At 60.1% G+C, this 56,667-nt stretch carries 56 protein-coding genes (1 of these 56 cut by a window edge); 26 read left to right on the forward strand and 30 right to left on the reverse strand.

Features of this window, described 5'->3' with window-relative positions:
• Positions 1–7: 7 nt before the first annotated feature.
• Entirely contained in the window at positions 8–787 is a 780-nt protein-coding gene (locus tag HX814_RS12960; protein WP_003211410.1) for an IclR family transcriptional regulator, read from the reverse strand.
• Positions 788–1,002: 215 nt separating this feature from the next.
• Here HX814_RS12960 and HX814_RS12965 point away from each other — a divergent pair, with 215 nt between their 5' ends.
• From HX814_RS12965 to HX814_RS12980, 4 genes are read left to right on the forward strand one after another with little or no spacing between them, the layout of a single operon-like run.
• Positions 1,003–1,785 (forward strand): ABC transporter substrate-binding protein, encoded by a 783-nt coding sequence (locus tag HX814_RS12965; RefSeq protein ID WP_003211407.1) that lies wholly within the window; start codon positions 1,003–1,005, stop codon positions 1,783–1,785.
• Positions 1,782–2,450 carry an ectoine/hydroxyectoine ABC transporter permease subunit EhuD gene (ehuD, locus tag HX814_RS12970; RefSeq protein ID WP_008435412.1) on the forward strand — a complete coding sequence of 223 codons (669 nt, stop codon included), beginning with the start codon at positions 1,782–1,784 and terminating at the stop codon, positions 2,448–2,450. The genes HX814_RS12965 and ehuD overlap by 4 nt, the downstream gene beginning before the upstream one ends.
• Positions 2,447–3,199: an amino acid ABC transporter ATP-binding protein gene (locus tag HX814_RS12975; protein WP_177008618.1), complete on the forward strand. Its 753-nt coding sequence runs from the start codon at positions 2,447–2,449 to the stop codon at positions 3,197–3,199. The genes ehuD and HX814_RS12975 overlap by 4 nt, the downstream gene beginning before the upstream one ends.
• Positions 3,196–4,461 (forward strand): FAD-binding oxidoreductase, encoded by a 1,266-nt coding sequence (locus HX814_RS12980; protein WP_177008619.1) that lies wholly within the window; start codon positions 3,196–3,198, stop codon positions 4,459–4,461. Before HX814_RS12975 ends, HX814_RS12980 begins: the two co-directional genes overlap by 4 nt.
• Positions 4,462–4,523: 62 nt before the next feature.
• Here the strand turns inward: HX814_RS12980 and HX814_RS12985 are convergent, their stop codons facing one another.
• Complete coding sequence (locus HX814_RS12985) at positions 4,524–5,210, reverse strand: M24 family metallopeptidase (protein WP_087694233.1); 687 nt, start codon at positions 5,208–5,210, stop codon at positions 4,524–4,526.
• A 563-nt stretch (positions 5,211–5,773) separates the two neighbouring features.
• On the opposite strand from HX814_RS12985, the gene HX814_RS12990 reads away from it, so the two are divergent.
• Positions 5,774–6,121 carry a DUF6124 family protein gene (locus tag HX814_RS12990; RefSeq protein WP_003211399.1) on the forward strand — a complete coding sequence of 116 codons (348 nt, stop codon included), beginning with the start codon at positions 5,774–5,776 and terminating at the stop codon, positions 6,119–6,121.
• A gap of 115 nt (positions 6,122–6,236) precedes the next feature.
• On the opposite strand, the gene glsB is transcribed toward HX814_RS12990, so the two are convergent.
• Positions 6,237–7,145, reverse strand: a complete 909-nt coding sequence (gene glsB, locus HX814_RS12995) for a glutaminase B (RefSeq protein WP_010171887.1) — start codon at positions 7,143–7,145, stop codon at positions 6,237–6,239.
• 209 nt (positions 7,146–7,354) lie between these two features.
• On the opposite strand from glsB, the gene HX814_RS13000 reads away from it, so the two are divergent.
• Positions 7,355–7,813, forward strand: a complete 459-nt coding sequence (locus tag HX814_RS13000) for a signal peptidase II (protein WP_134327658.1) — start codon at positions 7,355–7,357, stop codon at positions 7,811–7,813.
• A gap of 166 nt (positions 7,814–7,979) precedes the next feature.
• Here HX814_RS13000 and HX814_RS13005 read toward each other — a convergent pair whose 3' ends face one another.
• Genes HX814_RS13005 through HX814_RS13015 form a run of 3 tightly spaced genes read right to left on the reverse strand, consistent with a single transcriptional unit; the run spans position 7,980 to position 11,434 of the window.
• Positions 7,980–9,194: a nucleoside permease gene (locus HX814_RS13005; RefSeq protein ID WP_177008620.1), complete on the reverse strand. Its 1,215-nt coding sequence runs from the start codon at positions 9,192–9,194 to the stop codon at positions 7,980–7,982.
• 42 nt (positions 9,195–9,236) lie between these two features.
• Positions 9,237–10,289: a sugar phosphate isomerase/epimerase gene (locus tag HX814_RS13010; protein WP_087694231.1), complete on the reverse strand. Its 1,053-nt coding sequence runs from the start codon at positions 10,287–10,289 to the stop codon at positions 9,237–9,239.
• Between the two features lie 14 nt (positions 10,290–10,303).
• Entirely contained in the window at positions 10,304–11,434 is a 1,131-nt protein-coding gene (locus tag HX814_RS13015) for a Gfo/Idh/MocA family protein (protein WP_177008700.1), read from the reverse strand.
• 167 nt (positions 11,435–11,601) lie between these two features.
• Between HX814_RS13015 and HX814_RS13020 the strand changes: the two genes are divergently transcribed.
• A complete protein-coding gene (locus tag HX814_RS13020; protein ID WP_177008621.1) occupies positions 11,602–12,597 on the forward strand; it encodes a LacI family DNA-binding transcriptional regulator in 996 nt (331 codons plus the stop codon).
• On the opposite strand, the gene HX814_RS13025 is transcribed toward HX814_RS13020, so the two are convergent.
• Positions 12,591–13,001 carry a hypothetical protein gene (locus HX814_RS13025; RefSeq protein WP_003211385.1) on the reverse strand — a complete coding sequence of 137 codons (411 nt, stop codon included), beginning with the start codon at positions 12,999–13,001 and terminating at the stop codon, positions 12,591–12,593. The genes HX814_RS13020 and HX814_RS13025 overlap by 7 nt on opposite strands.
• 109 nt (positions 13,002–13,110) lie before the next feature.
• Here HX814_RS13025 and HX814_RS13030 point away from each other — a divergent pair, with 109 nt between their 5' ends.
• The 5 genes from HX814_RS13030 to HX814_RS13050 all read left to right on the forward strand — a co-directional run bounded on the left by HX814_RS13030 (position 13,111) and on the right by HX814_RS13050 (position 18,067).
• Positions 13,111–13,962: a helix-turn-helix domain-containing protein gene (locus tag HX814_RS13030; protein WP_008435424.1), complete on the forward strand. Its 852-nt coding sequence runs from the start codon at positions 13,111–13,113 to the stop codon at positions 13,960–13,962.
• Between the two features lie 291 nt (positions 13,963–14,253).
• Entirely contained in the window at positions 14,254–14,982 is a 729-nt protein-coding gene (locus HX814_RS13035; protein WP_003211381.1) for a winged helix-turn-helix domain-containing protein, read from the forward strand.
• The gene (locus HX814_RS31315; protein ID WP_008435428.1) at positions 14,975–15,730 is read left to right on the forward strand and encodes an EAL domain-containing protein; all 756 of its coding nucleotides are present in this window, start codon (positions 14,975–14,977) and stop codon (positions 15,728–15,730) included. Before HX814_RS13035 ends, HX814_RS31315 begins: the two co-directional genes overlap by 8 nt.
• 32 nt (positions 15,731–15,762) lie before the next feature.
• On the forward strand, positions 15,763–16,452 hold the full coding sequence (locus HX814_RS13045; RefSeq protein WP_177008622.1) for a winged helix-turn-helix domain-containing protein: 690 nt from the start codon (positions 15,763–15,765) through the stop codon (positions 16,450–16,452).
• Between the two features lie 220 nt (positions 16,453–16,672).
• Positions 16,673–18,067: an undecaprenyl-phosphate glucose phosphotransferase gene (locus HX814_RS13050; protein WP_087694227.1), complete on the forward strand. Its 1,395-nt coding sequence runs from the start codon at positions 16,673–16,675 to the stop codon at positions 18,065–18,067.
• A gap of 263 nt (positions 18,068–18,330) precedes the next feature.
• On the opposite strand, the gene HX814_RS13055 is transcribed toward HX814_RS13050, so the two are convergent.
• The 17 genes from HX814_RS13055 to HX814_RS13135 form a co-directional block, all read right to left on the reverse strand.
• Positions 18,331–20,421 carry a YjbH domain-containing protein gene (locus HX814_RS13055; RefSeq protein ID WP_177015421.1) on the reverse strand — a complete coding sequence of 697 codons (2,091 nt, stop codon included), beginning with the start codon at positions 20,419–20,421 and terminating at the stop codon, positions 18,331–18,333.
• Positions 20,418–21,185, reverse strand: coding sequence for a capsule biosynthesis GfcC family protein (locus tag HX814_RS13060; RefSeq protein WP_134326352.1), 768 nt, complete (start codon positions 21,183–21,185; stop codon positions 20,418–20,420). The genes HX814_RS13055 and HX814_RS13060 overlap by 4 nt, the downstream gene beginning before the upstream one ends.
• The gene (locus HX814_RS13065; protein WP_371315707.1) at positions 21,182–21,841 is read right to left on the reverse strand and encodes a YjbF family lipoprotein; all 660 of its coding nucleotides are present in this window, start codon (positions 21,839–21,841) and stop codon (positions 21,182–21,184) included. The genes HX814_RS13060 and HX814_RS13065 overlap by 4 nt, the downstream gene beginning before the upstream one ends.
• Positions 21,842–21,855: 14 nt before the next feature.
• Positions 21,856–22,968 (reverse strand): polysaccharide export protein, encoded by a 1,113-nt coding sequence (locus HX814_RS13070; RefSeq protein ID WP_143495494.1) that lies wholly within the window; start codon positions 22,966–22,968, stop codon positions 21,856–21,858.
• Positions 22,969–23,053: 85 nt separating this feature from the next.
• A complete protein-coding gene (locus tag HX814_RS13075; RefSeq protein ID WP_102605791.1) occupies positions 23,054–23,338 on the reverse strand; it encodes a hypothetical protein in 285 nt (94 codons plus the stop codon).
• A gap of 179 nt (positions 23,339–23,517) precedes the next feature.
• Positions 23,518–24,861 (reverse strand): UDP-glucose/GDP-mannose dehydrogenase family protein, encoded by a 1,344-nt coding sequence (locus tag HX814_RS13080; protein ID WP_003211357.1) that lies wholly within the window; start codon positions 24,859–24,861, stop codon positions 23,518–23,520.
• 12 nt (positions 24,862–24,873) lie between these two features.
• On the reverse strand, positions 24,874–26,301 hold the full coding sequence (locus HX814_RS13085) for a mannose-1-phosphate guanylyltransferase/mannose-6-phosphate isomerase (protein ID WP_032899404.1): 1,428 nt from the start codon (positions 26,299–26,301) through the stop codon (positions 24,874–24,876).
• A gap of 54 nt (positions 26,302–26,355) precedes the next feature.
• On the reverse strand, positions 26,356–26,832 hold the full coding sequence (locus tag HX814_RS13090; RefSeq protein ID WP_003211352.1) for a glycosyltransferase: 477 nt from the start codon (positions 26,830–26,832) through the stop codon (positions 26,356–26,358).
• On the reverse strand, positions 26,833–27,288 hold the full coding sequence (locus tag HX814_RS13095; protein WP_023658755.1) for a hypothetical protein: 456 nt from the start codon (positions 27,286–27,288) through the stop codon (positions 26,833–26,835).
• Positions 27,289–27,323: 35 nt separating this feature from the next.
• On the reverse strand, positions 27,324–28,286 hold the full coding sequence (locus HX814_RS13100; RefSeq protein ID WP_177008625.1) for a glycosyltransferase family 1 protein: 963 nt from the start codon (positions 28,284–28,286) through the stop codon (positions 27,324–27,326).
• A gap of 54 nt (positions 28,287–28,340) precedes the next feature.
• Positions 28,341–28,883 (reverse strand): DapH/DapD/GlmU-related protein, encoded by a 543-nt coding sequence (locus HX814_RS13105; protein WP_087694222.1) that lies wholly within the window; start codon positions 28,881–28,883, stop codon positions 28,341–28,343.
• Positions 28,884–29,729, reverse strand: a complete 846-nt coding sequence (locus HX814_RS13110; protein ID WP_256662413.1) for a polysaccharide lyase — start codon at positions 29,727–29,729, stop codon at positions 28,884–28,886.
• Positions 29,730–29,747: 18 nt separating this feature from the next.
• Positions 29,748–30,899, reverse strand: coding sequence for a polysaccharide pyruvyl transferase family protein (locus HX814_RS13115; protein ID WP_087694221.1), 1,152 nt, complete (start codon positions 30,897–30,899; stop codon positions 29,748–29,750).
• Positions 30,896–32,356 carry an oligosaccharide flippase family protein gene (locus tag HX814_RS13120; protein ID WP_134326348.1) on the reverse strand — a complete coding sequence of 487 codons (1,461 nt, stop codon included), beginning with the start codon at positions 32,354–32,356 and terminating at the stop codon, positions 30,896–30,898. The genes HX814_RS13115 and HX814_RS13120 overlap by 4 nt, the downstream gene beginning before the upstream one ends.
• Complete coding sequence (locus HX814_RS13125; RefSeq protein WP_177008701.1) at positions 32,353–33,624, reverse strand: DUF6369 family protein; 1,272 nt, start codon at positions 33,622–33,624, stop codon at positions 32,353–32,355. Before HX814_RS13125 ends, HX814_RS13120 begins: the two co-directional genes overlap by 4 nt.
• A 105-nt stretch (positions 33,625–33,729) precedes the next feature.
• Entirely contained in the window at positions 33,730–35,958 is a 2,229-nt protein-coding gene (locus HX814_RS13130) for a polysaccharide biosynthesis tyrosine autokinase (protein WP_177008626.1), read from the reverse strand.
• Between the two features lie 45 nt (positions 35,959–36,003).
• The gene (locus HX814_RS13135) at positions 36,004–36,444 is read right to left on the reverse strand and encodes a low molecular weight protein-tyrosine-phosphatase (protein ID WP_032899408.1); all 441 of its coding nucleotides are present in this window, start codon (positions 36,442–36,444) and stop codon (positions 36,004–36,006) included.
• A 232-nt stretch (positions 36,445–36,676) separates the two neighbouring features.
• Between HX814_RS13135 and rfaH the strand changes: the two genes are divergently transcribed.
• The 3 genes from rfaH to HX814_RS13150 all read left to right on the forward strand — a co-directional run bounded on the left by rfaH (position 36,677) and on the right by HX814_RS13150 (position 37,959).
• Positions 36,677–37,186 carry a transcription/translation regulatory transformer protein RfaH gene (rfaH, locus tag HX814_RS13140; RefSeq protein WP_003211330.1) on the forward strand — a complete coding sequence of 170 codons (510 nt, stop codon included), beginning with the start codon at positions 36,677–36,679 and terminating at the stop codon, positions 37,184–37,186.
• A 120-nt stretch (positions 37,187–37,306) separates the two neighbouring features.
• Positions 37,307–37,615, forward strand: a complete 309-nt coding sequence (locus tag HX814_RS13145) for a hypothetical protein (RefSeq protein WP_023658750.1) — start codon at positions 37,307–37,309, stop codon at positions 37,613–37,615.
• A complete protein-coding gene (locus tag HX814_RS13150; RefSeq protein ID WP_177008627.1) occupies positions 37,612–37,959 on the forward strand; it encodes a hypothetical protein in 348 nt (115 codons plus the stop codon). The genes HX814_RS13145 and HX814_RS13150 overlap by 4 nt, the downstream gene beginning before the upstream one ends.
• Here HX814_RS13150 and HX814_RS13155 read toward each other — a convergent pair.
• The 4 genes from HX814_RS13155 to HX814_RS13170 all read right to left on the reverse strand — a co-directional run bounded on the left by HX814_RS13155 (position 37,911) and on the right by HX814_RS13170 (position 41,218).
• Positions 37,911–38,534 (reverse strand): hypothetical protein, encoded by a 624-nt coding sequence (locus HX814_RS13155; RefSeq protein WP_087694216.1) that lies wholly within the window; start codon positions 38,532–38,534, stop codon positions 37,911–37,913. The genes HX814_RS13150 and HX814_RS13155 overlap by 49 nt on opposite strands.
• A 69-nt stretch (positions 38,535–38,603) precedes the next feature.
• A complete protein-coding gene (locus tag HX814_RS13160) occupies positions 38,604–39,593 on the reverse strand; it encodes an ABC transporter substrate-binding protein (RefSeq protein ID WP_008435483.1) in 990 nt (329 codons plus the stop codon).
• Complete coding sequence (locus tag HX814_RS13165; protein WP_008435484.1) at positions 39,586–40,353, reverse strand: ABC transporter ATP-binding protein; 768 nt, start codon at positions 40,351–40,353, stop codon at positions 39,586–39,588. The genes HX814_RS13160 and HX814_RS13165 overlap by 8 nt, the downstream gene beginning before the upstream one ends.
• Position 40,354: 1 nt before the next feature.
• Complete coding sequence (locus HX814_RS13170) at positions 40,355–41,218, reverse strand: ABC transporter permease (protein WP_177008628.1); 864 nt, start codon at positions 41,216–41,218, stop codon at positions 40,355–40,357.
• A gap of 250 nt (positions 41,219–41,468) precedes the next feature.
• Between HX814_RS13170 and HX814_RS13175 the strand changes: the two genes are divergently transcribed.
• The 4 genes from HX814_RS13175 (at position 41,469) to HX814_RS13190 (ending at position 46,764) form a co-directional block, all read left to right on the forward strand.
• Positions 41,469–42,557, forward strand: coding sequence for an LLM class flavin-dependent oxidoreductase (locus tag HX814_RS13175; RefSeq protein ID WP_177008629.1), 1,089 nt, complete (start codon positions 41,469–41,471; stop codon positions 42,555–42,557).
• Between the two features lie 118 nt (positions 42,558–42,675).
• On the forward strand, positions 42,676–43,185 hold the full coding sequence (locus HX814_RS13180; protein ID WP_177008630.1) for a sigma-70 family RNA polymerase sigma factor: 510 nt from the start codon (positions 42,676–42,678) through the stop codon (positions 43,183–43,185).
• Positions 43,186–43,190: 5 nt separating this feature from the next.
• The gene (locus tag HX814_RS13185) at positions 43,191–44,180 is read left to right on the forward strand and encodes a FecR domain-containing protein (protein ID WP_371318521.1); all 990 of its coding nucleotides are present in this window, start codon (positions 43,191–43,193) and stop codon (positions 44,178–44,180) included.
• A 118-nt stretch (positions 44,181–44,298) separates the two neighbouring features.
• Positions 44,299–46,764 (forward strand): TonB-dependent receptor, encoded by a 2,466-nt coding sequence (locus tag HX814_RS13190; protein WP_177008631.1) that lies wholly within the window; start codon positions 44,299–44,301, stop codon positions 46,762–46,764.
• Positions 46,765–46,805: 41 nt separating this feature from the next.
• On the opposite strand, the gene HX814_RS13195 is transcribed toward HX814_RS13190, so the two are convergent.
• Both HX814_RS13195 and HX814_RS13200 read right to left on the reverse strand, forming a co-directional pair.
• Positions 46,806–47,600: a class II aldolase/adducin family protein gene (locus HX814_RS13195; protein ID WP_177008632.1), complete on the reverse strand. Its 795-nt coding sequence runs from the start codon at positions 47,598–47,600 to the stop codon at positions 46,806–46,808.
• Between the two features lie 107 nt (positions 47,601–47,707).
• Positions 47,708–48,613 (reverse strand): LysR family transcriptional regulator, encoded by a 906-nt coding sequence (locus tag HX814_RS13200; RefSeq protein ID WP_008434597.1) that lies wholly within the window; start codon positions 48,611–48,613, stop codon positions 47,708–47,710.
• A gap of 220 nt (positions 48,614–48,833) precedes the next feature.
• Between HX814_RS13200 and HX814_RS13205 the strand changes: the two genes are divergently transcribed.
• From HX814_RS13205 to HX814_RS13235, 7 genes are all read left to right on the forward strand, one after another.
• On the forward strand, positions 48,834–49,457 hold the full coding sequence (locus HX814_RS13205) for a cysteine dioxygenase (protein WP_087694851.1): 624 nt from the start codon (positions 48,834–48,836) through the stop codon (positions 49,455–49,457).
• Positions 49,454–51,034, forward strand: coding sequence for a rhodanese-related sulfurtransferase (locus HX814_RS13210; RefSeq protein ID WP_177008633.1), 1,581 nt, complete (start codon positions 49,454–49,456; stop codon positions 51,032–51,034). Before HX814_RS13205 ends, HX814_RS13210 begins: the two co-directional genes overlap by 4 nt.
• Positions 51,035–51,136: 102 nt before the next feature.
• A complete protein-coding gene (locus HX814_RS13215; RefSeq protein WP_003211301.1) occupies positions 51,137–52,093 on the forward strand; it encodes an ABC transporter substrate-binding protein in 957 nt (318 codons plus the stop codon).
• Positions 52,094–52,106: 13 nt separating this feature from the next.
• Positions 52,107–53,450, forward strand: a complete 1,344-nt coding sequence (locus tag HX814_RS13220; protein ID WP_177008634.1) for an LLM class flavin-dependent oxidoreductase — start codon at positions 52,107–52,109, stop codon at positions 53,448–53,450.
• 13 nt (positions 53,451–53,463) lie between these two features.
• Entirely contained in the window at positions 53,464–54,468 is a 1,005-nt protein-coding gene (locus tag HX814_RS13225; RefSeq protein ID WP_177008635.1) for an ABC transporter substrate-binding protein, read from the forward strand.
• A gap of 139 nt (positions 54,469–54,607) precedes the next feature.
• Positions 54,608–55,786: an acyl-CoA dehydrogenase family protein gene (locus HX814_RS13230; protein WP_177008636.1), complete on the forward strand. Its 1,179-nt coding sequence runs from the start codon at positions 54,608–54,610 to the stop codon at positions 55,784–55,786.
• On the forward strand, positions 55,783–56,667 hold the 5' portion of the coding sequence (locus HX814_RS13235) for a D-isomer specific 2-hydroxyacid dehydrogenase family protein (protein ID WP_177008637.1). 75 nt of this gene lie beyond the right edge of the window; 885 of the gene's 960 nt are visible here — the first part of the coding sequence; it begins with the start codon at positions 55,783–55,785; its stop codon lies off the right edge, out of view. Before HX814_RS13230 ends, HX814_RS13235 begins: the two co-directional genes overlap by 4 nt.

Below are 56,667 nucleotides of genomic sequence, written 5' to 3' on the forward strand. Positions count from 1 at the left end.
GAGCGGGTTACTCCAGGTTACGCGCCGAATTGCTCAACGCCCTTGAGCACTGCAACAACGCCGGCGCCAACTGCTTCTCTGCATCCGCCCTGCTCCAGCGACTGGTCGGCGCCACCACATGCACCGCCGCCACCGGCCGACCGTTCGCCCCCAGCACCGGCGCGCCGATGGTCATGTCCCCCAGGAACAGTTCCTGGCCATTCACCGCATAGCCCTGCTCGCGCACCTGCTGCAACGACTCCATGATCCTGTCGACGTCCGTCAACGTCTGGCTGGTATGCGCCACCCGCTGGCTGTGCTCGATCAACGCCAGCGCCTCATCCTGCGGCAACGCACTCAGATACGCGCGCCCCGACGCCGTGCAATACATCGGCACCCGCGAGCCAATCGGCATGTGTACCGGCACGAAGCCGGAGCTGACAAACCGCGCGATATACGTCATGTCGTAACCCGCAGGCTCGGTCAGGCACGAGGTTTCTCCCGTCAGGCGGGTCAATTCCGAGAGGAACGGGTTGGCCACTTCAATCAGCGAATGCGCATCCAGATAACTGAAGCCCAACTCCAGCACCCGTGGTGTGAGTTGGTAATGACGGGTGCGCGAGTGTTTCCGAAGGTAACCCAGGCTCTCGAGGGTAAACACCATGCGCTGGGCCGAGCTTTTGGTCATGCCGGCGGCCTCGGCCACCTCTGCAAGGCTCATGCTGCGGCGCTGGGCGCTGAATGCCTTGAGCACCGACAGGCCCTTTTCCAGGGATTGGTTGTGCAAGCTGTTGCGTTCTTCGGACATGGCGAACTCGCGGTCAGGTCGATCAAGCGTGGCGATATTTCTACACGAAATCGCGAAATTCGACCACTAAAAATCGCATATCGATACGAATGGTTCATTTTCTTCAATTTCCATAGCGTAAAACGATTTTGTTTAATCGAAATGGCACAGAGCTTGCGGTTTGCTCGGTAACCGCTCGCGGTACTGACGATCCGTTTTCCTTCTGGAGTAACCCGATGAACAGTCTTTCGCCCTTGTTTCGCCGCCTCGCCTTCGGTCTTTGCGCCACCTTTTGCGTGGCCACCGTGCACGCCGCCGGTGCAGCCTCGTACAAAGTCGGTGCAACGGCCAGCGGTTCGCCGTTCACCTTCCTCGACATCAAGAGCAACAGCATCCAGGGCGTGATGGTCGACGTCGCCAACGCAGTGGGCAAGGCCGGTGGTTTCACCAGTGAAATCGAGCAGACCAACTTTGCCGCGCTGATCCCGTCCCTCACCTCGGGCAAGCTCGACTTCATCGCCGCCGGCATGCTCAAGACCCCGGAGCGTGCCCAGGTGGTGGACTTCAGCGCGCCGGTGTACGCCTACGGTGAAGGGCTGATCGTGAGTGCCGACGACAACGCGACCTATACCGACCTCAGCTCCTTGAAGGACCAGGTAGTGGGCGTACAAGCCGGCACGATCTTCTACGACATGCTCAACAAGCTGGGGATCTTCAAGGAAATCCGCACCTACGACTCCATCGGCGAAATGGTCCGCGACCTGAGCCTGGGCCGCATCAAGGCCGCCGTGGGGGACCAGCCGGTGGTGGCGTACCAGATCCGCCAGAAGCTGTTCAAGGGCGTGAAGCTCGCCGCCGACTACAAGCCGGTGAACGTCGGCGAGGTGTGCCTGGTGGTGCGCAAAGGCGACAGCGAAACCCTCGCACGCCTGAACCAGGCCATCGCCAGCATCAAGGCCGACGGCACCCTGGACGCGATCCTGAAGAAGTGGGGGCTTGATGCCCAGGTGCAGCCATGAACCCGGCTGAATTCCTGCAAAACGCCCAGGACTTCCTGCCGATCCTGCTGCAAGGCGCCTGGGTGACGATCCAGATCACCGTGCTGTCGTTCCTGCTCAGCAGCGCGATCGGCCTGGTGCTGGCGCTGCTCAAACTGTCGCCGATCAAGGCGCTGTCGTGGGCGGCGAGCACCGTGATCAATGTGATTCGCGGCCTGCCGATCATCGTGCAGCTGTTCTACATCTACTTCGTGTTGCCGGACATGGGCGTGCACCTCAGTGCATTCCAGGCGGGTGTGATCGGCATGGGCATCGCCTACTCGGCGTACCAGGCGGAGAACTTCCGTACCGGCATCATCGCCGTCGAACAGGGCCAGCGTGAAGCCGCCGAAGCCCTGGGCATGCGCTCGGTGCTGATGATGCGCCGGGTAATCCTGCCCCAGGCGTTTCGCATCGCCTTGCCGCCCTACGGCAACACCCTGGTGATGATGCTCAAGGACTCATCGCTGGTGTCGACCATCACCGTGGCCGAGATGACGCGCCAGGGCCAACTGATCGCCTCGTCCACCTTCCAGAACATGACCGTCTACACCCTGGTCGCCCTGCTCTACCTGCTGATGAGCCTGCCGCTGGTGTATGGCCTGCGCCGCATGGAACAGCACCTGGGCCGGAGGAAAAAAGCATGATCGAGATTCGCCAACTGCAAAAACACTACGGCACCCATCGCGTGCTGCACGGCGTCGACCTGGACGTGGCCAAGGGCGAAGTGGTGTGCCTGATCGGCCCGTCCGGCTCAGGCAAATCCACCCTGCTGCGCTGCATCAATGCCCTGGAAGCCTACGACGGCGGCACCATCCGCGTATTCGGTGAAGCCGTGCAGCGCAGCAGCAAGACCGTGCATGCCCTGCGCAGCCGCATGGGCATGGTGTTCCAGCGCTTCAACCTGTTCCCCCATCGCACCGTGCTGGAAAACGTGATGGAAGGCCCGGTGTACGTCAAGGGCGAACCGCTGCAACAGGCCCGGGAAGAAGCCTTGGCGCTGCTGGATAAAGTCGGCCTGTCGGCCAAGGCCGATGCCTACCCGGAACAACTCTCCGGCGGCCAGCAACAGCGGGTGGCCATCGCCCGCGCACTGGCGATGAAACCCGACGCCATGCTGTTCGACGAACCCACTTCGGCCCTCGACCCGGAACTGGTGGGCGATGTGCTGGAGGTGATGCGCACCCTCGCGGACGAAGGCATGACCATGATCGTGGTGACCCACGAAATGGGCTTTGCCCGGGAAGTGGCCGACCGCGTGTGCTTCCTGCACGGCGGCTACATCGTGGAGAGCGGGCCGGCCGAGCAGGTGCTGCGCAACCCGCAACAACCGCGCACCCAGGACTTCCTGCGCCGCGTGCTGCACCCGACGGCCAACACCCGGAGCCTGCCATGAAGTCACTCTGGGCCGCGACGGCGCCCGCTGCACCGCAAACACCCGCGTTGGCTGAGTCATTAAAGGTGGACGTGGCCATCGTCGGCGCCGGGTATACCGGCTTGTCCACGGCGCTGCACCTGGCGGAGCGCGGCGTCAGCGTGTGCGTGCTGGAGGCCAACGAGCCCGGCTGGGGCGCGTCCGGGCGCAATGGCGGGCAGGTCAACCCGACACTCAAATACGACCCGGATCAACTGGTGCAGATGTACGGTGCCGAGCGCGCCGAGCCACTGATCAACACCGTGTCCAACTCGGCAGACCTGGTGTTCAACCTGATCGAGCGCCATGGCATTGACTGTGCGCCCACACGCAAGGGCTGGATGCAGGTTTCCTATTCCGAAAAAGGCGTGGCGGGCCTGCACGCCCGGGCCGAACAGTGGGCACGTCGCGGGGTGCCGGTGCAGCGCCTGGATGCCGGCGCGGTGTCCGCCCGCATGGGCAGCCAGGCGTTTGCCGGTGGCTGGCTGGACGGTCGCGCGGGCGCCATCCAACCCTTGGCCTATGCTCGGGGCCTGGTGCGTGCAGCCCAGGCGGCGGGCGTGCGCATTCATGGGCAGAGCGCAGTGACCGCGATGCAACAGGCGGGCGCGGGCTGGAAGTTGCAGACCGCGAGCGGCGCGCAGGTGTCGGCCGGCCAGGTGGTACTGGCCACCAACGGCTACAGCGGCGACTTGTGGCCCGGCATGGCCCAGAGTGTGCTCGCGGCCAACAGTTTTATCGTCGCCACCCGGCCCTTGAGCGGGCCTGCGGCCGAGAGCATTTTGCCGGGGCAGGAAACCGTCTCAACCGCCCAACGGCTGCTGCTGTACTTTCGCAAGGATGCCCATGGCCGCCTGCTGATGGGCGGGCGCGGGTTGTTCGAAGATCCCACCGGGCCCACGGATTTTGCGCACCTGGAACGTTCGCTGGCACTGTTGTTTCCCCAGCTGGGCAAGCTGGACTTCGAGTACCGCTGGGCGGGCCGGATCGCGATCACCCGGGACTTTATGCCCCACGTCCACGAGCCCGCACCCGGCCTGACCCTGGCATTGGGCTGTAACGGACGCGGGATTGCCTTGTGCACCAGCCTCGGCCAGCAATTGGCCGGGCGCTTGTGTGACAGCCGCTCCGACTTCGCTTACCCGGTAACGCCTTTGCAGCGGTTGCCACTGCATGGCTTGCAACGCTTCTACATCGGCGCGGGCGTGGCGTGGTACAGCCTGCTGGATCGCCTCTCCCTGTAGGAGCGAGCTTGCTCGCGAAAAAACCGAAGGCGCCGCGTGTCCTCAGGAGACCGGCGCCTTCGTCAAAGCTCGCAGACCTTTCCCTCATCACTGAAGAAATAGATATTTTCATGCTTGTAGCCCCAGCGACCGCCTCGCTCGCGAGCATGCGGCTCGAAGGTAAAGCACGTCACCTCCTCCAGGCGCCGATGATTGCCCGCCTCGATGTAGAGCCTTTGGTCACGCTGCTCGCAGATGCTGTGGCCGACGTTGCCGGCGAAATCGAGGTTCTCGAAACCCTCGGATGCGATCAGGTCATTGGCGAACGCGTGGAGATCGTTGAACGTGGTTTCAGGCCGGGCGAATGTGCGCATCATCGCGTGTAGCAGGTGCTCGACTTCATAACCCCTGCTGAACTCGGCCCCCACCGGCACCGCCCGGCACACGCCCTCCTCCACATAGAAAGAGCGGGCACAGTCGCCCCACACATTGCCTGCTCTCGGGCTCAAATCCACCGTGATCAGATTGTGTAAACCAACGGCTTCATCACTGGGCCGATAGTCGCGTCCCGACACCGAAAGCGCACTGCGCGAACCCAGCAATACGAAGGCCGGGCAGTCGTAATACCAGGTCTGCGGATAGCCGGAATCCGCGAGCATCTGCGTCGCCATTTCGGCGATGGAGGCTTCGGTGGACTGTGGCGTGATTCGCGTAACGAGCTGCTGCAGCACCGACTTGGCGGCGGCCTGGACCACGCGATTAGGCAACATGGATTGTCTCTGACTGATGAGGGATTGCGTCGATGGTAGCAGCACTCTCCTCGACAGGGAGACGCACTCGGATTTTAAGCTCGTTCCCACGCTCCGCGTGGGAATGCCTACGGTGACGCTCCGCGTCACAAAGGCAGACGCAGAGCGTCCAGGGCTGCGCTCCCACGCAGAGCGTGGGAGCGATCAATAGCCGGAGCACCGACTTGGCGGTGGCCTGGACCACACGATTGTGCAACATGGACCGTCTCTGACTGAGGGAGACATGCTCGGATTTTTCCGACAACTGTTTCAGGTTGTCGGTCGGACCCGGGCTGACTAACCTCCCGCAGTCGCTGCCAATTCAGCGACCGGATTTGACCGTCCGACCAATCGACGACTGCAACGCCCACACCTATTCCAGGCGTTTTTTTTATGCCTGAGGTATCGTGTCGCGGCGGCTGTGCGCGGGATACCTTCGGGTATGCCGGGTTCGTTGATAACCGGTCGGTCAACCCGCGTACAGCTGCCACCCTCCTCGTTTGACCGCGAACGGTGGTGGCTCCACTTATCGACGGAGCTTCACCATGATTAAAGACAGCCCCAATCCCCCACCGCACACCGACCGGCTTCAAGAAGCCGCTTACCGCGCCATTCACCACTATCTGAAACCTGACGCCCAACCCCAACCGCCTGAACCCACCGAGCTACCGTTCGATGGATTATTTACCGTGCGTACGGACCTGGACACGGAAACCTTGCTGGCCAATGCCTCGCAAGACCTGGCGTCGATCAATGTCATCGCCGCTCACCTGGCCTTCGAAGTCGATGGTACCCAGCGCAACGTGGCGCTGGGCATTTGCCGGATGCTGGAAGGTGTGCAGATGCTGGTCGACAAAGCGCTGGATCGATGCGCGCAAACCAGCCCGCGCTGAGCTCGTTCCCACGCTCCGCGTGGGAATGCAGACCGTGACGCTCCGCGTCACAAAGGCAGACGCAGAGCGTCCAGGGCAGCGCTCCCACGCAGAGCGTGGGAGCGATCAAGTCTCTTCAAAAAACCGACCATCCGATCCGCTCGCTCAACAACTCCAACGCCTTCATCCCCGCCAGCGAATTGCCCGCCGCATTCAACTCCGGCGACCACACGCACACCGTAAACTGCCCCGGCACCACCGCGAGAATCCCGCCGCCTACCCCGCTCTTGCCCGGCAAGCCAACGCGATACGCAAAATTCCCCGCCTCGTCATACAGCCCGCTGGTGGCCATGATCGAGTTCACTTGCTTGGTCTGGCGCGCCGTCAGAATCTGCTCGCCGCTGTGGGTGCACACCCCCTCATTCGCCAGGAAGCAAAATGCCTTGGCCAGGTCCAGGCAGCTCATCTGCAACGCGCAGTAGTTGAAGTAGCTGTGCAGCACTGCATCCACGTCATTGTGGAAGTTGCCGAAGGACTTCATCAGGTACGCCATGGCCGCATTGCGCGCACCGTGCTGGGCTTCGGATTCGGCCACCACGCTGTTGACCAGGATTTGCGGGTTGCCCGACAGCCGCCGCACAAAATCACGCATGGACAAAATCGGCACGGCAAAGCGCGATTGGTTGATGTCGCAGATCACCAGCGCACCGGCGTTGATAAACGGGTTGCGTGGCCGCCCACGCTCGAACTCCAGTTGCACCATGGAGTTGAACGGCTGCCCCGAGGGTTCGTGGCCCAGGCGTTCCCAGATGCTCTCGCCGCCATGGTCGATGGCCTGCACCAGGCTGAATACCTTGGAGATGCTCTGTACGGAGAACAAGGTGTGAGCATCACCCGCGCAGTAGAACGAGCCGTCATTGCCATACACGGCAATGCCCAGTTGCTGCGCCGGCACGTCGGCGAGCGCGGGGATGTAGTCGGCGACCTTGCCGAGGCCGATCAGTGGACGGACTTCGTCGAGGATCGACTCCAACAGGGCCTGCATGTTTTGTTCTGGCATGGTTTGGGAATAGTTGTTGAGCGGGGCGCGGAGGATACCTGAAACGCCGGGGCCAGGCAGGCTGCCGGTGCAAAGATGGACGCTGCGCAGGCCGTGCTATATCTTCGGGCCGCCGCCGACTCAGGCGAAAAACATGAAGGAGTGAAACGTTGAAGAAGCAGGACGCCTTGAGAGGACAAAGCTTTGCGGTGCTGATGGGCATTGCGTTTATCGCCGTGGACCAGTTGATCAAACTGCTGGCGCTGTTTTCGCTTCAAGCCACAACGTTCCGGTTCGGTTCAAGCCCGGTCAACATGGCCTTGGAGCTGAGCTTGAACCCGGGTGCGTTCCTCAGCTTGGGCGCTAGCCTGCCAACCCAGGTCAAGCAACTGATCTTTATCGTCGGCGTGGCCGCGGTGGTGTGCTGGGCGGGTTATTGGGCCTGGACGAACTGGAACCATTCCCTGCGCAAGGCCGCACCACTTTTCCTGATTGCCCTGGGCGGCGCCGGGAACCTGATTGACCGGGTCTTTCGCGACGGCCATGTCGTCGATTATCTGGTGGTGAATGTCGGCCCGCTGCATACGGGTGTGTTCAATCTCGCCGATATCGCGATCACTCTGGGTGCGTTGTTGCTGATGCTTGATCTGTTCAAGAGCCCCGGTAAAGCCTGAGTTCCACACCAGCCAACAACACGCTCAAACAGGCAAAGAGAATCAGTGTGGGAGCTGGCTTGCCTGCGATGCAGACACCTCGATGTATCAGTTGCACCGAGGCGATGCTATCGCAGGCAAGCCAGCTCCCACCTTTGATTTTGGCTGGCCTTGACATCGTACTCAGTCAGCCCGCCACCCGCTCCCGCCCCTTGAACGCCAGCGAAAAACAAAAAAAGATCACCAGCGCAAACCCCGCCGGAAACAGCCAGATGCTGCGCCAGTCATGGCTGCCACCCGCCGCCACATAGTGGTCGGTCACCTGCCCCGCCACCCAGAACCCAATCAACATGCCCACACCGTACGTAGCCAGGGTAATCAGCCCCTGCGCCGAACTCCTGAAGCGCTCCGGCGCTTTCGCGTCGGTGTAGATCTGCCCCGAGACAAAGAAGAAGTCATAGCAGATGCCATGCAGCGCAATCCCGGTAAACAGCATGAAGGCCAGCTCGCCATTATTGCCGTAGGCGAACAGTGCATAGCGCAGCGCCCACGCCAGCATGCCCACCAACAGCGCGACCTTGATGCCAAAACGCTGGATGAACAGCGGCAATAGCAGCATGAACAGCACCTCGGACACTTGCCCAATGGCCATTTTTGCCGTGGGGTTGGTCACGCCGATTTCCGCGAGAAACGGGTTGGCGTTCTGGTAGTAGAACGCCAGGGGAATGCAGATCAGGATCGAGGCGATGAAGAACACCAGGTAGCTGCGATCCTTGAGCAACCCCAGCGCATCCAGCCCGAGCAGTTGCTTGATATCACCCTTGCCCGCCTCGGCTTTCAAGGGCGCGGTACGCGGCAAGGTGAAGCTGTAGAAACCCAGCACCACTGACGCGATGGCAGACATCAGGAAGGTGTTGCGCAACGCGCCCGTGGTGATCGACTGCTGCGAATCCCAGGCGAACACAAAGCTGATCACCAGCCCCGCAACAATCCAGCCCAAGGTGCCCCACACACGGATGCGCGAAAACTCCTGGGCCGGGTCGCTCATTTGCCGGAAGGCCACCGAGTTCACCAGTGCCAGGGTCGGCATGTAGATGACCATGTATGCCAGCACGTAGGGATAAAAGCCGACGAAGTCCGGCGCGCGGTACAGCTGGTACAGCAGCACCGCGCCGATCAGGTGCAGCACCGCCAGGATGCGCTCGGCGTTGAAGTAGCGGTCGGCGATCAGGCCGATGATAAACGGGGCGATGATCGCCCCCCACGACTGGGTGGAAAACGCCATGCCGATCTGCCCGCCGCTGGCCCCCAGGTTGCTGGCGAGGAAGGTGCCGAGGGTGACGAACCAGCCGCCCCAGATGAAGAATTGCAGGAACATCATGACGCTCAGTCGCGCTTTCATTGTGGTCACCGTTTTATTGTTATTTTGAGTCAGAAGCGCTGTTCAGGCGTCGGGCAGGCCCAGCAGCCGTCGGTTGGATTGCTCGTCGGATGTCACGCCGGCGAAGTCATCGAATGCCTTGCTGGTCTTGCGGATCATGTGCTGGCGGATGAACTCCGCCCCTTCTGCCGCGCCTTGTTGCGCGTCCTTCAGGCAGCACTCCCACTCCAGCACGGCCCAACCGTGGAAGTCGTACTGGGTGAGCTTGCTGAAGATCGATTTGAAGTCGATCTGGCCATCGCCCAATGAGCGAAAACGGCCAGGGCGGTCGACCCATCCTTGGTAGCCGCCATACACGCCGGAGCGCGCGTCGGGGCGAAACTCGGCGTCCTTGACGTGGAACATGCGGATGCGCGCGTGGTAGCGGTCGATGAAGCCCAGGTAATCCATTTGCTGCAGCAGCAGGTGGCTGGGGTCGTAGAGAATGTTGGCCCGGGGATGGTGGTCGACGGCTTCGAGGAAGCGCTCGAAAGAGGCGCCGTCGTGAAGGTCTTCGCCGGGGTGGATTTCGTAGCACAGGTCGACGCCGGCCGCCTCGAAGCAATCGAGAATCGGCAGCCAGCGCTTGGCCAACTCGGCAAAGCCTTGCTCCACCAGGCCGCTGGGGCGTTGTGGCCAGGGGTAGATGTACGGCCAGAGCAGCGCGCCGGAGAAGGTCGCGTGGGCCGTCAAGCCAAGGCGCTGGCTGGCGCGGGCGGCGAGTTTCAATTGGTCGATCGCCCACTCGGTCCGTGCCTGGGGCTGGCCGCGCAGATGGGCCGGGGCGAAGTCGTCGAACAGCGTGTCGAATGCCGGGTGCACGGCCACAAGTTGGCCCTGCAGGTGGGTCGATAGCTCGCTGATTTCGACGCCGGCATGGGCGCAGGTCGCCTTGAGTTCATCGCAGTAGGCCTGGCTTTCTGCAGCGCGGGCCAGGTCAATGTAGCGGGTGCCGAGTGTGGGCAACTGGATCGCCTTGTAGCCCTGGGACGCCGCCCATTGGGCGATGTTGGCCAGGGTGTCGAAAGGCGCTTCGTCCGAGATGAACTGGGCGAGAAAAATGCCTGGGCCGCGCATGTCTGTAGTCTCCTTCATGGGTGGTTCGCCAGGGTGGTCCACTTCGCCTCGCCGCGATGGTTGGCGATCACGGCTTCGATAAAGGCCATGCCGCGCACGCCGACTTCGATGCCGGGTACGCCAACGGCCTCGGTGCCCTGGCGAATGGCCTTGGCGAAGTCGCGGTAGAGGTTGGCCATGGCTTCCAGGTAACCCTCGGGATGCCCGGCGGGCAGGCGCATGCGCTGCAATGCCGCGTCGCACAGCCAGGGCTGGCCGACGCCGGAACGCAGGATGCGCAGCGGTTGGTCGAGGGAACGATGGATCAGACTGGCGGGTTCTTCCTGGCGCCATTCCAGGCCGCCCTTGTCGCCATAAAGGCGGATCTTCAGCGGGTTCTCTTCACCGGCACACACTTGGCTGGCGATCAGCACGCCGCTCGCGCCGGAGGCCATCTTGAACAGCATGGCGGCATCGTCATCCAGTTGCCGACCGGGTACATGGATGCCCAGGCTCGCGCAAAGCTGTTCGATCGGTTGGTCGGCGATGAACTCGGCCAGGGAAAAAGCGTGGGTGCCGATGTCGCCGATGCAGCCGCCCAGTCCCGACAGCTCGGGCCGGCTGCGCCAGTCCGCCTGTTTGTTGCCCTGCCCGGCCACGTCCTGGCTGAGCCAGCCTTGTGGGTACTCGACGATCACTTTGCGCAACGCGCCGATCACGCCATTGCGCACCATGTCGCGGGCCTGCCACACCATCGGGTAACCCAGGTAGGTGTGTGCCAGCCCATAAAGCCCGGAACTGTTTTTGACAACGTCTGCCAGCGCCTGCACTTCAGCAAGATTGAGCGCGGCCGGCTTCTCGCTGAACACGTGGAAGCCCGCCTGCAGCGCCTGGGTCGCAATCGGTGCATGCAGATGATTGGGGGTGACGATCACCAGCAGCTGCATGCGCTGCTCGGCCGGGAGTGCCTGTTCGGCGGCGAGCATCTGCTGCCATTCGCTGTAACAGCGGGACGCGGGCAGGCCCAGCGCATTGCCGGTGCTCCGGTTGTTCTCGGGCTCACGGCTGAAGGCACCGCACACCAGTTCATAACACCCATCCAGCCCCGCCGCCTGGCGGTGAGCCTGGCCGATGAAGGCGCCTTCGCCGCCGCCAACAAAGCCCATTCTTATTTTTTGCACAGCAACCGTCATCGCAAGTCTTCTCTTTATGGGCAATTACCGATCACGATGTAACCGGTTACATCGTGCCGGAAATTTAGGCCTGGTTGCTCGCGGTGTCAAACCCCGACTGCGGTAAACTTGCAGGCTGCTGTTCTGATAACGAGGTGGTCTTGTCCAATATTCGTGAAGTCGCCCGCCTGGCCGGGGTCTCGGTGGCCACCGTGTCCAGGACCCTGGCCAGCCCTGAACGCGTGTTGCCCGAGACCCGCGACAAGGTCAACGCCGCCGTGGAACAGACCGGCTACCGGCCGAACCGCATGGCGGTGCAATTCCGTTCGCGGCGCACCGGCAACCTGGTGATCCTGGTGCCGGCGATTGCCAACACGTTTTTCGCTCGGGTCATCAGCGGTGCACAGCAAGCGGCGCAGGCATCGGGTTATCGGTTGCTGTTGTGCGACACCCGGGGCCAGGCAGAAATCGAAAAACAGTTCGCCGAACTGGTCCACGCCCATCAGGCCGACGGTGTGATTCAGTTGCGGGCCTCGGACCCATTCAGCGACTGCAGCGACTCACCGCCACTGGTGAACGCCTGCGAGGTGATCAAGGACGGTCGCCACCCCACCATCAGCCTCGACAACCGTGGCGCCGCCCGGGCCATGACCCAGCACTTGATCGACCTCGGCCACCGCCGCATCGGCTTGATCAAAGGCCCGAAAAGCAGCCCACTGACCCGTGACCGCGTGGCCGGTTATGAAGATGCCTTGCTCGCGGCGGGCATCCCCCGCGACCCGGCGCTTATCTGCCACGGCGACTTCACCCTGCACGCCGGTTTCGAGGGCGCAGGCAACATGCTCGCCCTGCCCGAGCGGCCCACTGCGCTGTTCTGCGAGAACGACGAAATGGCCATCGGCGCCTTGAAGCGCATCAAGCAACAGGGCCTGCGCGTGCCCCAGGATATTTCCTTGGTGGGCTTTGATGACATCCCCTTCGCGGCCTACTGCGACCCGCCCCTGACCACCATTGCACAGCCTGCCGAAATCTTCGGCCGCAAGGCGGTCGAGATGCTCATCGCACTGATCGAGAAAACGCCGCTGTCGGAGCGTCAGGTTGTAGTGCCGTTCGAACTCACAGTACGCGGCAGCACGGCAGCGCCCCACACTCAATAGTGCGCCACATCCGACACCTGGGTATCCAGCACGTCCCGCGCCAATGCCCAGGCCTGATCCGTGGATTCCACCACCAGCAACGGGTAGCCCCACGCCTTGCCGAACATCACGGCAAACGGCTTGAGCGCCAGGCGCTTGGCTGCGCTGGGCTCCACCTGGATCATGCCTTTGACGAAAGTACGCAGGGCCACCTTGTGCTTCTTCATCCAGATCGAGGCCTGTTTGCGTTCTTCGTGTGAATGCTCGTGAGTGCTTTCATCCACGGCTTTCTCGTGCAGCAGGACGAAGGGTTCCTCGCGCTGCAACAAGGCCTCGAATGCGCCAAAGGTATCTTGCGGGGGAGTGTCGCTGGGGGCGTCAAACACGATTTTCACCACGGGGAATGTTGAACTGTCGAGTTGCATGGGAAGCTCCTTTAACGAGAATGTTTCTCATGATAGCCATGCCATCACTGGACGCCATTGCACAGAATGGCCAGAATGTTTTGCATTCCAGCCAAGACGCCGCGCCGCCATGTACAACCACCGCCTCGAAACCCGTGACCCCTTGCGCCCGGCCCTCGCCGATGCAATTCCCCGTGCGGTGGTTGCAGTGAGCGCCTCAAGCACCTCTGCGAGTTGGGAGCACGCACCGCACCAGCACCGCAAGGGCCAGTTGATGTACACGTTGCGCGGGGTGATTCATTGCGTCATCGAAGAAGGTATCTGGATCGTGCCCCCCCAGTGCGCGTTGTGGATTCCGGGCGGCCTTTCCCATGCCGCGCGCGGGTCGGGGGCAGCGGACGTCTACTGTCTGTTGGTCGACCCCGACGCTGCCGGTGCCCTGCCCCGGCAATGCTGCACCCTGGCGGTATCGCCGTTGTTACACGAATTGATCAGCAAGGCCGTCAGCTTCCCGCCGCTGTACGACACCGAGGGCGCCCAGGGCCGGTTGGTGGCCACGCTGCTGGACGAACTGGCACTGGCACCGGTGGAGGCCCTGCACCTGCCCATGCCCCGGGACACTCGGCTGCGGCGCCTGGCCGACAGTTTGCTGGCCAACCCCAGCGACAAGGCCACCCTGGGCGAATGGGCCGTACGCATCGGCATGAGCGAACGCAGCATGACGCGCTTGTTGCTGGAGGAGATCGGCCTGAGTTTCGGCCGCTGGCGCAGGCAACTGCATGTGATCCTGTCACTGCAGCGCCTGGCGAAAGGCGAAAGTGTGCAGACGGTGGCGCTGGACCTCGGCTATGAAAACGCCAGCGGCTTTATCACCATGTTCCGCAAGGCCATCGGCCAACCGCCGGCGCGCTACCTGGCCGACCGCGCGAGCATCCCCCAGCACACGACGCCCGCTATCGCCTTGCTGGATTATTATAAATAGTCACGTATAAGCATTTTTAGAGCTAAGGGACTAGAAGGCTTAAATCATTCCAGCCAAAAAAAATCAACCCGCCTAAAATACTTATCGCACACTAAAAAATTTGCACTAGCATATGAGTACTCCGGTCCACAAACCCGCTCTCAACACCCGCCTGAAATCCGCCTTACCCCCCGCAAATAAAGTGCCGAATGTTAAAATTTGTCACGTTTTGGCGTATTCAATTCGATTAACATCTAAACGCCTGCAGCGATTGAATTGACGGCCTCGCATGCCGGAAAAGGGAGCAACGTGATGCATTTTTCCAACGTCCTCGCTATTGCACGGACCCCATCGAAATCCGAGGACTTCAGCGAGCTTATAGTTCGTACTGTACCGAAAAATCTAAAAGTCGATACACGCTCCTACGGCCAACTAATCGGTCCCTATGCAAGCCATGGACATTACCGTGCCATCATCATAGAGATCGACACCCCCTCTGCCAGCACCCAAACGCTGGACATCATTAAAAAAACCAGATCGGAAAATCCTGGCAGCACCATTTTCCTGGTTGTCACCTTCGCCACTACACTAAGCAAAACCAAATATTATCTCGCAGGCGCCGATTACTGCATAAAGGTCGTCGAGAGCTCGCCCGAGAAAAAACTTGCCCTGTTTGCCGCGTTCCTCAGCGAGACATACTGGCTAAGTAATACTGATTTGCTACTCGATCAGGATCGCATGTGCATCTACGGGGGTGGTAAAAAGCTCGAAGTGTCCTTTGTCGAAATGAAAGTACTGGAAGCGCTCATTCATAATCGATTGCTCAGCCATGATGAAATCGCCGTGGTAATGGGGCTGAATCCCCGATTTTATGATTCAAGGGCCCTCGAAAAATCGATTAGCCGGTTACGTGGCAAAATAAAATCACATTACGGAAGCAATATAATTCAGAGCATTCGCGGTTACGGCTACAAACTAAGCAGAGGGCTGGCTTCGGTTAATCATATCCACCCCGTCAGGGAGCGGTCGAACCGTGAATAGCGGAACCTTATTACGTGAGGCGTCAGCCTGCTTCACCTTTTCGCGGCAAGCGATACTTGAACGAAGTTGCACGCTGTGGGGCAGTGAGATCCGCGTCCACGCCGAGCCTGCGCTCGACAGCCCGCGTGATGACGCCTGCCCGTTTTATTCCGAACAACTTAAAGACGCCTACAGCGAAGCCCTGCAACATGCCAGGCCGAGTTCATTTGCCCGCACAAGTAAACGTTTGCGCGCGGATAAAAGCCCGGGCCTCCACAAGTTTTTCCGAGTTGAGCAATCGCTGTTGATGAATGAGGACCTGCTCAAGGAAATTATCGATACTTCACACACGCTGGAAAAAAACAGACAACAACTCATTGTCAGCGTTGAAAACACACTGGACACCCTTCCGGGCCCGCTGGAACGCCGGAGCATGATCCGTCAACTGTATAGCCTGAAAGACCAGAGCAACCTGAAGCTTGCCTATAACAATTACACATTAAATACAAAAAACACCGACCTGCTGATCGACTTGAGTCTTTATGACTATATAAAAATGCCTTTTCCAGACTCGGCCCTCAGGCTCAGTCTGAACACCCGCTCGGGCCTGTTCGACCGGCTTTACGACCAGATGCTGGGGCTGATGAGCACCACCCGGGTCTCCTTCATCGCCGACAACGTCGAGCACGCCGACAGCGCACTTCTCGCCAGACGCTTGCCTTTTGACTATTTTCAGGGCCCCTACTTCTCCCCTGCTGATAGTTTATGAACCCCCGTACTTTCCTGGAATCGGTGAATGCCATGAGTTCTCTCAAGAAACACACATTTACATCGACGTACCCGTCAATCGCACTGCACGATTTCACGCCAAATGTGGCATTTTTACATTACGACGTCGACAGCGGGCCGCTGATCGAAACCGTGGAAAAAACATCGGACGCTTCGACCAGTTCCTACGCCGTTACCAAAGAGCAGAATTTCAATCTGTGGCTCAGTAACTATGTCGCCGCCAAAAGACTTTACGAAGCCAGTAATCGGCTGACCCGACAACTTTACGACGCATCAAAAAAACCTAGCATCACGGCTCTAAAATCAGACGTCACACACACGGACCTGAATAACACCACCGCGGAAACAGTTAACTCATCCTCTGCATTACGCGGCCCCGATGTCTGGCTACTTACCCAGCAAGATCGTGCGCTGGTGAAAGGTGGGCTACGCATTTCCTTGACCACTATTGAGTCGGCATTGATCAAGAAAATGTTGAACCATGAAGAACGTGTGGTCAGCAAGGAAGAACTTATCCGCAACATCGGACGTGAGCCCGACCTCTATCGCGGGCTTGAAATGTGCCTTAGCCGATTGCAGGACAAGTTCAAGCGCGTGAATGATGGCGAACGCCTGTTCCGCGCGGTGCGTAACCGTGGCTACTGCCTGACACAAAAAATAAAGAGCCCGCTGAGCAGTCGCGCAAACGTCACAGAACAATAATTATTTCATAAAAATTACAATTCACCCTGCCTATTAGAACGCCTTTCTATCTGCCATTTTATAACAACATGACCGCGTTATAAGTCGTCAGCCATTGCTCCCTGCCATTTATTACTATCAATACGCACGCCTACGCGTGCGCCTGCCATTTGATAGTCATTAAAACCACGCCTCGCTTTAACCTGCCAGCACGTGAGTGGATACCACAGGGAGCAGAAGTATGCTTAACAACAGAAGAATGCATCGTAACCTTACACCCAAAGGCCTGACCTTTTGGGGACAGTGGGCAATTGCCCTCAGTGTGGTCGTTGTACTTTTGTTTTCACTGGTACTTTTCAAGACCGGGCAATTGGAATCCCACTACCGGATATTGGCAGCCATTACAATACTGGCCTCTATACCGGCCTACATGTTATGTGACGTCTATAGCAAAAAAGATGACTTTTTTGTTGGGCTGGGACGATTATTCACCGGCTGGTTATTGACCCTGGGCATATTGTTCGCGGTCGGCATAGCCTGTAATGCCAGTTCGCTGTTTCCCTTCGAGATCCTGCTACTCTGGGCCGCTGTCAGCTATCCAATACTAGCCCTTTGCTACATTCCCATTCACAGTCTATCCAGGTACTACCACCGGCAACTACATGAGCGCCAGAAATCGCTGATTATTGGTACAGGAAAACTTGCAACCGACTTGGCCAATACTCTCGCCAGGCAAAAACGCTCCCCTCTGGTCGGTCTCGTAGGTCCCCGCACCACCTCCCCCCAGGCCGGCACCCAGCCTCAGATCCTCGGTGACTTGCCCGATCTTCCCGCGCTGATCCGCCAGCACGGTATCCGCCGCCTGTACATCACTCACTCTCTCCAGGAAGCGACCCACATCGAGGCGCTGTACCTCAACCTGCTGGAGATCAGCGTGGACGTGATCTGGGTGCCCGACCTCAACAACATGCTGCTGCTCAACCACAGCGTGGCCGAGGTGGATGGATTACCCGCGATCTTCCTCAATGAAAGCCCGCTGACCAGCCGGCCGACCGCAGCACTGAGCAAGTCGCTGCTGGACAAGAGCCTGGCCCTGTTGGCGATCATCCTGCTCAGCCCGTTGCTGCTGCTGTTCGCCCTGCTGATCAAACTTACCTCTCCCGGCCCGGTAATTTTCAAGCAGGATCGTCACGGCTGGAACGGCGAGGTGATCAAGGTCTGGAAGTTCCGCTCGATGCGCGTGCATGACGACCACGAAGTGCGCCAGGCGAGCCGCAACGACTCACGCATTACCCCCGTAGGGCGCTTTATCCGCCGCACCTCCATCGACGAGCTGCCCCAGCTGTTCAACGTGCTGCAAGGGCATATGGCACTGGTCGGCCCACGCCCGCATGCCGTCGCCCACAATGACTACTACTCGGGCAAGATTCGCGCGTACATGGCGCGGCATCGCATCAAGCCCGGCATCACCGGCCTGGCGCAGGTCAATGGCTGCCGGGGTGAAACCGAGACCCTGGAGAAGATGCAGCAACGCGTCGATATCGACCTGCGCTATATCAACAACTGGTCGCTGTGGCTGGACATCAAGATCCTGTTCAAGACGCCGTTTACCCTGCTGTCCAAAGACATCTACTGACCCCGCCCTTCCCCGTGCCGCTGCATCGGCGGCGCGGGGCACCAGGCGCGCTTTGCGCCCTCCCCGCCACCACTCCCCGCAAGGCGCAACGATAGCGCCCACAGCAACGCCCGGGCCCGGGCCATTCGCATAGTCATCAAAGAGGAAAGTCAGGCAAGTGTTGCGCGCCGGCATTGCACCTGGCGCTGTAGCGTTCGGCGTGGCGACTGCCCGGCGCATTCAACGCCGGGCAGTCGACAACCTGGTCGGCAGATGCCGCACCGTCACTCAGTGATCTTCTCGAAGTTGTTATAGAACAACTCGCTGTCACGCCCGTCAGTCATGGTCTGCAGCGAATAGCCGCGGTTCAGGCGTGCGCCGCCGTCACGGGTCAGTGGCGCCCATACGACGTTGGCCCGACGCATCGTCGAGGTGCTCATCAATTCGTCGAAGGGGACGGAAATATAGATACCCTTGTCGAAGCTGCCTTCGCCATATTCTTCCTTCGAGGCGGTGGTCAGCGTCACCCAGCCACCAAACTTCACGCCGTTCTTGAACTGGCGCGAGATGTCGACGGTGGTGCCCCAGTCCCGCGCCAGGTAACGCCCCACACTGACGGCGGCCAGGGTGTCATAGGGCAGCTCGGTATAGCTGGTGACATGGCCGGTGATGGTCTGGTAATCCCGCAGGCCGAAGCCCTGGTTGAAATCACGCTGGCGCACGAAGTTCAGGTCTGCGCCCACTGACCAGTGCTTGCCCGCCGGCCGGAACAACACCTCGCCGCCCACCCCGGCGTACATGGACTCCAGGTAGCCGCCGTAGACCATGCCATACAGGTCGCGGTCCAGGCGCTGCGCATGGTTGACCTGGAAGTTCGGCATCGTCACATCGGACGTGGTCATGTATTGGCGCAGGTCGGTGCGTACTCGCGGCAACCCGCTGGGTGCGTCGTAGGTGAACTTGTCGTAGTTGTTCAGCAGGTTGGCGCTGAGCAAGCCGCTCCACCAGGTATTGCGGGTAAAACGGTACTCCGCGTCGGCGTCGGCAGTGAACTGATAAAGCAAGCCGTCGGGGCCACCGATGTTCTGTTTGTAACCCAGGCCAAGGCCATAGTTGAACGGCTCGGATTGTCTGCTGTAGAGCGTGGTTTCCCGATGGGCAATCGCCGGATTGACCTCGGTATTACGGTGCAGGTCCGTCAACGGTTGCTGGTTGTTCACCACGGCCCAGAAGGTGTCACGGGGCACGCTGGTTTCTTCGATGGGCATGTCATAGCGCTTGTTCACCAGGGTGAACCAGTCGATATCCTGATTGGCGCTGTTGTCGAGAATCCGGCTGGCGCGTCCCACGGCCTTGGCTGAATAGAAGTAGCGTTGCTGCTCGCCATACACCATCAATTCCGAGCCGCGCCGGGCAATGCGCTCCACCTTGTAGCCGGCATTCTGCTGCAGCCTGTCGGCGACGTTGGCCCAGTTGACCTGGTCGGCCGGGGTGGTGGGCATGCGCGCCGGCAACGGTTCGGCGGGCGGGTCATAGGTCTTGACCGGTGCCTTGCGGCTGACAAAGTTGGTGTGCAGGGTGATGCCGAACATCGCGGTATTCCCGCGTTCCCAGGCCGCACTCAGGTCGACGCTGTCAGCCAGCTTATAGACCACGCCAATGTTTACCGGCGAGTCCTGCTTGATCGGGTTGTCCAACGGCTCGTGCTTGTAGTCATTGCCCTCGTATTCGAGTTTCAGGCTCAGGGGTTCCCAGGGCGTTTGATAGGCGATCCCGCCGAACAACGAAGGGCGGCCCCTGAAATAGGCGTTGGAGTTCACGTCCCCTGCCCTGGCGACGACCGCAGTGCTCTTGGGCCGGTCGTTGAATTTGCTGCCGAACACCGACAGCGGGTTGCCGAAGTCGCCTCGGTTTCCCAGGTAGCCCCAGGCGATGCCGAGGCTGAAATCCAGGTTGCCGTGGCGCTTGTTGGCGACAAAATATTCGCTGGAAAACAGCCCGGTACCGCCGATGTCCCGGGCACCGAAAGCCACCTGCGGTGCCCACCGGCTTTCCTCCCAGAGCCGCGCCTTGAAGTCGATGGCCTTGTCCTTGAAGCTCTGGCTTGCGCTCAACGCCTCGGCGCCGTACCTGCGGTTGCTGATGGCGGTATAACGAAACGAACCCTCCAGCCAATCAAACGGTTGCAGGGAAAAACTGTAGCGCGAGTAGGGATCGGTGCGGTTGGCGTTGGCGCTCAACTCTCCCGCCGGGGCCATGCGTGCGGTGGGGGTCTGTAGCAGGCCCACGCCGCCGAAATCATTTTGGGTGTAACGGGGGTCACCGTGAGCCAACCCGCAAGGCAACAGCAGTACAGCCGCAAAACGTAAATTCAAGGGTTCACCTCAGCCAACGGTTGAGTGGCGAAAAACTCGGCCAGTTGTTGGTTGAGATCAGGGGTCGGCGTCTCAAGGTCGTCGCTGCGGATCGGCACCAGGATCCTGCTGCCGGGGGCCGCCACCACGCCGTCCTCGCGATTCCACGCCGCCACGCCCACGCGCCGTACCTGGCCGTCGGGCTGGATCAGCCACAGGTCATCGCGCTCGGCGTCATCGAGGACCGTGCAGTCGCCAACATAATCCCGCACCTCGCGCATGGCCCGGTACGGCACATCACAGGACTGCGCGACCGCCCCGAGCACTTGCACGGTGGACGGCCTCACGGGGTAGACCAGCCGGTCCCCGTCATCCAGCAATGCGTTGCGCGCGAACCCCGTCTCCACGGCGATCGGGTCCAGCACTTGCACCTGGCGGCCGGTGACCGGCAACTGTTCGACCTGTCGATACAGACGCGCACTCAAGTCCGCCCGGGAGCCACGGTCATCCAGCAAGGCCCCTCGTTGCAGCAGTTTCAGATCGAACAAAACCCCTGCCTTCAAGCGTTCCTGCGTGCTCACCAACGACTGGTGCAGCCACGCGGCGCCCAACCAGTAGCTTTCTGCATTGGGTTGGGCCACACGAATAACGTCCAGCAAACGCGCACCCGGCTTGACCTCGAAGGCGCCAGGGCTGCGCACATCGCCACTGACTGTAACGGCCGCCTGGCCAGTGCCGGGGCCGATCAGCAACAGGCCCAGCCATAAAAGCTTCGAACACTTCATCGGGCTGCCTCCCGGTCGGGACGCAACTGCACGATTTTCAGGGCCAACCGGGGCGTCAAATGCTGCTCGCTGCGCCAGATGAAACCATCCTGCGGGTCGACCCAATAATGGTTGGTGGCGCGGAAATTCAAGGTGGGAACGTCCACCTGCTCGTCGATGCGCAGCAAGGCGTAATCCTTGTCCAGAATGCGGAGGGTCTCGATACCGTGGCTGCTGAAACGGCTGTTGACCGCGATACCGATTCGGTTGCCGTCGTAGAGGTCGATCCAGCGTGTGCCGGTGTAGCCGTCGGGCAGATGCTGGAGCCCGCGCTTGAACGGCGATTCGCCACTGAAACGCGTGCCATCCAGGGAAACACCCAGCCCGACAGCGCGTACCACCAGGCCGTCACGCATCATCACCACTTGCTTGCCGGAAGCGACCCAGAACTGCAGGTCACCCCGGCGCCGGGCCATGGCCATCACGCCCTCGCTGACGGCGGTGGTCACCAGGATCTGCGGGTATGGCACCGCGTCGACCTGGGCGCGGGTCACGTTGATCGGGGCCGGGCCCGTCACAGAGGTTTCGAGGGTGTACCACGACGCCCTCATCAACGGGTTACACCCGCACAACAAGAGCGCCATCGACAGGCAGGCGCTGGTAGGCAACATTTTCACCACGGGATAACGCCTTATCTGCTGTTGACTTCACTGAGGTCATTGGCCGATCGGGCACCAATCCCAATGGCACTGGCCGTCGGCAGCAACTGGCTGATCAGGCGGTTCCAGCGCGTCACGCCGGCCGGCCCGACGTACACGATGTCCTGGGGTTGCAAGTCGAACCGGGTGGCCAGCACCAGCGCGGAAGGTGATTGGGCATCGAGCTGGAACACCTTGGCCGGTTCGGCTTCCAGGTTGTCCACGCCGCGAATCACATAGACCGCATTGCCATTGGAAGTGGTCTGGTTCAAGCCGCCTACGGTACCCAGGGCATCGGTCAGGTTGATCGACTTGCCCTTGAAGCTCAGGGCCCGGGGCTGATTGACTTCGCCCATCAGGTAGACACGTTTCTGGTCGTTATAGGGCAGGTACAACCGGTCGCCGCCCTTGAGGTAGATGCCCTGCAGTTGCGAGCCCTGGCGATTGAGGCTGTCCAGGTCAAGCGTGTACTCACGGCCATCGCGCGTCAGGGTCAGGCTCGAGAGGTCGGCATTCGTGGGGTCGACACCGGCAGCGCCAATGGCCTCGACGGCGCTCAATGGCGTGGTGGTGATCGGCTGTTGCCCGGCCTTGATCACCGCCCCGGTCACCACCACTGTCTGGCTGGCAAACCGCAGGACGCTGACGTCGACCTGTGGGCTTTCAATAAATTGCGACAAGCGCCCGGCGATAAAGGCCCGCAGCTCTTCGATGGTCTTGCCGGCCACCGGGACGTTGCCGATATACGGATAAAACAACGTGCCATCGGGGCGAACCAGGCGCCCGTTGGCGTCGATCTGCTGTTGCGGCCCGGACGGTGCCGTCAACTCGGGATGGTCCCAAACCGTGATGAACAACAGGTCATTGGCACCGACGCGATAGCCACCGGGCACATAAGACAACAGTTCTGCCGGCACCGATTCACGAACATGCGTGGCGGCATCCATGGCAATCAATTTGGGGGTGATGGGAATCAACTCTACCCGAGTACTTTCGGAAGAACCCTCACTGGACATTTGACTGGTGTCCATATGTTGACCAGGCGAAAACATGCAGCCGTGCAAGCTGAAACTTGCCAGCAAAAGAACAGGTAACCTACGAATCATAATGGCACTACGCTAGTCGAGGGCGAGTCTAAAAAAGATCACCCAGAAGTTCCGGGTGATCTTGAACAACACACATTGCGGGTTATTAGTTGGTACCGGTGGTACCGCCTGTACCGGTGGTGCCGCCGGTGCCGGAAGTACCGCCATTGGAACTGCCGCCCGAGTTGGAAGCCGCCGCCGCAGCGCCGACTACCGCGGTACCGACCCCGACGGTTTCACCGAGCGTCACGCCGCCCACGAGCGGGGTGCTCAACGACAGGGGCTCGCTCGCGCCGGCCGCATCGCTCAAGGCCTCGCTCGCGATTTCACCTGCCGCCAATGCCGCAGTACTGCTAAAGGCCAGCACGCCGGCCAACAGTATTTTCCTCATATCAGACTCCTTCTCGATATTTACCCCTTATCAAATAATGCAATAAGGGCGTAGTGATGGAACGGAGATAAACAGGCTATGCAAACTGCGCAAAGATCCTGTTGGATCACGCACTTAACCTCCTCGAAATCATCTCACTTGTGGATAGCTCAAACCACCAATGTTAATAATCGTCAGGATTAAACAACGGGGCGTACCGATAACCCGCGACCAATACCGTAATACTCGAAACCATTGGCTTTCATACGCTGCGGATCAAATATATTGCGGCCGTCAAAGATCACCGGCGTGCTCAGTTTTTCTTTTATCAAGTCCAGGTCCGGGGCCTTGAACTCCCGCCATTCGGTCACGATCACCAGCGCATCGGCACCTTGCAACGCCGCTTCCTTGGTGCCCATCAGCAACAGGTCTTCGTTCATCCCGTAAATGCGCTGGGTCTCGGCCATCGCTTCGGGGTCGAATGCCTGGACCCGGGCACCCACGCTGCGCAGTTGTTCGATCAACACGCGGCTCGAGGCTTCGCGCATGTCATCCGTATTGGGCTTGAAGGCCAGGCCCCAGATGGCGAAGGTCTTGCCCTCCAGCTGGCCGCCGAAGTGGTGGTGAATATGCCCGAACAGGTGCTGCTTCTGGCGCTTGTTGACTTCCTCGACGGCAGACAACAGCGTTGCCTGATAGCCGATCGACGACGCGGTGCGCTCCAGCGCCTGCACATCTTTCGGGAAGCACGAACCGCCATAACCGCAGCCTGGGTAGATAAAGTCGTAGCCGATCCGTGGATCGGAGCCAATGCCTTTACGAACCGCCTCAATGTCGGCGCCCAAGCGTTCGGCGAAATTGGCCATTTCATTCATGAAGGAAATCTTGGTGGCCAGCAGGCAGTTGGCCGCGTACTTGGTCAGCTCGGCACTCCTGATGTCCATCGTGATGATCTTTTCGTGGTTGCGGTTGAAGGGTTCATACAGCTCCCGCATGCGGTCCACGGCGTAACTGCTGTCGCTGCCGATGATGATCCGGTCGGGCCGGGTGCAGTCGGCGACCGCCGAACCTTCCTTGAGGAACTCGGGGTTCGAGATCACGTGGAACTCCACCTCAAGCCCCCGCGACGTCAACACCTCGGACACCTTCGCCCGGACCTTGTCCGCCGTCCCCACCGGCACCGTGGACTTGTTGACGATAATCTTCGGCTCGGTCATGTTGAGCGCAATAGTCGCGGCAACGGAGAGCACGTACTTGATGTCGGCGCTGCCATCGTCATCAGGCGGGGTGCCCACGGCGATGAACTGCACCTCTCCATGCCGCACGCCTTGCGCGGCGTCGGTGGTGAAGTGCAAGCGTCCGGCATCATGGTTCTTCTGGACGAGCGCACTCAGCCCGGGCTCAAAGATCGGAATAATGCCGGCCTTGAGGTTCTCGACTTTAGTCGCGTCCACGTCGACACAACACACCTCATGCCCCGCGTCGGCCAGCACCGCTGCCTGCACCAGACCCACATAGCCGATTCCAAATACAGTTACATTCATTTCAATCTTCCTTTAAACAAGCTCGAGGCGGCCATAGCGGTCTTCAAAGCGGATGATGTCGTCCTCGCCCAGGTACGAACCCGATTGGACTTCAATCAGCTCCAGCGGGATTCGCCCCGGGTTTTCGAGGGAGTGCACAACGCCAATCGGGATGTAGGTGGACTGGTTTTCGGTCAGCAGCACTTGCTTGTCGGCGATTTGCACATTCGCGGTGCCGGACACCACGATCCAGTGCTCGGCCCGGTGGTGGTGCAGTTGCACCGACAGCTTGTGCCCCGGCTTCACCGTGATCCGCTTCACCTGGTACCGATAGCCCTGGTCCACCGAGTCATATTTGCCCCACGGCCGATAGACTTCGCGGTGGCTGGTGCTCTCGATCCGGTGCTTTTCAGTCAGCTGCGCGACTATTTTCTTGACGTCTTGCGCGTGGTCCTTGGTGGTCACCAAAATCGCGTCGGCGGTCTCGACGACCACCACATCATTGATCCCTGCAACCGTGACCAGGCGGTGGCTGGCATGCACATAGCTGTTGGTGACGTCCTGCAGCAGCACGTCGCCCTGGGTGCAGTTCTGGTTCTGATCCTTGAGGCCCGCTTCCCACACTGAGTCCCAGGCACCCAGGTCGCTCCACGGCGAATCGAGGATGACCACCGACGCGATGTCGGTCTTTTCCATCACCGCGTAATCGATCGACACGTTGGGCGCGTTCACAAAATCCACCTGGCTGAGCCGGGTGAAATCCTGGTCATGGGCCGCGTTGGAGAGGGACAGTTCTGCGGCCACCATGATCTCCGGGCTCAGGCGCTCCAGCTCGGCCTTCATCACCGAGGCGCGGAACATGAACATGCCGCTGTTCCAGAAGTAGTTGCCTTGTTCCAGGTAGCCTTGCGCGGTCGCCAGGTCGGGCTTTTCCACGAAGGCATCGACATGCGCGGCGCCGTCCACCGCAGCCGCTTGAGTACGGATATAGCCGTAGCCGGTCTCCGGCTTGGTGGGCACAACCCCGAAGGTGACGATCTTGCCTTTGTTGACTTCCACCTTGGCCAGCGTCAAGGCCGCATTAAACGCTTGGGTATCGCCGATCACATGGTCCGCCGCCAGCACCAGCAGGATCGGATCGTCCCCATCCGCCAGCGCCGACAGGGTTGCCGCCGCAATCGCCGGGGCGGTGTTGCGGGCGGTCGGCTCAAGGAGGATTTTCTGCGGGATCACGTCCAGTGATCGACTTTGCTCGGCCACGATGAAACGGTGTTCTTCGTTGCACACAATGATCGGCGGGCTGACGGTCTCGCCCTCTATCGACAGGTTCTTGATGCGATCCAAGGTGGCTTGAAACAAACTCAAGTCACCGTGCAGCGCAATAAACTGCTTTGGTTTAAGCGCTCTTGAAAGCGGCCACAGGCGCGTGCCTGAACCGCCAGACAATATAACTGGGATCATAACGATTACTCGATGATTAAAGGCAATAAGAGCGGATTGACAAACAGCCGAAACTTAAGAAGTGAATGACTTCACATAACTGATCAAGCGGTCCCTTTCGGTAAAGTCCAGTGAACTTTCGGCACTGCTGTAGTTAAGCGCCGAATCAATCGCCGAAAAGAACGCATCTTTATCATGGGCGATAAACACAGAGGGAAGGTCTGAAAAGTTTTCGGCGGTGTCGTACTGGTGATTATTGATGTGTTCACCGCGCCGACTGTCGCGCGGGACAATAACAATCGGTTTGCCCAGTTCAAGGGAGCGAATGATATTGCCCATGCCCGCATGGGAAACAATCACCTTTGACGCATTGAAGTTTTTGGAAAACAGCGGCTCGGCGATGGTCTTGTAAGCCGTAATGCGCCCCAGGTCATTTTCGTTATTGCCCACCTGGGCAACAATCGGGACCTGCGGGTTTGCATGACTCCACTCATGCAAGTAGCCGAGCATTCTTTCAAAGGGTGCTTGAGTGCCAACGCTGCAAAATATCATTTATACAATCCTCCCTTTATATTGGGCCCGGCTGTTTTGCGACAGCGTGGGCCACTGGGTCAGCAACTCATCGACAAAATACACAGCGATCCTGCCGGACAACGAGAGCTTCTTGGGATTGGCAATGCTGTCGATCCACAGGGTCTTTTTGCCCATCAGTTTTCCCGCGACCAGCCCCAGCAACCCCGGTGCCGCCCCGGTGGAGATCACGTACCTGGCCTTGCTGCGGTAAACGATCGCAAAGATCTGGCAAAAGCCCTTGATGATCTTCAACGGTTCACTGCGATTAAAGTCCGGGACTTGCGCGAAGGCATGGGTTGGATACTGCGAGCCAATGCTGATATCCACGGTGGCGATGGTAACTTTTTGACCGTCGAAGGCAGGCAGCAACTTGCTCATTTGTACCCAGTGCCCACCTCCAGAACAAATCAATAAAACATCACTTGATTGACTCATGACGGTTCCCTTCCTGTCAGGTGTAATAGACATCATTAAATAGTGGCGGCAGTTCTTAACAGTTGGGCCTGGCCTTTCCAGCGGGTTATTCGCTTGGCTTTGAGCAAGGCCGATTTCTCTTTATAGGTTTCTTGATTGGCGATGAGCTGCGCGACGCCGGCCTTGATGGACAGCGGGTCCAGGGTGTCGACAAACACCGCCGCCTCGGAAAACAACGAGCGCAGTACCGTGGTATTCGAAAGCGCCATCGGCCTGCCGGCGCTGACCGCTTCGTTGGCCACGCTCAGTTGGACGTTGTCGCGGGTGGTCAGGCCGAGCACCACATTCGCGTGGCACAGCAGCTGTTCAAAGGTCGCCTTGCTGAGGAAGCCGGTCAGCTTGATGTTCTCGGGGAGTGACGCCACGAGCTCCTCGGAGAGCTTGCCCTGATGCTTGCCGGTGATCAGGAAGTCGACACCGGGCATTTCCCGGGCGGCGTTGATCACGATCTCGATCGGTTCATCGATATCAAACGAGCACGGAAACAGTACATAGGGTGTCTCGCGCTCACTGGCGGGCGCCGCGTGAAAGTCACACGGCAAGTCTTCCAGGATAAAGATATTGGTGTCCTTGACGCCCAGGCCGGCCAACTCTTCTTTGACTTTAAAATTATGAACGACGACAGCATCGATTCTATTCAACAGCGCTACCGTGCCCGGAAAGCCTATCCATTGTTTGCGCAACAGGCTGTTGTGGGCATCGGCGATAATCTTCAGCCGCCAGTTGAATATAAACTTGTAGGCCAGTGCTATATGCAATACCGGGCTCGGCGGCAACTGCACCCACAGCACGTCAGGCGAACCGGCCAACAGGGTCTTCAGGGTTTTAAACGACTTGATCAAGTAATCCAGCGGCCGCGCGGATTTCTTCTTGAACTGGTTGGGCAGATGCAGAATGTCATACGCCCAGTATTGCTTCATGGTATCGGCGCGTCGTTGATAGCCAATCCATGCAATCATTAATGATTTCACGTCAGAGTCCTGCATAAATAAAGGTGGGGCCAGTGAGATTGCTTACACTGCAAACCAGATCGGAAAGTCGGCGTTGTATCGAATGGTGTTGTTTCTGAAGCGGATATGTTTGGCCGGATTGCCACCCACGATCGAATACGCTGCAACGTTGCGCGTGACCACACTGCCCGGATAAACAACCGCGCCTGTTCCGATGGTGACGCCTGGCATTACCATCACATTGGGAAAGATCCAGGCATTGTCTTCAATCAACACCGGCTTCCCCACCAGGCAACTCATGGGGTCATCAATATCGTGGCCCAGCGTATAAACCCGGGTGTTATGGGAAATATTGACGTTGTCGCCGATGCGGATGCCCGCCCGGTTATCCAGGTAGCAGTCGTAATTGACCGTGCAGTTTTTCCCGACCGAGAAGTTGCCGAAGGAGAAAAACACCACGTTGCGGTGAATCGTGGTCCGGGCGCCCACCCGGCATCCGGTTGCCCGGAGCAACGCGCGTCGCAGATTGAAAAACAACGCCAGGCTGAGCAGCGTATTGAACAGCGCAACAGCGGCCTTCTTGATGTTCAGTTTCAGGTTCTTCATCTACTCGCCCTGCCCTGAAGTATCCGTTACGCGCTGTGAACTCATCACAAAATTCCTGAAGCGGATATTGGTACTCACCGGCGTGGCGAAAGACGGGTTATTGCCACCGAAGAACGTCGAAAACAGCAAGCCGTCGATGGTGATCTCCGGCGTGTCTCTAAACGTCAGCCCGGTTTCCGAGTGCACCAGCTGGTTGTCGTACCAAATGGAAATCACACCGTCGGCCTGCCCCGGCGTATTCAACTTCACCAGTTGCTCCAACCTGTGCCATTGCCCCACCGTAAAGATCCAGGAACCCAACCCGACTGCCGTGCCCCAGGTTTTACTGGTGGGCAAATACGCGTAAATGGCGCCGGCGCCCTTTTCTTTCCAGATGTAGCGCGTGGAAAAGCCGTCATGGCCGTTCGGTATCTTGCCGCCCGTATTGCCGGTGCCACCGTAGAGGCCCGGGAGCTTGCCGCCTTTTACAAAGTCGAAATTCCTGTCGAACTTCAACTCATAGGTCAGTACCAGGCATTCCCTGCCCGGTTGCGGCAATGGGGATTTGAATTCAATGCCGCCGTAGGGCAACCCAAGCCGCACCATCGAACCCGGGTCATAGGAGCCGGCCGGAAAATGCACGGCAATGTCCTTGATCTTTTGGCTGTAGGCCTTGTTCGTCAGATTGGCCCTGCCCTTTATGCTGCTTTGCGCCTGGGGCCCGTCGGCCATCTGCGAAACGTCCGGCAGTGACGGGTAGATGTTCTTGATGCCTGGCTCGCAACGGTCGTTCAACTCAGATGCGCCGCTGGCAGCCACCTGCAGGGCGAACGCCACAATGAGTAGCGTCGAGGCTGTCTTTTTCACGTCGGTTGCCCCTCCACTTTATTTTTCATCGACCCATTTCAAAAAGTCGTCGACCGCTTTTTGTGCAAGGGAAGAACGCTGGGCGATCTCCTGCTTGAGGTGCTCGGCCATTTGCGCCTTGGATTGCCGGAATTCGCTGATGGTGGCCTTGATCACCTCAGGGTCTGGGGTGCTGACCAGCCGGGTGCCCTGCGGCAGCATTTCATGGACTTTTTTCAGCTTGTTTTCGATTTCAACCGCGATGGTGGGAAAGCCCAGGGAAGCCGGCAGCAGTACACCGTGTGCACGGGCGCTGATGATCACGTCGGACTCGACGATCAGTTTCGCCATGAAGGTTTCGGGCGTATCGCCCGCCGCGTCCCAGCACAACCATTCGAACCTGTGGTACTTGTCGATCAGGTGCTGGTCACGTTCCTTGTACAGCGAGACCAGGCGTACCTGCTCGCCACGCTTGGCGAGCTCATCCGCGGCCTGGACCATCGCCTTGATGAACTGTTGCCCGTTCGCGTCATGGGGCCAGTCGCGCAGGATGAAGGACAGGTACTTGCCCTTCTTGAGGCTGCCGACCTCCAGGTCTTTGCTGGAGATCCACAGGTCGGAAAGCAGGCTGGGGTCGGTGTACACCTCGACGTCGGACTTTCCGAAGGCCTTGCAATGCTGCTGGCTGGTACCGTCCCGCACGGAAATGTAGTCACAGCGATTGATCACGCTGACGGCGCGGGTCAGCAGCTTGCCGCCGCCATCGAAGGGGCCCAGGCCAATACAGAACGCTGCCAGGCGCCGGTGGAAATAGATCCTGTCGACACCACCGCGCAACCCGACATACAAACGCAGAAGCGTGGACTTCAGGTCGGTCTGCGCCTTGATGCTCTTGCACAGCTTCGCCACGATGCCCTTGTTGGCAGTCGCCTCTTTGGCCGGTGGGATAAACGAGAAGAACTGGCCCCCACCGCCCAACACCACCAGGTCAGCCTTGACCGGCTCCTTGATGTGCAGCCACTTGATACGCGGGTTGAAGTTCCTGGCGATCTGCGGATGATCGACACCCACCGCTATATCCGATTCCTTAAAGCGTTTTTTCAGAATATTGATCACGCATAGCATTAATACGTCATCACCCAAATTACCAGGACCGTATGCCCCCCGGATATATACTTTGCTGACATTCATGCTGGGCTTCCATTTTCCACGGGGTCATTAAACACGGCATTCAAGGCAAACGTTGTTGCGAGAATGTAGATAAATATCAGCGCCATGATCATTAATCGATACAGCACACTTTCGACGTAGGCGCTTGATATGAAACTGATGAAAGGCAATGTCCACAAGATCAGGATCCTGGGAGATACGAGCAACTCCAGAGGTAATATCTTCTTGTAGACGAAATACGGCAGTCCCAGCAGGAAGTGAATAAACTGCGAGCCGATAAATGCCTTGGCAATCCCGATTGCACCTTCTTCCCGAAGCCACAGTGCTCCGGCAATGAATAACACTCCCCATAGAATGTTACTCATCACACTGAACCAGGCCAGGTTCATCACGATCATCTTTCTTGAAATACCGGACTTGAATGCACTGAGCAGCGAACCCAGGATTACCAGGACTAATGTCACTTCAAAATCCCGCCCCAGGAAACTGCTGCCATACAGTTTGGCCAGCAACTCGGGGAACATGATCACCGGCTGTATGATCACCAACACCACCAGCCAGCCCGACAGAAAGTTCAAGGCGTCCAACTTGCGGCTTTTACCGCCCAGCGCGGCGGCCAGCATCGGCACCAGCACAGAGCCCAACACCACGGAAACATGGGAAAAGATCGCGTTCCATTGCATCGCGGCGGCGTACATGCCCAATGCGGCAAGGCCGTTAGTTGTTTCCGCCAGCAACTTGTTGGCGAACCAGTTCATCGGGGCGACCATCAACCCCGTCAGCAATACCGGCAGGCCAACCGACAGCACTGCGTGCTTTTCAGTCATTGCGCCTTTGAAACTCAGCGTGGTATTTCGGGCCTTCAATGTCTTCCAGCAGGCCAGTGCGCTGAAGAACACGATCAGCAATTGAGAACCGGCCAAGCCCAGCAGCGCACCGTTGAGTCGCAACTGCAGGGTCAGGAAGTACGTCGCCGGAATCGCGACAATCGCAATGATTCCGTTGATGGTCGCGATTGTCCGGTATTGGCCCCAACCGGTCAGGCAGCCCTGGGTCCATCCCGACAGGATAATCAACGTGATGGTGCTCAATACGATCAGCGATGCAGCGCTGAGGCTGTCTGCCCCCAGGATAACGCTGGAGAAAAAGTGCGGGAAAAACAGCGCTGTCCCGATGATCATCCCGCTGAACACAACCGAGAACAGCAGCGTCAGCGCGATGCCCCTGCCGGTCTTCTCGGGACAGGTCTCCTTGAACTGCCCGATATGCTTGGCCGTCGCCGTGGTGGTGGCTTGGGCGGCGACGTTGGCAAGCATCACAATCGCGCTCTGGATCAAACCATACTCGCCAAACGATTGCGCACCCAATACCCGGGCAACCAGGATGCCGGTGATGACCACCGACACTTTGGTGGCCACGGCAGAAACGAAACTCCATGCCGTACTGGACACGAACTTTTTCAACAGTGTGCTGTTCATCCGGCATTCACCTGCAAGGGTGTGGTTATCAGCGGCTGGTCAGGCTTGAGGATCTTTTTGCGTTGCCTGGCGGTGTGTTCGGAACAGACCCGCAGCACAATCGCGCCATACGCGATACCGATGGCGTACGGCTGATAAGGCGTGGCCGAGACAACGAACATCACCCCCAGAAAGATGGCGATCGAAACCGCCACCCGGCTGTTCATGTGCTGGGTAATCGAGGTAATGAACACGTACAGCAAGTACACGCCGATCAGCCCGTACTTAACGAAGTAGGTTAGGTAGGCACTGTCGATATTCGAGTTCTTGTCATCGAGGCCACGGTACTCGAACCAGGGAATCTCGAACGGCGTGCCCGCGCCCAGTCCCACAAAGTAATGCAGCGGGTTCATGCCGCGGATCAACTCCAGCGCCGGGCTGAAGCGCGTGGCCAATTGGGCGGCCATGCCTTCGGACGACAAACCATCATTGATTCGATCAGCCCCGATCATATTGCTGATGCCAATGAACGCCATCAGCACCACCGCCCCGGCCAGGGCAACGCCTATCATGCGGGCCGGCCGGGTGTATTGGTGGATGATGATCGCCGCAAACACCGAGACAAAGATGAAGCGAGAGTTGGCAATGAACAAACAGATGAATGAAGTGGCCAGGCAAATGCTTGCGAGCTTTTTCCTGTGTTCGAACAGCCGTGGGTCTATGAAGTAATAAATCAGATAGGCCACGGCGGCGTACGTACCGCCGTCCAGGTAGCGGTAGGCGTTTTCTTCATAGTAGACGTCTTGAAACTTGTACAAGCCCAAGCGTAACCAGGCAATGTCCAGTACATTGAAGGCGGTCATCGCGATCAATAGCAGGAGCACTGTCTGCAACATCAGCGTTTTTGCGGCAAGGGTCGCGATGTTCGAGAGCACGATAAATGACAGGATCATTATAAAAGGCCGAACATCCTTCAACAGGTACTTGTTCGAGGACTCCAGCAGGCCGCAGGCGAGTAACACCACATACAGCCCGCAACCAAAAAGCAGGCCGCCCGGTACCGTCAATTGCTTCTTCTGTGTAGCCACCTGCCGGATCAGCAGTGCGCCCAGCCCGCCCACGATATAAAAGTCAAAGAAGTAGATACCCTTGAGCGAGATTATTTCGCTGTAGGAGTTACCCGTGGGAATAACAGCCAGCATTATCCCGAACACTACGATTGAGTATTTTGGATTTTTCGCCGCGAGCAAACCCGCTGACAGCGCGATAAGGGATAACAGGTAAAACATGGCTGGGTATTCTTTATGCTGATTTGAATTTGGCACGCTACCGCCCCAGGATTTTTCGTTCATTTCCTGAAAACGTGACCTCTATCCTGCAATTACAGTGGTGAATCAGCTCCGATCAGCCTGGTACTCGTACTGGTAATACCCGTAGTTGCCGTAGCCATATTTGGCCGACGCTTTCTTTTCAACGCCGTTGAAGATCGCGCCCCTGAGCACGATGCCGTTCTGGGCAAATCGGCGCATGGTGTGCTCGATCTCTTTTGCCGGGTTCAAGCCATAGCGGGTGACGATCAGGTTGGTCCCCGATTGCCGTCCCACGATGGCTGCGTCGGTCACGGCCAAGAGCGGTGGCGTATCCAGAATCACCAGGTCATACCGTTCGCTGACCTGCGCCAACAGTTCGGTCAGGTTGCGGTGCATCAGCAGTTCGGAAGGATTCGGCGGTATTTGCCCGCGGCTGATGATGTCGAGGTTTTCAATGCCGGTTTTGTGGATGGCGGATTCAAGGGTGCATTGATTGGAGAGGATGTCGGAAAGCCCATCCTTGGCCGGCACACCCAGCACTTTGTGCAGGTAGCCCCGTCGCATATCCACGTCAATCAACAACACGCGCTGCCCGGTTTGCGCGATGACCGCCGCCAGGTTCACCGAGACAAAGGTTTTACCCACCTCGGGGCTGGGGCCGGAAATCATGATCCGGTTATTCGGCGCCTCGAGCATCGCGAAGTGCAAACTGGTGCGCAAACTGCGCAAGGCCTCCACTGCCAGGTCCGTGGGGTGACTGATGGCCAGCAATGAAGAACCGGCATCGGCACGCCCACGCCCGCGGGTGATTTTGTCTTCTTCGACCTTTTGCAGCGTGCTGTACGGAATCGACGCGTACACCGGCAAGCCCAGTTGCTCGATGGCCTCGGGGCTTTCCAGGCCACGGTTCAGCGCCTTGCGCAGCAGCACCAGCGTCACCGCCAGGAAGCCGCCCAGCAGCGTCGCGATCAGCACGATGAGGATCTTTTTCGGCTTGATCGGCTTGAAGAAATTGACGTCTGCGGTGTCGATCAGGCGCACGTTGCCCACGGTGCCCGCGCGCATCACATCGAGTTCCTGGGACTTGTTGAGCAACTGGGTGTAAATGGCCGTGCCGACCTCGACATCCCGGGTGAGGCTCAGCAGCTCCTGCTGGGTGGAAGGCAGGCTCTCGACCCGGCTCGCCAGGCTCTGCTGCTTGCTGGTCAGCTCGCCGATCTGAGTCAGCAATGCGCGATACGCGGGATGCTGGCGGGTGAACTTGCGGTCCATCTCGGCCTGTTGCAGCTTCAGCTCGGAGATGCTGGTATCGAGGCCCACGATCTGGTCGAGAATCGCCTTGGTTTCCAGGGTGATGTCCACCGACTTGCTGCGGGTCTGGTATTCATTCAAGGCCTTCCCGGCTTTTTCCAGGTCCTTCTTGACCTCCGGCAGTTGCTCCTTGAGAAACGCCAGGCTTTGCGCCGCCTCAGCCGAGGTGCGCTCCACGTTCTGCCGCACGTAGATCGCCGCGATCTGATTGAGGATTTTGATCGCCTGGTCCGGCTCGGTGCTTTCCAGCGCCAGGCCGATCATGCCCGACTCCTTCCCTCGCTCGACCACATCCAGGTTTTCCTGATAGTCGAGGATGCTGGTCAGTCGCGCATTGCGGATCACCCGGAAACGCGTGCCGGGCTTGGCGCGCAGTTCTTCAATCTGGAATGCCACGCCATTTTGCTCGAACGGCTGCCCGGCCTCGCCGGCCGCCAGCACCTGGTCATCTTCATCCACCAGGGTGTAGTGCGCGTTTTCACCCACGGTCAGGGTCAGCTTCTTGCCCAATTGCCCGTCGGGCAGGTCCAGCTTGAAGATCTTCAGCGACTCGCCGCCCCAGGCGAAGCTGTCCAGGCCCAGCAGCGGCTCGGCGATTGCACCGGGGTTGGCCTTCTGGAAGCGGCGCGCCAGGAACTCACCCACCACCGGGAAGTACATTGGCTGTACGACGATATCGAGTTTCAGGTTGTCGACGGTTTTGCCAATCACGTAGCGGGACTGGATCAGCTCGATCTCGGTGGCCGACGGCGACTCCTTGCCCAGCATCCCGCCGATGTCCGAGAAGCCCAGCAAGTCGTTCTTTTTCGCTTCGACCTGCAGCAGGGCATTCGCCTGGTAGACCGGGGTTGCCAGCACCGCATAGGCGGCGCCAGTGACCATAAAGGCACCGGTCACCGCAGCGATCAGCCATTTATGGTCGATCAGTGTTCCAAACAGACCGAGGAGATCAATCTCCCCGTTATCGTCTTCCTGTACGGTGACTGCTGGCGTTTGCTGCATAAGTCGGATTCTTAGCCTTTATTTCGATTCAAAAAGTAGTGGCGATCAGCGTGCAAGACGCTGCGCCCATGCGTTTACAGCTTCTTCGATCAACGCATAAGCGTGCACAAACGCGGCCTTGCCTTGACGGTACGGGTCGCTGATCTCTCGCTCGTTTTGCCATTTGCCCAGCAGCAAGACCTTGCCTCGTGCCTCGGGCGCCATGCTGAGTACGGCATTGATGTGCTGTCGTTCCATGACCAGGATCAGGTCGGCTTCACTGATCGCCTGTGGCGCCAACTGGGTGGCCTGGTGCTTGTCGGCCGGATGACCGTGGGCTTCGAGTACCGCACGGGCGGTGGTTTCAATCGGCTTGCCGACCAACGCGGCAATACCTGCAGAACTGATCTTGATATCGGAGCACGGGAGTGCGCCACGCAAAAGACTTTCCGCGGTGGGACTACGGCAAATATTGCCAATACAGACAATCAACACTCTTTTAAACAAGGCACTATCCCCGGGCCATCCATTACCCCATGAAGCAACCTCTTCAACTTTATTACTTCACGGCAGTATTTATTAACACGTAACCCTTATTTCCCCCAAAATTATCTCCGGACGAAAAATAACAACCCCCGCCTTCAAACCGACAATTTATAACATTCATTACTTCGTCACTCCCATCGGCTTTAAATTACAGCCTTGTCATGTATCGCCTTATATAGGAAGAGGAACGCCCATGAGCGCAAATGCCAACAAAGCCTGGTACCTGGTCCAGTGCAAATCCCGGCAGGACGAGCGCGCCGAAGAGCACCTCCAGCGCCAGGGCTATACCTGCTTCCGGTCTACCTATAAACGCGAACGGCTGTTGAAGGGCCAGCGCAGGACCACCCGTGAATCGTTGTTTCCCGGTTATCTGTTTATTCAAATGAGCCAGCAGGACAGCTGGAGCTCACTGCGCTCGACCCGCGGTGTGTCGCGGGTGGTGGCATTCGGCGCGCACCCGTTGCCCATCAGCGACACGCTGGTGGACGAACTCCAGGAGCGCGACCACCAGGCCGTGGTGAGCGCCCTGTTGCAGCCCGGCGAAAGCGTGCGCATCAATGAAGGGCCGTTTGCCGAACTTGAAGCGGTCTTCCTGGCCATGGACGGTGAGGAACGGGTGGTGTTGCTGATGAACTTCCTGCAACGGGAACAACGCATCAACTTGCCATTGGCAGAAATCAGCCGAGTGCAAAGAAGTGACTGATAGCGGCGCTGAACAGACAAGAAATAACATTCAACTTAATAACAGACTAAAAATAACATCCGCTTACTTTTTCACCTCTTGAGAATAAAGTAATACGTGAATTAACAGCGAGGGACGGCCATGAAAAGTTCAAAGCTATTGGTAGAGCGTATCGGCCTGTTTCCTTCTTCGGGAAACATTCACGTCAAGGTTAATAGTTCAACCACCGTTGTAGAACGCATGCAGGTGTTATACGCCGGCCATTCCCTGGACAGTGACGAATCCTGTACCGGGCTTTCAATGGTGTTTGCCGACTGGCGCTTCAAGTTGCAGGTGAGCAATCCCCTGTCCATCTGCCTGTGCGTGGAGAGCCGCGGCGACAGCCACCTGATGCAAATGAAGACGGCCGAACTATTGGCGAATATTTCCTGCACCGAGGAGCGGCCATGAGCATTTATGAGGATCTGAAACGGGCCTACGCCTTGAAAAGGCTGACGAACACGTTTGAAGGTTTCGTGGGCCTGGCACCGCACGAACAACTGCCGGCGGAGCAATATGCGCGCAACACCCGGATCATGTCCCACTGGCTGGATCAGTTGCGCGGCAACTCACCGCAGGACATAACCGACACGCTGTTCAAGCAGATGAAGCGTTCGCAGCGCCGTGGCGATGCCCGACGCTTCAATTGCCAGACGGTGCTGCTGGAGCTGCTGGTGGAAAGTAACCTGGCCCTGGACCTGGCCACTTACTCGGCGTTCAACTGCATGGAAGAGGCCCGCCAGGAAGGCTCCTGATGGGCCTGGTCGGCACCTGATACGGCCACTGCCACATGGTTGAGCAGCTTCTCGGCGTTGTACTTGGGTGCCATCGCACTTAACAACAGGATCACCATTCCCCCCCCGATCAACGATGGGGAAACCCGCACTTCAACCACCTCAAGGCGCCATAGAAACGCCAGTGCCGCCATGCCGCCCAAAAAGCCACCGGCCAGTGCTTCGTTGAGTGGGTGAATATAGGGTGCCACGCAATAGGCACTGAACCAGCCGGCGATCAACATCCCGGCGATAGCTGCGGGCCAGCGCCACTCGGGGTTGACCCGGCGCGCCACCAGGCTCATCGCCACGGGCACCATCAACGACGTATTCATGGCGTGACCGCTGAGCACCGCAATATCCAGCTGCTGGAGCGCCACGCCCCAGCCCTTGAACAGCAACTTGCTGAACGCCACGATGGAATAGGTGCAGGCGATGGTCATCAGCCACCACTTGACCGCCTGGGGCCGGGAATACCAGAGCCAGACGGCGATCACCACTGCGGCCGGAATCATGACGGTGATACCGCCATATTGCGCCAGTTCTTCCCGTATCAAGTGCTGTTCCCTACCCGCAAGTTTTTCCCGGACCCATGAGACCTCAGGTCCGGGCAAAACACAACGACTTCAGGGCGCGCCAGCCAGCGATTGCGGCGAAAACACCTCGGTATCCGTCAGTTTCCGCACCTCTACCCGGTGCGGGAAAATCTTCTTTTCCACAAACAAATCATCCACCTGCTGCAACGCCTGCACATCCCGCTCCTCTACCGGCAGCAGCGACTCATCACCCCATGTGCGCAGCAACTGTGAAACCTTGAGCGGAATATCGTTGACCGTGGCAAACACCCGTGCGTATTCCTCGGGGTTCTGCTGCGCCCATTCAAAAGCCTTGGCGAACCGCTGCAAAACGTCACGCAACGCCTGGCGCTTGAGCGGGTCGCTGAGCACTTCATCGGACGCGGTAATAAACGTCAGGCCGGTATTGATGCCCTCCCCGCTGATCAGCACCCGCGCGCCCTGCTGTTCGGCGAACGCCTGGTACACCCCGAAGGTCGCCCAGGCTTCGATCTTGCCGGCGTTGAACGCAGGTAATGCATCGGTGGGCAGCACGAAGCCGACGTTGACGTCCTTTTCATCCACGCCGGCATTCGCCAGGGCGCGGATCAGCAGGTACTGGGAAATGCTCCCACGGGCCGACGACACCACCACATTGCGTCCTTTCAGATCGGCCACGCTGTGGATCGGTGAATCGGGCGGCACCAGGATCGCAATGCTGCGCGCCTGACTGCGGCGCACCGCAACGATACGCAGCGGCGTGCCTCCGGTGGCAGCCGCCAGCACCGGTGTATCCCCGGCCGGGCCGAGGTCCACGGCGCCGGCGCGCAAGGCCTCGAACAGCGGCGCGGCGCCCTGGAAGTTGGCCCACTGGACCTTGTAGTCGATGCCATCCAGGGCGTGGGCGGCCTCCACCACCGTACGCAAGCCCTTGGCCTGGTCACCGAGGATCAGGGTCACACCCGACAGATCCGATGCAGACTTCGGCGCTTCAGCGGCTTTGTCGCAGCCGCCCATCAGCAGTGCAGCCGCCAACAGGCAAAGGGTTCTGAATTCAACCATGGGCAAACCGCCTGACGCTGGCGTTCGCAGGCTGGGCGGCCGGGGCGTCCACTTCAACCCCCAACAGGCTCAGCAAGCGCGCGCGAATCGCCTGGAAACCGTCCTGGCCGGTATCCCGTGCACGGGGCAGGTCGATGCGCAGTTGCTCGGCAATCTTGCCCTCCGCCAGTACGATCACGCGGTCGGCCAGCAGGATCGCTTCGTCGACGTCGTGGGTCACCAGCAACACGGCCGGCGTGTGTTTGCGCCAGAGTTCGATGATCAGGCGATGCATCTTGATGCGGGTCAGCGCATCCAGCGCGGCGAACGGTTCGTCGAGCAACAGCAGCTTGGGCTCGCGCACCAGGCCGCGGGCCAATGCCACGCGCTGGGCCTCGCCGCCGGAGAGGGTCGCCGGGTACGCCTCCAGCCGATGGGCCAGCCCGACTTCCGTCAACGCCTGCACCGCACGGGCCTTGGCGTCGGGAACCCGCAGGCCGAGAATCACGTTTTTCCAGGCGCGCTTCCACGGCATCAGGCGCGGCTCCTGGAACACCGCCGCCCGGGCCTTGGGCACGCGCAACTGGCCGCTGTCGATGCTGTCCAGGCCCGCGAGGCTGCGCAGCAAAGTGGTCTTGCCGGACCCGCTGGCGCCCAGCAACGCAACGAACTCCCCCGGGGCGATATCCAGGTCCAGGCCGTCGATGACCCGCTGCTGGCCGAACTGGCGCACCACATTGCGCAACTGCACCGGTGCTGTTGAAGCTTCGAGAATCGACATGTCAGTTCCTCACAAACGATGGGCGCCAGGCCAGGGCAAAACGTTCCAGGGTGCGGATCAAGCCGTCGATCAGCAGGCCCAGCACGCTATAGATCAACAGGCAGATCACGATCACGTCGGTGCGCATGAAGTCCCGCGCATCACTGGCCAGGTAGCCGATACCGGCGGTGGTGTTGATTTGCTCGACAAACACCAGGGCCAGCCAGGAGATGCCCAGGGAATAGCGCAGGCCGACAAAAAACGAAGGCAACGAGCCCGGCAGGATCACGTGCCAGATCAGCTCGCGACGGTTGAGGCCGAGGGTGTTGGCGGCCTCGATCAGTTTGGGGTCGATGTTGCGGATGCCGGCGAACAGGTTGAGGTACACCGGAAAGGTGGTGCCGGTAACGATAAGTGCGATCTTGGTGAACTCGCCGATGCCAAACCAGAGGATGAACAACGGCACCAGTGCCAGGGAAGGAATGGTGCGCAGCATCTGCATCGGTGAGTCGAGGATTACCTCGCCGCGCTTCGACAGGCCGGTGATCAACGCGGCCACCCCCCCGATACTCACGCCGATGCTCAAGCCCAGCAGCGCCCGTTGCAGGGACACCAGCAGGTGCTTGCCCAGCTCTCCGGAGACGATCATTGCCCACAGGGTGCCGCCAATCTGAGACGGCGCGGCGATGATCCGTGCCGGGATCAAGCCCAGCTCGGAGGCCAGTTCCCACAGCAACAGCAACACAATCGGGCTGACCAGCCGCAGCAACACATCGGGGGTGCGCCAGTTGCGCAGCCAGCGCGGAATCAAGCGGGATGCAACGCCGGCTTGACCCTCGGCCTTGTCGACGGAAAACGAACTGGCGTTAAGGGACTTTTCAGTCATCGGGCTTCCTTCCTCATCAAGAACACGGCCAGGAGCGCCGCTGCGGTTTCATGCTATTCGCATAAAAAACCTCAGTGAAATTCTATTTGGGAATAACCTAATACGATTAAAATGCGCATTACTGATAACTATATAAAACTATGATTCTGTATTTTTATAATTAGGATAGAACCAATCGGCATTTTACAGGCTCGGGTGCGGCCCCTATTTTCGATAGCAGCTTTATTCCTGCCCTCAACAAGGACTGACCATGAGCATCGAATTTATCGGCTATATCGGCGGCCACCACGCCTCCGAGATCCACCCTCGCAGCGGCCCGACCTTGCAGCCCGACTACGTGGAGACCGTGGCCCGCGCCCACGAAGAGGCCGGCTTCGACCGCGCGCTGGTGGCCTTCCATTCCAACAGCCCGGACAGTACGTTGATCGCTGCCCATGCGGCCAGCGTGACGAAAAAGCTGCAGTTCCTGATTGCCCACCGGCCCGGCTTCGTCCAACCCACCCTCGCTGCGCGGCAGTTCGCCACGCTGGATGTGTTCAACGGCGGGCGCACCGCGGTGCACATCATCACCGGCGGCGACGACCGTGAACTGCGGGCCGATGGCAGTCATATCGACAAGGATGAGCGTTATGCGCGCACCGACGAGTACTTGAGCGTGGTGCGGCAGGAATGGACCAGTGAAAAGCCCTTCGACCATCACGGCACTTACTACCGGTACGAGGGTGCGTTTTCGACGGTGAAGTCGCCGCAGCAGCCGCATATACCGTTGTATTTTGGCGGGTCTTCAGCGGCGGCCATTGCGGTGGCGGGCAAGCATGCGGATGTGTATGCGCTGTGGGGTGAGACCTACGAGCAGGTGAAGGAAGTGGTCACCCAGGTGCGGGCTGAGGCGGCCAGGCATGGGCGTACGGTTCGCTTCAGTTTGTCGTTGCGGCCGATTCTGGCAGAGACTGAAGCGCTGGCTTGGGAGCGTGCGGACAGCATCCTGGAGCAGGCGACGGCGTTGGCGCAGAAGAATGGGTTTGTGAGGCGTGAACCGCCGAATGAGGGGTCGCGGCGGCTGTTGGCGGCGGCGGCCCAGGGGTCGCGGTTGGATAAGCGGTTGTGGACCGGGATTGCGGGGTTGCTGGGGGCCCAGGGTAACTCTACATCGCTGGTGGGTACGGCTGATCAGGTGGCCGAGGCGTTGCTGGATTACTACGACCTGGGTATCACGACGTTTTTGATTCGTGGGTTTGATCCGCTCAATGATGCGATCGATTACGGCAAGCGGCTGATTCCGCTGACCCGGCAGTTGGTGGCTGAACGGGAACGCCAGGCGGCGGAAAAAGTCGCCTGAAACTACCTGAAGGAGCTGCCCACGCAGCTCCCGCAGAGAAAATCGCTGATTGCATCCAACCCTCTCGCCACGCTAAAGTTGAGAATAATTATCAATCACTAGCTGGCACCCGCATTCCATGAACAACCGCAGCAGTTTCGAACAGGACGTCGAACACCTCTACCTTGAACACAGTGGGTGGTTGAAAAACTGGTTGCGCAAACGCCTGCACGAAACTGCCGATGCCGATGATCTTGCCCAGGACACATTCGTGCGAATCATCGGTGCGCGGCGTCCGGTCAATGAATTGCGCCAGCCCCTGGCCTACCTTGCCACCATCGCAAACAGCCTGTTGATCAACCGCTGGCGCCGCCAGGCAGTGGAGCGCGCTTACCAACACGTGTTGGCCGAGCAACCACAAGCGCTGGAGATATCGCCGGAAGACAAATACCTGCTGATCGAAACCCTGGTGGAGGTCGATGAACTGCTGCATGGGATGCCCGCCGGCATGCGCGAGATCTTCCTGCTGTCGCAGCTCGACGGGCTGACCTACAAGCAGATCGGCAGCCAGCTGGGCCTGAGTGTGGACAAGGTGCAAAAGTCCATGAGCAAAGCGTTCGCCCTCTGCTATGCCAGCCAGTTCGAGTAAGCGCCGTGTCGGTTCAGGATCATCAGGAACACCCCATCCCCGAATCCGTGCGTGACCAGGCTGTCGCCTGGTTCACCCTGGCGCAATCGGGTGAGATCAGCCCCCAGCAGCAGGAACAGTTGCAACAGTGGCGCCAGGCCGACCCCCAACACGAACGCGCCTGGCAACGCTTCACCACCCTCACCCAACAGTTGCAACGGCGCAGCCAGCAACTGAGCACCCCGCTGGCACGCCAGACCTTGCAACAGACCCGAACCCTGGAGCGTGATCGTCGCCAGGTGCTGAAACTCCTGTTGGGTGCCGGCTTGTTGGGCGGTACCGCCTGGCAGGCCAGTGACAGCTTTTGGGTACAAAGCGCCCTGGCCGATTACCACACCGCAACCGGCGAACGCCGCCACCACACGCTGAGCGACGGCACACAAATCTGGCTTAACACCCGAACGCTGCTGGATGCGCAATACGATACCCAGGAACGCCGCCTGACCCTGCGTCAAGGCGAAGTCGACATCCTCACCGCCAGCGACCCCGCCGGGCGCCCCTTGCTGGTGTACACCGCCGAAGCGCGCCTGCAGCCGTTGGGCACGCGGTTCACCGTACGGCGCGAAAACGATGGGCACGGAACCCTGGTGTCCGTCAGCAGCGGCCGGGTCGCCGCCCGCCTCAAGGCAGGAGGCGAGGCGCTGGTGGTAGACGCCCACTCACAGGCCTGGATCAGCAGCACTCGCGTCTACCCGGCACAACCGGCCAACCTGAACGATACGGCATGGATCGACGGATTCATCGTAGCCGAACGCATGCGCCTGGAGGATTTCGCCCAGGAACTGGCGCGGTATCTGCCAGGCATTTTGCGCTGCGAACCGGCGGTCGCCGACCTGCGACTGAGCGGCTCTTACCCGCTGAACAATCCCGGGCAGATCTTCTCGATGCTTGAACAGAGCCTCCCGGTGAAGGTGCAGCAGCGCACGCGTTATTGGGTCACCCTCACCGCGCGGTGAGCCTGCCATGAAAATAAACTGAAAAAAGCCGCAGGTTTTTCATTCTCGTTTGGCTTATGGGCGACTCCCGCTCATTGCAGTGGCGGGAAAGCCCTCCTCCTGACTCCGGAAACCTGCCATGAAAGACCGCTCCGCCCCTCGCCCACGCAGCAGCAATCATCGCTGTGCATCAACCCTCAGCCTGGTCCTGTTCAGCGGCGCGGTACTTGCGCAAAGCGTGCTCGCACCGGTAGCCCCGGCGCAAACGGCAGACAGGCAGATCCACTTCGCAGTCGGCGCAGGGCCGCTGGACCAGGTGTTGGGCCAGTTCGGATTGCAAGCAGCCATTGCGGTGTCCGCCAACGCGAGCCTGACCGCCGGCAAAAACAGTCCGGGCCTCGAGGGTGCCTACACAGTAGCCCAAGGCTTTGCGAGGATTCTGGCGGGCAGCGGTTACACCGCCGCGCTGCAAACCAACGGCAGCTATGTGCTGGTGCCCGAGGCCGACAGCACTGGTGCCCTGGAGCTCGGCGCCACCAACATCAATGCCACGGGGCTGGGTGCTACCACGGAAAATACCGGCTCCTACGCCACAGGCTCAATGCAGACCGCCACCAAGCTGCCGCTGTCGCTGCGTGAAACGCCGCAATCGGTGACCGTCATCACCCGTCAACGCATGGACGACCAGGGCATGCGCAGCCTCGACGATGTGGTGCAGGCAACCCCAGGGCTGCGCATGTCCGCAGCACGGCCGGCCAACAGTGAGTATTTCTCCCGCGGTTTCCCCATCAACAACCTGATGTTCGACGGATTGCCCACCACCTACAACGCCGACTGGGTCGCCGCTGCCGACATGGCGCCCTACGACCACGTGGAAATCGTGCGCGGCGCCACCGGTCTGATGCAAGGCGCCGGCAACCCGTCCGCGGCGATCAACATGGTGCGCAAGCGACCGACGCGGGAGTTCCAGGCCAGCGTCACTGGCAGCGCCGGCAGCTGGGACAATTACCGCTCCGAGCTGGACGTGTCCGGCCCCCTCAACGACAGCGCCAGCGTGCGTGGACGGTTTGTCGGGGCGTACCAGGACAAGGACAGCTTCCAGGATTACGCCGGCCGCGAACGGGGGGTGTTCTACGGCATCAGCGAGTTCGACCTGAGCGACAGCACCACCCTGACCCTGGGAGCTTCGGATCAGAACGATAACAACAACATCAACTGGGGCGGGTTACCGGTCAACAGCGACGGCAGCCATGCCAACTTTTCCCGTTCAAAGACCTTTGGGTATAGCTGGAGCCACCAGGACATCGACAACAAAACCGTATTTGCCGAGCTGGATCACCGGTTCGACAATGACTGGCGCCTGCACCTGGCCGCGTCAAAGAACTGGTCTGACTTCGCGCTGACCGGTGCCGTGCTGGAACACTACGGCGCCTACCAGCAGCGGGTGTTCAACCAGACCCGCAACTACGATCAGTCCACTTATGATGCCTACGCCAGCGGACCATTCAGCCTGTTGGGGCGCCAGCATGAACTGGTCGTGGGTGCCAGCAAGCGCCAACTCAAGACCAGCGGCAAGGGCGGCAACACCTTCATTCCAGTGGCCGACATCATCAACTTCAGCCCCCGCAGCGTACCCAAGCCCAGTGTTCCGGACAGCTACGACCTGAATGAAAAAGTCGACCAGGAAGGCATCTACATCACCACCCGCTGGAGCATCACCGACCCGCTGAAAGTCATTCTCGGCGCACGCCTGGACTGGTACGACACCACCTCGATCTACAACCAGATCAATGACGGTTACTACACCAACAGCCAATACAAGGTCACCCGCAACCTGACGCGCTACGCGGGCGTGATCTATGAACTGGACGAGCACCACTCGGTCTACGCCAGCTACACCGACATTTTCATGCCGCAAAGCGAGGTCGCCAACGACAACTCGGTGATCAAGCCGATCGAAGGCAAGAACTACGAAATAGGTATCAAGGGTGAATACTTCGGCGGCGCGCTCAATGCCAGTGCCGCGCTCTTCCAGATCGACCAGGAAAACCGCGCGGCCTTGCTCGACAACCAGTCCCAGTGCGCACGCAGCAACGACGGTGTGTACTGCTACGAAGCCGCCGGCAAGGTCCGCAGCCAGGGTATCGACCTGGAATTGATCGGCGCCCTGACCCCTGATTGGCAAGTGGGCGCCGGCTACACCTTCGCCCAGGCCAAGTACCGCAAGGATGCCGACCGCACCAAGGAGGGCCGCCTGTTCGACACCGACCTGCCACGCCATATGTTCAAGTTGAACACCGTGTACACCCTGCCAGGGGAGCTGGATCAGTGGCGTGTCGGCGCCAACCTGTATGGCCAGAGCAGCATGTTCAACAAGGGCAGCAACTCAAGTTTCGGCCCCTACCATATCGAACAGGAGGCCTATGCACTGGTGGGATTGATGGTGGGCTACAAGGTCAATCAACACCTCGATACCCGGCTGAACGTCAACAACCTGTTCGACAAAAAGTACTATCAGGGCATCGCCAGCAACAGCACCTGGAGTCCGTATGACGTGTACGGCGATCCACGCAATTTCACGGTGACCGCCAAGTACAGCTTCTGACCCGACCTGCGGTGAGGGAGCAGTCTCTCTCACCGCATCGATCAGTTCTTGTAATCGGTATCGCTGCGCTCCAGCTGCCGAATCAACGCATTCCAGTGCCGCGCCACCCCCGGCCCATCCCCGCTCTTGAACACTTCTGCCTGCTTCTCCACCTTGGCCACCACCTCCGCCGGCGGAAAGATCAACTCGGCATTCCCCCCCGCCTGCGCCGCAATCTGGATATTGCACGCCCGCTCCAGCCCCTGCAGCTGCTGGAACGCATGCTCCACACTCACCCCCGCCGTCAGCAATCCATGGTTGCGCAGGATCATCACACTCTTGTCCCCCAGGTCCGCCACCAACCGCTCACGCTCATCCAGGTCAAGGGCCACACCTTCATACCCGTGGTACGCAACGCGCCCGGAAAACCCGATGGAATGCTGGGAGATCGGCAACAACCCGTCCTTCTGCGCCGACACCGCAATACCGTCGCGCGTATGCGTATGCAGCACGGCCTGCAAATCGTGGCGAGCCCCATGGATAGCGCTGTGGATCACATAGCCCGCATAGTTGATCCCCAGGCCCGTAGGGTCATCGACAATCGTGCCGTCGATATCCACCTTGACCAGATTCGAAGCGCTGATCTCATCGAACAACAGCCCGTAGGCATTGATCAGGAAATGCTCCTCAGGCCCCGGCACCCGGGCGGAGAAGTGCGTGTAGATGTGGTCGGTCCACTTGTACAAGGCCGCCAGCCGATAGGCCGCCGCAAGTTTAACGCGCACCTCCCACTCTTCCGGGGTAACCCGCTGGCGGACGTTGTTCGAGACACTGGAGATCGAGGTGACGCTGCTCATGGCAAAACTTCCTGGATGGCCTTAAGGACTTCCAGGCAAGCCTAGGGGATGACCAAAAATAATAAAAAGCACATTTTAATCTAAGCTAATTATTATTTTTTTTCATATCACGCCGCATTGCGCACCTTGTGCAACGACGCCGCCACCAGCTTGCCAAACGCGTCCACCGGCCCTTGCAGGTTGCCCAGGAAATGCGGGTAGATCAGCCACAGGTCCATCACCGGCTTGAAGTCCTTCAGTGGCATGGCCGCCAGTTGATCGCGATGGGCACTGCGCTCCAGCAGCGGGCGTGGCACCAGGCCGAGGCCCAGGCCGTCAGCCACCAGGCCCAGTTGCAGCTCGGTGCCGAAGGTCTCCAGGTTGACCCGCAACGCCAGGCCCTGGTCCGACAGGGTGCGTTGCAACCCGGCACGGAAACCGCAGCCATCCGGGTTCAGGATCCAGCCATTCTGGTACACGTCCGCCAGCTTGCAGGGCTTCTTCGGCAGTTGGGCCTTGGCACACACCACCACCAGTTCCATCTTGCCGATGGACTCGCCGACGATGTTATCCGGGAAGATCTTGCCCGCCGGAAACAGCGCCGCCGCCGCGTCCAGTTCGCCGCGCTCGATCTTGCCCACCAGTTGGCTGCCCCAGCCGGTAGCCACCTGGGCCCGCAGCTCGGGGAATTCACTGCGCAGGTGCTTGAGGGCGTCCAGCAACACCACGTCGCCAATGGTCTGCGGCACCCCCAGGCGCAGCAGGCCGGTGGGCGGCGCGTCGGTGGCCACCAGTTCCCGCAGGGCGTCCATTTCCCGAAGGATCGAACGGCACTGTTCATACACCCGCGTACCGATCAAAGTAGGCTTGAGCGGCTTGGTGTTGCGGTCGAACAACTCCACCCCCAGCGCCTGCTCGAAGTTCTGCACGCGACGGGTAATGGCCGGCTGGGTCAGTTGCAGCGACTCGGCGGCATGGCTGATGGACTGGCAACGAATCACTTCGACAAAGGCATCGATATCGTCAATTTTCATTTGGGCCGCACATAGAGAACAGTCATTAAGATGTGTGAAAAGCATAGTTCCATAAACGGTGGCTGGATAGCCCAACCCCCGGATCGATAACGTCTAACGCTATTCAAACCGGTTCTAAATTACTTTCCGCTATAACCTAATCATTAAAAAATAGCATATTAACTATAAACATTATGCTTAGATAAACCCATCACCACGAACCACCCACGATGGAATTGTCATGACCCAGGCCCGACACCCGGAGAGACTCAGAGCATTCATTGGCGCCCTGGCGGAATTGATCGACGGCAACCCTCGCGAAGGCGACTTGCTGCACCGCGGCGGCAAGCTGCTGGCGCAACTGGTCAGCCACGATGACTGGCTGCCGGACGAGTTTGCCCAACCCGACCCCGAGCGTTATCAGCAATTCCTGCTGCACGCCGATTCGCGCCAGCGCTTCAGCATCGTCAGCTTTGTGTGGGGGCCGGGGCAGACCACGCCGATCCATGACCATCGCGTGTGGGGGCTGATCGGCATGCTGCGCGGTTCCGAGTATTCCCAGGGCTTTGCGCGTAACGCCGAGGGCGCACTGGTCGCCGACGGCAAGCGCATCCAGCTGGAACCCGGCCAGGTGGAAGCCGTGTCGCCGAAGATCGGTGACATCCATCAAGTCAGCAATGCCTTCAGTGACCAGGTGTCCATCAGCATTCATGTGTATGGCGCCAACATCGGTGCGGTGCGCCGCGCCGTGTACCAGCCGGACGGCAGCGAGAAACTGTTTATCTCCGGTTATTCCAACGCTTTTCTCCCGAACATCTGGGATTTGTCCAAAGACGCCCTGTCCAAAGAGAGCCCTGCCCCATGACTCTATCGAACCGCAGCTTCGCCCAGATTCGCCAGGCCCTCCTGGACCGTGAAGAAGTCGCCCTTGTGGATGTGCGCGAGGAAGCGCCTTTCGCCGAATCCCACCCGCTGTTCGCCGCGAATATCCCGCTGTCGAAACTGGAACTGGAAGTGTATTCACGCATCCCACGCCGGGATACCCAGGTGACGGTGTACGACAACGGTGAAGGCCTGGCACAGATCGCCGCCCAGCGCTTGCAGGCGCTCGGCTATACCGAGGTCAGCCTGCTGGAAGGCGGCCTGGACGGTTGGCGCAGCGCCGGCGGCGAGCTGTTTATCGACGTCAACGTGCCAAGCAAATCCTTTGGCGAGCTGGTGGAAAGCCAGCGCCACACACCGTCGCTGGCGGCTGAAGAAGTGCAGGCGTTGCTCGACAGCAACGCCGACGTGGTGGTGCTCGACGCCCGCCGCTTCGATGAATACCAGACCATGAGCATTCCCACCGGCATCAGCGTGCCCGGCGCCGAACTGGTGCTGCGCGCCCGTGAGCTGGCACCGGACCCGGCCACGCGCATTATCGTCAACTGCGCCGGGCGTACCCGCAGCATCATCGGCACCCAGTCGCTGATCAATGCCGGCATCGCCAACCCGGTGTCTGCCCTGCGCAACGGCACCATCGGCTGGACCCTGGCCGGGCAGAAGCTGCAACACGGCCAGGCTCGACGCTTCGCGCCGACCTCGGAAGAACACCGCCAGATCGCCGCCAGGGACGCCCGCCAAGTCGCCGACAAGGCCCGCGTAGGCCGCGCCACCCTCGCCGACCTGCAACGCTGGCAGCAGGAAGCGGCGCGCACCACTTACCTGTTCGACGTACGCACCCCGGAAGAATTCGAAGCCGGCCACCTGCCCGGCTCGCGCTCCACGCCGGGCGGCCAGCTGGTGCAGGAAACCGATCACGTCGCCAGCGTACGCGGCGCCCGGCTGGTACTGGTGGATGACGACGGCGTGCGGGCCAATATGTCTGCGTCCTGGCTCGCACAACTGGGTTGGGAAGTGCATGTGCTGGATGACCTGCAACCTGCGCACTTCAGCGAACCGGGGGCCTGGGTTGCCCCCGTCCCGGCGCCGCAACAGGCCGAACTCATCAGCCCGCACACCCTCGCCGAATGGCAGGCTCATGGCGACACCGCAGTACTGGATTTCACCGCCAGCGCCAACTACGTCAAGCGCCACATTCCCGGTGCCTGGTGGGCGTTGCGCGGGCAGTTGCCCGAAGCCTTGCGCAAGGTGCCTGCTGCCGAACGCTACGTGTTGACCTGTGGCAGCAGCCAGTTGGCGCGCCTCGCGGTAGCGCAAGTCGAAGTGCTGACCGGCAAGCCCGTGTTCCTGCTGCAGGACGGCACTGCCAGCTGGATCGCCGCGCAACTGCCGCTGGAGGAAGGCGAGACCCGCCTCGCTTCACCGCGCATCGACCGCTACCGCCGCCCGTACGAAGGCACCGACAATCCGAAGGAAGCCATGCAGGCCTACCTCGACTGGGAGTTCGGCCTGGTGGACCAACTGGCCCGCGACGGCACCCACGGGTTTTATGTGATCTGAACACCCCCAGGAGCGAGTCCGCTCGCTCCTCTTCCCACTACCAGCCGACCCCTTCTCCAGGCGGAGGCGACTGAACGCAAGACCTAGCCTGGAGCCCGCCTGATGCGCTTTACCCTTGCCCTTTTACTGGCCGCCCTCACCCTGGGTGCGACTTGCCAGGCCGCCGACCTGCAGCCCCTGCGAGTGGCCAACCAGAAATCCACCATCAAGGCGCTGCTGGAAGTCGCCGGCGAAACCCGGGATGTGCCCTACGAAATCCAGTGGTCCGAGTTCCCCGCCGCCGCACCGCTGGGCGAAGCCCTCAACGCCGGGGCCGTGGACATCGGCGCGCTGGGGGACGCGCCCTACGTGTTCGCCCTCGGTGCCGGAGCACCGCTGAAGGTGGTGAGCATCATCCACGCCGAAGGCCGCAACACCACCGCGCTGATTGTTCCGAAAGATTCCCCGATCCACGATCTTGCCGACCTCAAGGGCAAGCGCATCGTCACCACCCGCGGCTCCATCGGGCACTTCCTGGCGATCAAGGCGCTGCGCAGCGCCGGCCTTTCCACCCACGACGTGCAGTTCATCTTCCTGCTGCCCAGCGAGTCACGGCTGGTGCTGGATAACGGCACCGCCGATGCCTGGTCGACCTGGGACCCCTACACCACCGTGGTCACCAGCCAGAGCCAGGCAAGGGTCCTTGCCAGCGGCAACAACCTGCTGAGCAATCACCTGTACCTCGCCGCCACCAGCAAGGCGATTGCCGACAAGCGCGTGCAGCTGGACGACTTCGTGGCCCGGGTCGACCGCGCCTACCGCTGGAGCAACGATCACCCGCAGGCGTTCGCCGCCGCCATGGCCAAAATCACCGGCTTGCCGCTGGAGGTGCACGTAGCCGTGGCCAACGCCACCCATATGCAACCGGTGGCGATTGACGACTCGGTGATCAGCGGCCTGCAAACCACCGCCGACATCTATCAGGACGAAGGCCTGCTGACCAAACACATCGACGTCTCCCAAGGCTTCGACAAAAGCTTCAACGCCAAACGTGCCCCGCTTACCCAGGCTTCCCGCTAAAAGGAGAGAGAACATGAGCAAACGCCAACTGAAACTCGGTGCCATGGTGCACGGCGTCGGTCACGGCTGGGGCGAATGGCGCCACCCGCAGGCGCAACCCAATGCCAGCGTCAACTTCGGGTTCTACAAGCATCAGACGCAACTGGCCGAAGGCGCGAAGTTCGACTTCGTGTTCATCGCCGACAGCCTGCATATCCATGAAAAATCCAGCCCGCACTACCTCAACCGTTTTGAGCCACTGACCATTCTTTCGGCCCTGGCGGCCCTGACCTCGAACATCGGCCTGGTGGCGACCGTCACCGTGAGCTACACCGAACCGTTCCAAGTGGCACGCCAGTTCGCCTCCCTGGACCACATCAGCGGCGGCCGCGCCGGCTGGAACGTGGTGACTTCGTGGCTCAGCGGCACCGCCGACAACTTCGGCAAGGCCGAGCACCCGCCCCACGCCGTGCGCTACCGCATCGCCAGGGAGCACGTGAATGTGGTCAAGGGCCTGTGGGATTCCTGGGAAGACGATGCCTTTGCGTACAACAAGCAAAGCGGCGAATTCTTCACTCCCGGCAAGCTGCATGCATTGGGGCACAAGGGCGAGTTTTTCTCGGTCAAGGGCCCGCTGAATATCGCCCGCTCGCGCCAGGGCCAGCCGGTGATTTTCCAGGCGGGCACTTCCGAGGACGGGCGCAATTTTGCCGCCGAAAACAGCGACGCGATTTTTGTCCATGCCGAGACCTTCGACGAAGCCAAAGCCTACGCCCAGGACTTGAAGAAACGCGCGCGCAGTTTTGGCCGTGATGCTGATCAGTTGTCGATCCTGCCGGGCATCCGGCCGATTGTTGGCCGCGACGAAGCCGAGGTGGAAAGCCGCTATCAGCAAGCTGTGGAGCTGGTGACCGTCGAGGACGCAATCGTCGCCCTGGGCCGCCCGTTCAACGACCACGATTTCAGCAAGTACCCGCTGGACGAACCCTTCCCGGAACTCGGCGACCTGGGCTCCAACAGCCAGAAAGGCGGCTCCGACCGCATCAAGCAACTGGCCCGCGATGAACGCCTGACCCTGCGGGAAGTGGCCCTGCGGTTCTCCCGGCCCAAGCGCGATTTTGTCGGTACCCCGGAGCAGGTCGCCGACGCGATCCAGACCTGGTTCGAAGCCGGCGCGGCCGACGGCTTCATCATCAATTCACTGCTGCCGGACGGCTTGCAGTACTTCACCGAGCTGGTAGTGCCGGTGCTGCAACAACGCGGGCTGTTGCGCAGCGAATACAGCGGCGCCACCCTGCGGGAAAACCTTGGCCTGGACGTGCCGGCGAACCGCTACAGCACCCCGTTCGTAACTCAACCAACGCAGATCGCCATCTGACCAGGGCACGACCATGACGAACACGATCAAACACGGACAGTTCAATCGTCGCGGCTTCCTGGGCGCCAGTTCGATTGCCCTTGGCGCGCTGGGCCTCGCCTCGCTGGTGCCCCGGGCTTTCGCTGCACCTGCGAAGCTCTCGGACCTGACCCTGGCCGTCGCCACCTACCGTGGCCAGGACTCGTACTTCACCGACGACGCCGGCACTTCCAACACGCCCTATAAAGTCGACTACGCCGAGTTCGCCGGCGGCAACCTGATCGTCGAAGCGCTGGCCTCCGGCAGCCTGGACATTGGCGGCATGAGCGAGATCCCGCCGATCTTCTCGATCCAGAGCCACCGCGAGCCGAAGCTGATTGCGGTGCTGCAAGGTGACGTGAATAACCAGGTGATCCTGATTCCCAAGGAGTCGAAAATTGAATCCATCGCCCAGTTGAAAGGCAGGCGTGTGGGCTATGTGCGCTCCACCACCTCGCACTACTTCTTGATCAAGGCCTTGAAGGAGCAAGGGCTGACCTTCAACGACATCACCCCCGTGGCACTCACGCCACAGGACGGTTTCAGCGCGTTCCAGAGTGGCCAGCTGGACGCCTGGGTGATCTACGGGGTGTTTATCCAACTGGCGAAATTCCGCAGCGGCGCCCGGGTATTGAAAACCGCCCTCGGCTACCTCTCCGGCAACTACCTGATCGGCGCCCGCCCCGCTGCCCTGGAAGACCCGCTGCGCAAACAGGCGATCCAGGATTACTTGCAGCGCCAGGCGCGCACGCTGGAATGGATGAACAACAACCCCGAGCCGTGGGCTGAAAAATCGGCGAAGTTGCTCGGTGTGGACAAGGCCGTGTTCCTCGACGTGTACAACAACCGCAGCCAGCCCTACAGCGTGATCGAGGTGAACGACCAGGCCATCGCTTCGCAGCAGGAAGTGGCGGACCTGTTCTTCAATGCCGGGGTATTGAACGAGCGGCTGGATGTCAGCCCGTTGTGGGACCGGCAGTTCAAGTTGCTGCCGATATAACCCGCCTTCGAAAACGCCGAATAACCCATGTGGGAGCGGGCTTGCTCGCGAAAGCGGTGGATCAGCCAACGGATGTGCAACCTGACACACCGCTTTCGCGAGCAAGCCCGCTCCCACATTTTGAACGAGTACACCCATCATGAGCCTTTCTTCTCAACCGTCACTGCGCTCCGTGGAAGTGGCCAATTTCGAAGCCTTGCTGGAACGCCTCAGCGCCCAGCTCGCCGCCACTGCACACATCGTTGATGAATGCGGCACCTTCCCCCACGACAACTTCAAGCTGCTGCACGAACACGGCCTTGTCGCCCTGACCGTGCCCAAGGCCCTCGGCGGTGGCGGTGCCAACCTGAGCCAGGCGCGCAAGGCCATCAGCGCGATTGCCAAGGGCGAGCCGTCCACCGCGTTGATCCTGGTGATGCAGTACCTGCAACACACGCGCCTGCAAGACAGCAAAACCTGGCCGCCCGCCCTGCGCACCCAGGTCGCCGAAGACGCTGTGCGCAATGGGGCGCTGATCAATGCCCTGCGCGTCGAACCCGACCTCGGCACCCCGGCCCGTGGCGGCCTGCCCGCGACCATCGCCCGGCGTACCGCCGCCGGCTGGCGCATCAGCGGGCGCAAGATCTACTCCACCGGCAGCCATGGCCTGAGCTGGTTCAGCGTGTGGGCCCGCAGCAGCGATGAAGACCCGTTGGTAGGCGCCTGGCTGGTGCCCAGGGACAGCCCCGGCATCAGCATCATCGACACCTGGGACCACCTCGGCATGCGCGCCACCTGCAGCCATGAAGTGGTGTTCGACAACGTGCTGGTGCCGCTGGACCACGCGGTCAGCGTCAGCCCCTGGAGCGCACCGCAGGCGGAACTGGACGGTGACGGATTCCTGTGGATGTCGGTACTGCTCTCATCGGTGTACGACGCCGTGGCCCAGGCCGCGCGCGACTGGCTGGTGGACTGGCTGGAACAACGCAAGCCGTCCAACCTCGGCGCCGCGCTGTCGACCTTGCCGCGCTTTCAGGAGACCGTCGGGCATATCGACACTCTGCTGTTTGCCAACCGCAGCCTGCTGGACGCCGCCGCCGACGGGCACACCCCGGCAGCCCACGCCGCACAGATCAAATACCTGGTGACCGGCAACGCGATCCGTGCCGTCGAGTTGGCCATCGAGGCGTCCGGCAATCCCGGCCTGTCCCGACACAGCCCACTGCAGCGGCATTACCGCGACGTGCTGTGCAGCCGCGTGCATACCCCGCAGAACGACGCGGTGCTGCAAGGCGTCGGCAAGGCCGTCTTCGCTCAACGACACAAGGAACGCCCATGAGCCAGGTGATTATCGCCAGCCAGCTGGACGAAGATTTCAATCAAGTCATCCGCCAGCGCCTGGCCCTCACGCACCCCGGTGCAGAGGTGATCAGTGTGCCGGCCGGTGTGCCCAGCGACTTGCCGGCCCAGGCCAATATCCTGCTGGCCCGGCCGATCAATGTGCGCGGCTACACCGCGCCGGACACACCGCCACCGGGTTGGCCGTATGGCGTGCAGTGGATCCAGGTGGTGTCGTCGGGCATCGACTTCTATCCCAGGTGGCTGTTCAACGGGCCGCCGGTGAGCACCTCACGGGGCAGCGCCGCCGAAAACCTCGCCGAGTTCGCCCTCGCGGCAATCTTCGCGGCGGCCAAGCATTTGCCGGATATCTGGGTAAAGGATGCCCAGTGGCAGTTCACCCCGCTGCGCCCGCTCAAGGGCACCACCCTGGGGATTCTCGGGTTTGGCGCGATTGGCCGCAGCCTGGCGCAGAAGGCTCATGGGTTGGGGATCAAGGTGGTGGCATTACGCCAAAGTGACACGCCGTTTGACGTGGAGGGTGTGGACGCGGCGCGGGATATCCATGACCTGTTTGCGCGTTCCGATCACCTGGTGCTGGCAGCGCCACTGACGGAGGCCACACGGCATATCGTCGATCGGGAGGCGCTGGCGAATGCCAAGCCAGGGTTGCACCTCATCAATATTGCCCGGGGAGGATTGGTGGATCATGAGGCGTTGCTGGAGGCGCTGGACAGCGGCCATATCGGGCTGGCTTCGCTGGATGTGACCGAGCCCGAGCCATTGCCGGACGGGCATGCGTTGTATGGGCATCCGAGGGTCAGGGTGTCGCCGCATACGTCGGCGATTTCGACCAATAGCCGGCATGACATTGCGGACAGT

The sequence above is a fragment of the Pseudomonas sp. C8002 genome (assembly GCF_013385765.1).
Taxonomy (GTDB): Bacteria; Pseudomonadota; Gammaproteobacteria; order Pseudomonadales; family Pseudomonadaceae; genus Aquipseudomonas.

What these genes read in the sequence shown, in the direction of transcription:
- HX814_RS12960 (WP_003211410.1), bottom strand. Translation starts at nt 787, where the DNA reads ATGTCCGAAGAACGCAACAGCTTGCACAACCAATCCCTGGAAAAGGGC.
- HX814_RS12965 (WP_003211407.1), top strand. Translation starts at nt 1,003, where the DNA reads ATGAACAGTCTTTCGCCCTTGTTTCGCCGCCTCGCCTTCGGTCTTTGC.
- ehuD (WP_008435412.1), top strand. Translation starts at nt 1,782, where the DNA reads ATGAACCCGGCTGAATTCCTGCAAAACGCCCAGGACTTCCTGCCGATC.
- HX814_RS12975 (WP_177008618.1), top strand. Translation starts at nt 2,447, where the DNA reads ATGATCGAGATTCGCCAACTGCAAAAACACTACGGCACCCATCGCGTG.
- HX814_RS12980 (WP_177008619.1), top strand. Translation starts at nt 3,196, where the DNA reads ATGAAGTCACTCTGGGCCGCGACGGCGCCCGCTGCACCGCAAACACCC.
- HX814_RS12985 (WP_087694233.1), bottom strand. Translation starts at nt 5,210, where the DNA reads ATGTTGCCTAATCGCGTGGTCCAGGCCGCCGCCAAGTCGGTGCTGCAG.
- HX814_RS12990 (WP_003211399.1), top strand. Translation starts at nt 5,774, where the DNA reads ATGATTAAAGACAGCCCCAATCCCCCACCGCACACCGACCGGCTTCAA.
- glsB (WP_010171887.1), bottom strand. Translation starts at nt 7,145, where the DNA reads ATGCAGGCCCTGTTGGAGTCGATCCTCGACGAAGTCCGTCCACTGATC.
- HX814_RS13000 (WP_134327658.1), top strand. Translation starts at nt 7,355, where the DNA reads ATGGGCATTGCGTTTATCGCCGTGGACCAGTTGATCAAACTGCTGGCG.
- HX814_RS13005 (WP_177008620.1), bottom strand. Translation starts at nt 9,194, where the DNA reads ATGAAAGCGCGACTGAGCGTCATGATGTTCCTGCAATTCTTCATCTGG.
- HX814_RS13010 (WP_087694231.1), bottom strand. Translation starts at nt 10,289, where the DNA reads ATGCGCGGCCCAGGCATTTTTCTCGCCCAGTTCATCTCGGACGAAGCG.
- HX814_RS13015 (WP_177008700.1), bottom strand. Translation starts at nt 11,434, where the DNA reads ATGGGCTTTGTTGGCGGCGGCGAAGGCGCCTTCATCGGCCAGGCTCAC.
- HX814_RS13025 (WP_003211385.1), bottom strand. Translation starts at nt 13,001, where the DNA reads ATGCAACTCGACAGTTCAACATTCCCCGTGGTGAAAATCGTGTTTGAC.
- HX814_RS13030 (WP_008435424.1), top strand. Translation starts at nt 13,111, where the DNA reads ATGTACAACCACCGCCTCGAAACCCGTGACCCCTTGCGCCCGGCCCTC.
- HX814_RS13035 (WP_003211381.1), top strand. Translation starts at nt 14,254, where the DNA reads ATGCATTTTTCCAACGTCCTCGCTATTGCACGGACCCCATCGAAATCC.
- HX814_RS13045 (WP_177008622.1), top strand. Translation starts at nt 15,763, where the DNA reads ATGAGTTCTCTCAAGAAACACACATTTACATCGACGTACCCGTCAATC.
- HX814_RS13050 (WP_087694227.1), top strand. Translation starts at nt 16,673, where the DNA reads ATGCTTAACAACAGAAGAATGCATCGTAACCTTACACCCAAAGGCCTG.
- HX814_RS13060 (WP_134326352.1), bottom strand. Translation starts at nt 21,185, where the DNA reads ATGAAGTGTTCGAAGCTTTTATGGCTGGGCCTGTTGCTGATCGGCCCC.
- HX814_RS13070 (WP_143495494.1), bottom strand. Translation starts at nt 22,968, where the DNA reads ATGATTCGTAGGTTACCTGTTCTTTTGCTGGCAAGTTTCAGCTTGCAC.
- HX814_RS13075 (WP_102605791.1), bottom strand. Translation starts at nt 23,338, where the DNA reads ATGAGGAAAATACTGTTGGCCGGCGTGCTGGCCTTTAGCAGTACTGCG.
- HX814_RS13080 (WP_003211357.1), bottom strand. Translation starts at nt 24,861, where the DNA reads ATGAATGTAACTGTATTTGGAATCGGCTATGTGGGTCTGGTGCAGGCA.
- HX814_RS13085 (WP_032899404.1), bottom strand. Translation starts at nt 26,301, where the DNA reads ATGATCCCAGTTATATTGTCTGGCGGTTCAGGCACGCGCCTGTGGCCG.
- HX814_RS13090 (WP_003211352.1), bottom strand. Translation starts at nt 26,832, where the DNA reads ATGATATTTTGCAGCGTTGGCACTCAAGCACCCTTTGAAAGAATGCTC.
- HX814_RS13095 (WP_023658755.1), bottom strand. Translation starts at nt 27,288, where the DNA reads ATGAGTCAATCAAGTGATGTTTTATTGATTTGTTCTGGAGGTGGGCAC.
- HX814_RS13100 (WP_177008625.1), bottom strand. Translation starts at nt 28,286, where the DNA reads ATGATTGCATGGATTGGCTATCAACGACGCGCCGATACCATGAAGCAA.
- HX814_RS13105 (WP_087694222.1), bottom strand. Translation starts at nt 28,883, where the DNA reads ATGAAGAACCTGAAACTGAACATCAAGAAGGCCGCTGTTGCGCTGTTC.
- HX814_RS13115 (WP_087694221.1), bottom strand. Translation starts at nt 30,899, where the DNA reads ATGAATGTCAGCAAAGTATATATCCGGGGGGCATACGGTCCTGGTAAT.
- HX814_RS13120 (WP_134326348.1), bottom strand. Translation starts at nt 32,356, where the DNA reads ATGAACAGCACACTGTTGAAAAAGTTCGTGTCCAGTACGGCATGGAGT.
- HX814_RS13125 (WP_177008701.1), bottom strand. Translation starts at nt 33,624, where the DNA reads ATGTTTTACCTGTTATCCCTTATCGCGCTGTCAGCGGGTTTGCTCGCG.
- HX814_RS13130 (WP_177008626.1), bottom strand. Translation starts at nt 35,958, where the DNA reads ATGCAGCAAACGCCAGCAGTCACCGTACAGGAAGACGATAACGGGGAG.
- rfaH (WP_003211330.1), top strand. Translation starts at nt 36,677, where the DNA reads ATGAGCGCAAATGCCAACAAAGCCTGGTACCTGGTCCAGTGCAAATCC.
- HX814_RS13145 (WP_023658750.1), top strand. Translation starts at nt 37,307, where the DNA reads ATGAAAAGTTCAAAGCTATTGGTAGAGCGTATCGGCCTGTTTCCTTCT.
- HX814_RS13150 (WP_177008627.1), top strand. Translation starts at nt 37,612, where the DNA reads ATGAGCATTTATGAGGATCTGAAACGGGCCTACGCCTTGAAAAGGCTG.
- HX814_RS13160 (WP_008435483.1), bottom strand. Translation starts at nt 39,593, where the DNA reads ATGGTTGAATTCAGAACCCTTTGCCTGTTGGCGGCTGCACTGCTGATG.
- HX814_RS13165 (WP_008435484.1), bottom strand. Translation starts at nt 40,353, where the DNA reads ATGTCGATTCTCGAAGCTTCAACAGCACCGGTGCAGTTGCGCAATGTG.
- HX814_RS13170 (WP_177008628.1), bottom strand. Translation starts at nt 41,218, where the DNA reads ATGACTGAAAAGTCCCTTAACGCCAGTTCGTTTTCCGTCGACAAGGCC.
- HX814_RS13175 (WP_177008629.1), top strand. Translation starts at nt 41,469, where the DNA reads ATGAGCATCGAATTTATCGGCTATATCGGCGGCCACCACGCCTCCGAG.
- HX814_RS13180 (WP_177008630.1), top strand. Translation starts at nt 42,676, where the DNA reads ATGAACAACCGCAGCAGTTTCGAACAGGACGTCGAACACCTCTACCTT.
- HX814_RS13190 (WP_177008631.1), top strand. Translation starts at nt 44,299, where the DNA reads ATGAAAGACCGCTCCGCCCCTCGCCCACGCAGCAGCAATCATCGCTGT.
- HX814_RS13195 (WP_177008632.1), bottom strand. Translation starts at nt 47,600, where the DNA reads ATGAGCAGCGTCACCTCGATCTCCAGTGTCTCGAACAACGTCCGCCAG.
- HX814_RS13200 (WP_008434597.1), bottom strand. Translation starts at nt 48,613, where the DNA reads ATGAAAATTGACGATATCGATGCCTTTGTCGAAGTGATTCGTTGCCAG.
- HX814_RS13205 (WP_087694851.1), top strand. Translation starts at nt 48,834, where the DNA reads ATGACCCAGGCCCGACACCCGGAGAGACTCAGAGCATTCATTGGCGCC.
- HX814_RS13210 (WP_177008633.1), top strand. Translation starts at nt 49,454, where the DNA reads ATGACTCTATCGAACCGCAGCTTCGCCCAGATTCGCCAGGCCCTCCTG.
- HX814_RS13215 (WP_003211301.1), top strand. Translation starts at nt 51,137, where the DNA reads ATGCGCTTTACCCTTGCCCTTTTACTGGCCGCCCTCACCCTGGGTGCG.
- HX814_RS13220 (WP_177008634.1), top strand. Translation starts at nt 52,107, where the DNA reads ATGAGCAAACGCCAACTGAAACTCGGTGCCATGGTGCACGGCGTCGGT.
- HX814_RS13225 (WP_177008635.1), top strand. Translation starts at nt 53,464, where the DNA reads ATGACGAACACGATCAAACACGGACAGTTCAATCGTCGCGGCTTCCTG.
- HX814_RS13230 (WP_177008636.1), top strand. Translation starts at nt 54,608, where the DNA reads ATGAGCCTTTCTTCTCAACCGTCACTGCGCTCCGTGGAAGTGGCCAAT.